The organism is Bradyrhizobium sp. WSM2793, assembly GCF_000379585.1.
GTDB lineage: Bacteria > Pseudomonadota > Alphaproteobacteria > Rhizobiales > Xanthobacteraceae > Bradyrhizobium.
Genome location: NZ_KB902802.1, coordinates 111,261 through 168,204, shown reverse-complemented (window position 1 = coordinate 168,204; position 56,944 = coordinate 111,261). Strand labels below are relative to the sequence as shown.

Below are 56,944 nucleotides of genomic sequence, written 5' to 3'. Positions count from 1 at the left end.
GTCGTGGAAGACAATGCCGCCCCAGCCGTGCACGGCCTGGTTCAGCTCCTCGCGCGCGCCGAGCGAGGAGATGATCATCGGCACCTTGTACTTGGCGCAGAGCTGCATGTCGTGATCGAGCCGGTTGTTCGACTTGTGCACGATCTGGTTGACCGCAAACGGCGCCGACGGCTTGTCGGGATGGGCGCGGTCATAGGCCGCGAGCTCCTCGGTGATCCGCGCCAGCCATTCGTCGAGCAGCTCCGGCGGCCGCGCGTTCAGCGACGGAAACGAGCCGACCACCCCCGCCTTGCACTGCGCGATCACCAGATCGGGCACCGAGATGATGAAGAGCGGCGAGCCGATCACGGGGATCGACAGGCGTCCTTTGAACAAGGCAGGCATGGACATTGCGGGACGATCCTCTGTTGGCAAGTCAATGGAAGGTTGACCGCCATACCAACAAGGCAATCTTTCCACTGTCAAGTATTGCGTTTTGTCGCCGTGGCGGATGCCTGGGCAGCAATTTCCAAGCAGCGGAATTCCTTCCCATCTTCTCCGTCATTGCAAGCGCAGCGAAGCAATCCAGGCTGTCTCCGCGGAGGTCCTCTGGATTGCTTCGTCGCAAGAGCTCCTCGCAATGACGAGGCGAGAGTTTGCGGATGACGGCCGCCTACCCGATCAGATCCGGATTGATCAGCCGCTCGAACGAGAACATCTCGTCCCACTTCTCCTGCGTCAGCAGCTTGCGCTCGACCACCACGATCTGATGCAGCGACTTGCCGCTCTTGTAGCCCTCGCGCGCGATCTCGGCGCATTGCTTGTAGCCGAGCAGCGGCTTCAGCACCGTGACGATGCCGAGCGAGTTGAGCACCATGTTGCGGGTGTGCTCCTCGTTGGCGGTGATGCCGACCACGCAATTCTCGCGCAGGCTGTTGACCGCGCGCTCCATGGTGCGAATCGAGAAGAACAGCGCAAACGAGATCACCGGCTCCATCACGTTGAGCTGGAGCTGGCCGGCGGATGCCGCGAGCGTCACCGTGGTGTCGAGCCCGATGACAAGGAAGCTGGTCTGATTGACGACCTCGGGGATCACAGGATTGACCTTGCCCGGCATGATCGAGGAGCCCGGCTGCAGCTGCGGCAGGTTGATCTCGTTGAAGCCGGCACGCGGCCCGGAGGCGAGCAGGCGGATGTCGTTGCAGATCTTGGTCAGCTTGCTCGCGGTGCGCTTCAACACGCCCGAAAGCTGCACATAGGCGCCGGTGTCCGAGGTCGCCTCGACGAGATCGCCGGCGAGGATGAAGTCGACGCCGGTCAGCGCGCTGAGGTGCCGGACCGCGAGCTTGGGATAGCCGACCGCAGCGGTGACGGAGGTGCCGATCGCGGTGGCGCCGAGATTGATCTCGCGCAGCAGCGCACGCGCTTCCGAGATGCGGTCGACCTCCTCGCCGATCGTGGTGCCCCAGCCCCGGAATTCGGCCCCGAGCGACATCGGCACGGCATCCTGCAGATGCGTGCGGCCCATCTTCAGCACACGGTCGAACTCGCGACCCTTGGCGAAGAAAGCTTCCTGGAGCTGACGCAGCGCGGTCATGTAGCTCTCGAGCCGCAGGATCAGCGCGAGACGAAAGGCGGTCGGATAGGTGTCGTTGGTCGACTGACCGTAATTGACGTGATCGTTCGGGCTGACGTGCTGATAGTCGCCCTTGCCGAAGCCGAGCGATTCCAGCGCGAGGTTCGCGATCACCTCGTTGGCGTTCATGTTGGTGGAGGTGCCGGCGCCGCCCTGGATGAAGTCGGTGACGAACTGGTCCATCATGTCGCCGGCGATGACGCGATCGCAGCCGAGGATGATCGCGTCCGCGACCTTGGCATCGATCGCGCCGAGATCGCGATTGGCCATGGCGGCTGCCTTCTTGACGTAACCGAGCGCCTTCACGAAGTAAGGCTCCTGGTTCATCGGAATGCCGGTGATGTGGAAGTTTTCCTTACCCCGGATGGTCTGGACGCCGTAATAGATGTCGTCGGCGATCTCACGCTGTCCGAGGAAGTCCTGCTCCGTACGGCTCATGGGCGCTCCTTGTTGCTGCGCGACGTCCTTTAGTTCTGGCACAGCGCGCTGGTCACGAAAGTATCGGTGCGGCAGTCGTCCGGCTTGCGAGCCCTGCCGGGAATCAGGACCTTGGCCGAGCATTTTTCCGCGGAGTCGGCATTCAGGCTCTTGCCGTCCTTGTAACCCTTGCTCTGGCAGAGCTGGTCGGCGGCCTGCTTGCAATCGGGCGCGCCGTTGGACGAGGCCGGACAGGCCACCCGGCCCGACACCATGGTCGAGGGCTTCGCCAGCCGCGACAGATCGTTCATGGTCTCGCTCGGGCTTTTGATCGGCGGCAGGATCGAGGGCAGCTTGTCGAACAGCTTGCCCATTTCATTGATCAGCCCGGGATTTTCCGCTGCCGCCGGCGGCGCCGATGGAGCGGGTGTCGATGGCTGAGGCGTGGCCTGCGGCCCCTGCTCCTGCAAGCCAAGCGCCGGCGGAGCGGATTGCGGCCATCCGGTCCCGGCGGCACCGAGCAGGACCAGCAGCACTGCTGATATCAGCGTCCCGAGCCGCAAGGCCGGATTGCCGGATCGAACCATCATGGCGGCAACCGTAGCCGAACCCGGCCCGGCGGCAAAGCGCGGGTTACCAAGTGAGCATGATCTTTTCGGAAAACCGCTTCACACTTTTCCGGATCATGCTCTAGATCAGCTTGATCGCCACCACGAAGCCGAGCACCAGCAGCGCAGCACCGATCGCCACCCACAATCCAAGACGCTCTTCAAGCTTGTGCCGGATCCAGTCGCCATAACGGTTGAGCAGGATCGCAACGACGAAGAAGCGTCCGCCGCGCGCGACGATCGAGCAGATCGTGAACAACAGAATGTTGTAGCCGGCAAAGCCCGAGGTGATCGTGACGAGCTTGTAGGGGATCGGCGTCAAACCCTTGAGCAGGATGATCACCGCGCCCCACTCCGCATAGGAGGCACGGAAGGCGTCGACCTTGTCGCCGAGGCCGTAGACCTGGATCAGCCAATGACCGACCGAGTCGAACAGCAGCGCGCCGATGGCGTAGCCCAGAATGCCGCCGAGCACCGAGGTGATGGTGCAAACGGCCGCGTAGAGCCAGGCGCGCTGCGGGCGCGCCAGCGACATCGGGATCAGCATCACATCCGGCGGCACCGGAAAGAAGGAGCTTTCGGCGAAAGACACCGCTCCCATGATCCAGAGCGCGTAGGGCTTGTGAGCGGCGTCGATGCACCAGTCGTAGATACGTTTCAGCATGGCGCCGCGATGAAGCACCATGGGGCGGATTTGTCCATGCCGAGATTGAGGCGAATTATGACGTTTCGAGCATGATCCGGAAAAGTGTGCGGCGGTTTTCCGGAAAGATCATGCTCAAACAAGAGGCTAAAGCGCGATGAACCATTCACCGCGATCCCATCGCGCTTTAGTGGCGCTTGCGCGCGGCACGCCCCTCGAGCGCGACAATTGGCCGCCTGGCGGCCACGCGCGGTGACGCGACTTTAGGCAGCTTCATCGACGATTTCGGCAGCTTCTCGGCGATGCCGAGCATGTCTTCCCGCCGCGCCATCTCGCGCCAGACGTCCTCGGGACGCACGCCCGCAGAGGCCCAGAGCACGGTGAGATTGTACAGGAGATCGGCGCTTTCCCGGATCACGGCGTCGGCGTCGCCATTGACGGCGTCGATCACGACCTCGATGGCCTCTTCGGCGAGCTTCTTTGCCATTTTCGAGGGCCCGCGCTGAAACAGCCGGGCCGTACGCGATGTTGCCGGATCAAGATCCCTGGCCGCGAGCACAGCCAGATATAGCCGCTCAAGCGAATCACTCATGGTACTCAAAACTACTCTAAACAAATGGCGGGCGTGTTAACGCGCGGCAATAAAAGCAAAAAACAGGCCGGCGCAGCAAGCGCGACGGCCTGTCATGGTGAACTCCAGCTGCCAGAGCTAGTAGCAGTTCTGGTAGTAACCCTGGCCGCAGAACTCGGACGGAGCGGTGCCGCCATAGCGCTGATATTGGAAGTTCGGGCCTGGACCATAATAGGGCCCGTAGGCAGGGCCGCTGTAATAGGCGGGACCGCCGTAATAGCCATAGCCCGGACCGTAGTCATAGGCGTAGGAGTCACGGGTCGCGGCGATGGCAAGACCGGTGCCGATGGCCGCGAAAGCCGCAGCTGCGGCCGCGCCGCCTCCACCACCATGCCAGTGACGGCCGCCTGCATAGGACGCGGTCGGGGCAAGCGCGGTCAGCGCCAGCACCGCGGCGGTGGCCAGAACGGCCTTTCGGCCCGCAAACTTGGAGAATCGCTCGAACATGTCTTGGGCCCTCCTTGGGACCTGGAATGGACGCCTGCGGACAGGCTCATGCCTTTCAAACCCGCACAGCCTAAGTTGGGTTCCCCAACCCCAACACAAGCTGAACGGGGTTGCGTAATCGTGCCGCAACCGCCGCTCATCTGCCGTTCATGTTGGCGCGGAGAGACTGGCCGCAGCCGGGCGCCGCGAAGCGTCACGAAACCATAACAATGCGGAACCGGCGCAATCGATGTCAGGATTCAAGACGACCGCCCTCCGTTGCCTGCTGGCTCTCTCGATCTCGCTTGCAACGCTCGTTGCACGCGATGTCAGTGCGGCCGAGACCGCTGCGCCGTCCGTTGCGATTCACTTCACCTTCGACCGCCCGTTGGACGCGAGCATGGCGCCGTTCTTCCTTGCGGCGAAGGACGGCAGGTTTAGCGCCGAACGTCTCAACGTGTCCTTCAACAGTGCAGCCGGATCGCCGGAGGCGCTCGCACGCGTCGCCAAAGGCGACAGCGAGCTTGCGCTGGTCGACATCAACGAGCTGATCCGCCTTCGCGACAAGGAGGACTCGGCGCCGGTCAAGGCGGCGTTCGTGCTGTTCAACCGCGCGCCCTACGCGATCGTCGCGCGCAGGAGCCGCGGCATCCACCTCTTGCCCGATCTCGACGGCAAGACCGTCGGCGTTGCCGACGGCGATCTGTCGATGCGGCTGTGGCCGGCGCTGGCGCAGCAGAACGGCATCAAGGCATCGCGCGTCAAATTCCACAAGATTGGCGCTGCTGTCCGCGAGCCGATCCTGTCCGCGGGACAGGTCGATGCCGTCGCAGGCTTCAACTATCTCTCCGCGGTGAACCTGCGCGACCGCGGCGTGCCCGGCGCCGATCTCGTCGTGCTGCGTTATGCCGACTATGGCTGCGAGGCCTATGGCTTCGCTGTGGTGGTCAATCCCGCCTTCGCCGCGGCGAAGCCGGACGCCGTGAAGGGCTTCGTCCGCGCCTTGATCGCCGGCATCAATGCGACCATCAAGGAGCCGGCACGCGCGGCGGACGAGGCCGCGGGCCGCATCGACGACGGCGACCGCGACCTGGAGCTGGAGCGCCTGCGCACCGTCCTCGTCGACAACATCCTGACCGATGAGGTCAAGCGCAACGGCCTCGGCGGCGTCGAGCCGGCGCGCCTGGAGCGCTCGATCGACCAGATCGCGCAGGACTTCAAATTCCGCAAACGGCCCACGGCTGGCGACATCTTCGACGACCGGTTCCTGCCGCCGGTGGCGGGGCGGCTGATCAACTAAGAAAAACTGACAGCTTCCGCTATATCTCCCGCGCGATCCCTGCTTAAAATACGGGCTCCGTTATCCGCTTGAGTTCGTCGCCCGCATGCCCATCCTCCGTCTCTATACCCGCGTTCTCGAGCTGCTCGGCAAGGAGGCGCGGCTGGGCTGGCTGCTTGCGGTCGCCAACCTCCTGCTGGCGGGCTCGCAGTTCGCCGAGCCCGTGCTGTTCGGGCGGATCGTCGACGTGCTGTCGGGCAAGACCGTGGCCGGGTCGAGCTCGGCCTGGCCGTTCCTGGTAGCCTGGGTCGCGTTCGGGCTGTTCACCATTCTCTGCAGCGCGCTCGTGGCCTTGCAGGCCGACCGGCTCTCGCACCGCCAGCGCCAGGCGGTGCTGACCGATTATTTCGAGCACATCCTGCAATTGCCGCTGACCTTCCACTCCGGAACCCATTCGGGCCGGCTGATGAAGGTGATGCTCAACGGCACCGACGCCTTGTGGCGGCTGTGGCTCGGCTTCTTCCGCGAGCACTTTGCCGCGATCCTCTCGGTCGTGGTGCTGCTGCCGCTGTCGCTCTACCTGAACTGGCGATTGGCGATCCTGCTGTTCGTGCTCTGCATCGTCTTCACGGCACTGACGACCTTCGTGGTGCGCAAGACCTTCGGCATGCAGATGGCGGTCGAGGAGCAATATAGCGAGCTGTCCGCGCGCGCCTCCGATGCGCTCGGCAATGTCGCGCTGGTGCAGAGCTTCGTCCGCGTCGAATCCGAGGTGAAGGGACTGCGCTCCGTCGCCGACGAGCTGCTCGCCGCGCAAATGCCGGTGCTGTCGTGGTGGGCGCTCGTCACCGTCATCACGCGCGCCTCCACCACCATCACCGTGCTCGCAATCTTCACGCTCGGCATCGCGCTGCACGACCAGGGGCTCACCTCCGTCGGCGAGATCGTGATGTTCGTGAGCTTTGCGACGCTGCTGATCCAGAAGCTCGAGCAGGTGGTGAGCTTCATCAACAACGTGTTCATGGAAGCGCCCCGCCTGCGCGAGTTCTTCAATGTGCTCGACGCCGTGCCCGCGGTGCACGACCGGCCCGACGCGATCGACGCCGGCAGGCTGTCCGGTCTCGTCGAGTTCAACGACGTCACCTTTTCCTATGACGGCAAGCGGCCGGCGATCGAGGACCTCACCTTCACCGCACTGCCCGGCCAGACCATCGCGCTGGTCGGCCCCACCGGCGCCGGCAAATCCACCGCGATCGCGCTGTTGCATCGCGCCTTCGACCCGCAGTCGGGTTTCATCAAGATCGACGGCATGGACGTGCGCGGCGTCACGCTGACCTCGCTGCGCAGGAATATCGGCGTCGTGTTCCAGGAGGCGCTGCTGTTCAACCGCTCGATCGAGGAGAATCTGCGCGTCGGCAAGCCGGACGCGACCGAGGCCGAGATGCGCAAGGCGGCCGAGCGGGCGCAGGCGCTCGATTTCATCGAGCGCAGTGGCGGCTTCGAGACCAATGCCGGCGAGCGCGGCCGCATGCTGTCCGGCGGCGAGCGGCAGCGGCTGTCGATCGCCCGCGCGCTGTTGAAGGACCCGCCGATCCTGATCCTGGACGAGGCGACCTCCGCGCTCGACGCCGTCACCGAGGCCAAGGTGAATGCCGCTCTCGACGAAGTGATGAAGGGCCGCACCACCTTCGTGATCGCCCACCGCCTCTCCACCATCCGCAACGCCACGCGGATCCTGGTGTTCGAGAACGGACGGGTGATCGAAAGCGGAACTTTCGATGAACTGGTGGCCAAGAGCGGCCATTTCGCCGAGCTCGCCAGGGCCCAGTTCATGGTCCACGAGACCACACGGGCCAGTGTGACAGCCGCTGAGGCTGCTGCGACTGCTGCCAAATCCCCGTAGCAAGTCCCCACAGGATCGTCGAAATTCGGCCTATTTCATTGCGGAATACCCCGCTCAAGCCCCTGTTCTCGACGCACCAGCCGGTATAGGTTTGCGGCGCCGCAAGCGGCGGCGCTGGATTTCAGAACCGACACTCAGATCACGAGCACCGCCTGGAACTGGCGGGTCTCCAAGGACCGGAATCGGATAGTGCACGCCCTACGCCCGCTGCTTCGCAAATCCCTGTTCAACCTGTTCGCTGCGAGCCTCGCATGTGCCGCGCTGCTTGCGCCGCGCGCAGCGAGCGCCGAAGCGCTGCTGCTGATCGAGGCCGACAGTGGCAAGGTGTTGCAGGCCGAGAACGCGACCATTCCCTGGTATCCGGCCTCCGTCACCAAGATCATGACAGCCTATGTGACGTTGAGGGCGGTCAAGGACGGCAGGCTGACGCTCGACACGCTGCTCACGGTTTCGCCGACGGCGGCCTCGCAGTCGCCCTCGAAGATGGGGTTCCGTCCGGGAACGCAGCTCACCGTCGACAACGCGCTGAAGATGATGATGGTCAAGTCGGCGAACGACATGGCCGTGGTGCTCGCCGAAGGCGTCGGCGGTTCGATCGACGGTTTCTCCGCGATGATGAACGACACCGCGAAGAAGCTCGGCATGACGCAGACCAGCTACGTCAATCCGAACGGCCTGCCCGCCGACGGCCAGATCACGTCGGCGCGCGACCTCGGCATCCTCGCCCGCTCGTTCCTGCGCGACCTGCCGGAATACGAATACTTCGTGCATATCCCGGCGATCCGCTTCGGCAAGCGCACCACCGGCAATTTCAACAAGCTGATCGGCCGCTATCCTGGCGCCGACGGTTTCAAGACCGGCTTCATCTGCGCCTCCGGCTACAATCTCGTCGCCTCGGCCACGCGCAATGGCCGCCGGCTGATCGCGGTGGTGCTCGGCGCCAATTCCGGCACCGCGCGCGCGGTGAAGGCGGCGCAGCTGCTGGAGCGCGGCTTCGGCCAGGACAATCTGACGTGGCTGCGCCCCTCGCTCGGCACGGTCGATAACCTCGTGCCGGTCGACGCCTCGCCGCCGAACCTGCGCGACGAGATGTGCGGCGGCCATCGCAAGCGGCCGGCCAGCGACGACGACGATGCGCTGATTGCGGCCAATGGCGCGACGTCCGGATCGGCCTCGGCCACCGGCGGCGAAGCCCAGGTGACCTTCTTCACCGCCGGCCTCCAGCCGCCCCTGATGAAGGCCTCCGAGCTGATGGCCTCGGCTCCGGCGGCGACTGAGCCCGTGCTGGTCTATACCGGCCCGACCCGCACCGGCACCGCCCTGATCGCGGCGGTGGCGGCCGATGCCGACCAGCAGACGGCGTCCAAGCCGCGTGGCAAGAAGTCGCGCGTGGCCAAGAAGCCTGACGCGGCCGACAAGCCGAAGGACGCGGGCAAGGACGCCGCGAAGGACACCAAGACGGCGGCCGTGAAGCCTGTTGCCAAGCCGGCTGAGGCCAAGAAAAACGATAAGAGCGACGCCAAGAACGACGCCAAGACTGCGGCTAAGCCGGCCGCGCCCAAGCATGCCGCCGCCAAGCACGATGCGGCGGCAAAACCCGCCGAGAAGCCTGCGGCAAGCAGCGAACCGAAGCCCGCCAAGCCCAAGGCCGCAACCAAGCCCGCGGCCAAGCCGGCCAACAACAGTTAACGGACCGCCGAACCGGGCCCCCCGCGCTTCGCACCTGCGGCAGCGCGGTATCGACGATTCCAGTAGCCACTTCCTGACCTATGTCTTAAGCCTCGACGACTTGCCACCCGTTCCGGCAGGCTCGATACTGGCGGCAATGAGGCAAGCCCGAGACACAACGGGCTCTGGTAGATGAGGGGAGTTTTCCATGGAGCGCATCTGGCTCAAGCAATATCCGCCCGGCGTGCCCGCCGATATCGAGCCGACCCAATACGCATCGCTGGTCGATCTGCTGGAGGAGAGCTTCACCAAGTTCGCCGACCGCAAGGCGTTCATCTGCATGGACAAGTCCATCAGCTACCGCGACCTCGACCAGATGTCGGTCGCGCTCGGCGCCTATTTGCAGGGCCGCGGACTGCAGCGCGGCGCCCGCGTCGCCATCATGATGCCGAACGTGCTGCAATATCCGATCGCGACCGCCGCGGTGCTGCGCGCCGGCTTCGCGGTGGTCAACGTCAATCCGCTCTACACGCCGCGTGAGCTCGAGCACCAGCTCAAGGATTCCGGCGCCGAAGCCATCATCGTGCTGGAGAATTTCGCCCACACCGTCGAGCAGGTGATCGCCAAGACGCAGGTCAAGCACGTCATCGTCGGCAGCATGGGCGATCTGCTCGGCTTCAAGGGCGTGATCGTCAATCTCGTCGTCCGCCGCGTCAAGAAGATGGTACCGGCATGGTCGCTGCCGGGCTCGGTCTCTTTCAACGATGCGGTGTCGGCCGGCCGCGGCATGACCTTCAACAAGCCAAAACTCTCGCCGGGCGACGTCGCGTTCCTGCAATATACCGGCGGCACCACCGGCGTCTCCAAGGGCGCCACCCTGCTCCACCGCAACATCGTCGCCAACGTCCTGCAGAACGACGCCTGGCTGCAGCCGGCGCTCGCCGCGCCGCCGCATGTCGACCAGCTCATGATCGTCTGCGCGCTGCCGCTCTATCACATTTTCGCGCTGACGGCCTGCTACCTGCTCGCGGTGCGCGCCGGCGGCTGCAATCTCCTGATCCCCAACCCGCGCGACATCGCCGGCTTCGTCAAGGAGCTGGCAAAATACCAGGTCAACAGCTTCCCGGCCGTGAACACGCTCTACAACGGCCTGATGCACCACCCTGATTTCAAGAAGCTCGACTTCTCCAAGCTGAAGATCTCCAACGGCGGCGGCATGGCGGTGCAGCGCCCCGTGGCCGATCAATGGAAGGCGATCACCGGCTGCTTCATCGCCGAGGGTTACGGCCTGTCGGAGACTTCGCCGACGCTGACCTGCAATCCGGCAACGGCAACCGAGTTCACGGGGACGATCGGCATTCCCGTGCCGTCAACCTACATCTCGATCCGCGACGACGACGGCAACGAAGTGCCGCTCGGCCAGGCCGGCGAGATCTGTGCCAAGGGTCCGCAGGTGATGTCGGGCTACTGGAACAGGCCCGAGGAGACCGCGAAGGTGATGACCGCGGACGGCTATTTCCGTACCGGCGACATCGGCATCATGGACGAGAAGGGCTACACCAAGATCGTCGACCGCAAGAAGGACATGATCCTGGTCTCAGGCTTCAACGTCTATCCCAACGAGATCGAGGAAGTGATCGCGAGCCATCCGGGTGTGCTCGAATGCGCCGTGATCGGCATCCCCGATTCCAAGTCGGGCGAAGCGGTGAAGGCTTTCGTGGTGAAGAAGGATCAAAACCTCACTGCCGAGGCCGTGATCAAATTCTGTCACGAGCAGCTCACCGGCTACAAGGTGCCCAAGCACATCGAATTCCGCAGCGACCTGCCCAAGACCAATGTCGGCAAGATCCTGCGACGCGAACTGCGCGACGAGAAGAAAGCTCAGGCGGCGTAAGCGCGTCTGCGGTTCATGACTGTCGTCGACGATATCGCGCCATCAGGCATTCTCGCCTTCTGGCGCGAGGCCGGCCGCGAGCGCTGGTACAAGCGCAACGACGCCTTCGATGCCGAGGTCAGGCGCCGCTTCCTTGCTTTGTGGCAGAAGGCGGTCGCCGGCGAGCTCGCGTCATGGGAGGCAAGCGATGACGGCGCACTCGCGCTGGTCATCGTGCTCGACCAATTCCCCCGCAACATGTTCCGCGGCACGCCCCAGGCCTTTGCCAGCGATGCCCAGGCGCGCGACGTCGCCCGCCGGGCGATCGATCGCGGGGTCGATGGCAGGATCGATCCGGTCCTGCTCGAATTCCTTTATTTGCCCTTCATGCATTCCGAGCACCTGCCCGACCAGCTGCGTTGCGTCGCGCTGTTTCAGAACACCGAGAATGCCGAAAACCTGAAATACGCCCGGGAGCACGCCGACATCATCCAGCGGTTCGGCCGGTTTCCCCACCGCAACCGCCTGCTCGGCCGCGACAGCACCGAGGAAGAGCAGGCCTTTCTCGACAAGGGCGGCTTCGCCGGCTGATGACATCACGGTGAAGGGGGGCCACCCTCAGCGCTTCGCCCGCCGGCAATATTGTGCAGGCCCGCCGCACGGTCTAATAAGCGGGATCGATATTCAGGGAGACCGACAATGGCGATCCAGACTGGCGACAAGCTGCCCGAGGCGAAATTCCGCGTGATGACGGCGGAAGGCCCGCAAGTGAAGACCACCGACGATATCTTCAAGGGCAAGAAGGTGGCGCTGTTCGCGGTGCCCGGCGCTTATACCGGCACCTGCCACAAGATGCATCTGCCGAGCATCTTCCTCAACGCCTATGCCCTGAAGGACAAGGGCGTCGACAGCATCGCCATCGTCTCCGTCAACGACGCCTTCGTCATGAACGCCTGGAAGCGCGACACCGACCAGCGCGACGAGGCCATCTTCCTCGCTGACGGCAACGCCGATTTCACCAAGGCGATCGGCATGGAGCTGGACGCCTCCGCCAACGGCCTCGGCATCCGCTCCAAGCGCTATTCGATGCTGGTCGAGGACGGCGTGGTCAAGAAGCTCAACCTCGAGGCGATGCCCGGCAAGGTCGAGGTCTCCGGCGGCGATACGCTGCTGGGGCAGCTCTGAGCCGCGGCGAAAGTGCCGTAGTGCCGTAGGGTGGGCAAAGCGAAGCGTGCCCACCGACTTCCCATGAGAGAAAGGTGGTGGGCACGGCGCTGACGCGCCTTAGCCCACCCTACGAAACCTGAGAATGGAGCGCCGACAACGCGTCGCTACTCCGCAAGCCGCTGCTGCAGCCGCGCCTTCACGATCCCGTCGCGCGCCAGCTGATCCGCGCGCTCGTTCTCGGGATGGCCGGCATGGCCCTTGACCCAGTGCCAGCGGACCTCGTGCTGCTTCAGCGCGGCATCCAGGCGCTGCCATAGCTCGACATTCTTCACGGGCTTCTTGTCGGCGGTGCGCCAGCCGTTGCGCTTCCAGCCGAAGATCCAGCCGGTGATGCCCTGCCGGACGTACTGGCTGTCGGTGTAGAGATCGACCGTGCACGGCTTCTTCAGCGCCTCGAGCGCGGAGATCGCCGCCATCAGCTCCATCTGGTTGTTGGTGGTGTGGCGCTCGCCGCCGTTCAGCTCTTTTTCCTTGTCGCCGAACTTCAGGATCGCGCCCCAGCCGCCCGGCCCGGGATTCCCCGAGCAGGCGCCATCGGTATAGATCGTGACGACGGGCTTTTCGCTCACGCGACCAATCCTGACGGCATCAGCCCGTAATCGCGTACGCTCGTCACGCTCTGGTGGAAGCGCAGCTTGCGAAAATATTCCAGCGGGTCCTTCGGCTTGACCAGCGCGCCGGGCGGCACGTTGAGCCAGTCCACCAGCCGCGTCAGCAGGAAGCGGATCGCAGCGCCGCGCGCCAAGAGCGGCAGCGCGGCCTCCTCCGCCTCCGAAAGCTTTCGCACGCGGCCATAGGCGTTGAGGAAGGCACGCGCCTTGGTGACGTTGAAGGAATGATCCGGCTCGAAGCACCAGGCGTTGAGGCAGATCGCGACGTCATAGGCCAGCATGTCGTTGCAGGCGAAGGTGAAGTCGATGATCCCCGAGAGCTGGTCACCGAGAAAGAAGACGTTGTCGTTGAAGAGGTCGGCGTGGATCACGCCCTCAGGCAGATTGTCCGGCCAGATCCCGCTCGAGAGATGGTCGAGCTCGGTCGCCAGGAACGCGCGCAGGCCCGGCTGCACCTCATCGGCACGGTTCGAGGCCGCATCGAACAGCGGCCGCCAGCCCGCGACCGACAGCGCATTGGCGCGCCGAACCGCAAAGTTCGCGCCGGCCAGATGCATCTTCGCCAGCGCCGCACCGACGCCGGCGCAATGGGCGACGTTCGGCTTGCGCGGCCACATGCCTTCGAGAAAGGTGATGATCGCCGCGGGACGCCCGGACAGCTCGCGCAACGCCTCGCCGTCTCTTCCCTTCACCGGCAGCGGGCAGTTGATGCCGTGCTCGGCCAGATGCGTCATCAGCGCGAGGAAGAACGGCAAATCGTTCTTCGCCACCCGCTTCTCGTAGAGCGTGAGGATGAACGACCCCTGGCTGGTATGCAGCAGGAAGTTGGTGTTCTCGACGCCCTCGGCGATGCCCTTGTAGGAGAGCAATTCGCCGAGCTCGTATTGCTTCAGGAAATCCGCAAGCTCGTCGGCGGCAACGTCGGTGTAGACCGCCATAAAGGTCTACTCGGCGGCGGCTTCGGGGCGCACCTGACGCGGCAGCGGGAAGAACTCGTTCTCCTCAGCGGCCGAGACCGTCTCCACATGCAGCGTGTAGCGCTCGGCGAAGGCGTCCATGATCTCTTCGACGATCACTTCCGGCGCGGAAGCGCCCGCAGTGATGCCGAGGCTCGAAATGTTGCCGAACTTGTTCCAGTCGATGTCGGTGGCGCGCTGCGCCAGCACCGCGATCCGGCAGCCCTCGCGCTCGGCGACCTCGCGCAGGCGCTGCGAGTTCGACGAATTGGGAGCACCGACGACGATGAGCGCGTCGACCACCGGCGCCACCTTCTTCACCGCGAGCTGGCGGTTGGTGGTGGCGTAGCAGATGTCTTCCTTGTGCGGCCCGTTGATGTTCGGGAAGCGCTCCTTCAGCAGCGCCACGATCTCCGCGGTGTCGTCGATCGACAGCGTGGTCTGGGTCACGAAGGCGAGGTTGTTGGGGTCCTTCGGGGAGATCGTCTTGGCATCCTCGGCGGTCTCGATCAGGGTCACGGCGCCGGTCGGAAGCTGGCCGAGCGTGCCGACCACCTCGGGATGATGGGAGTGGCCGATCAGGAAGATCTCGCGGCCACGCTTGAAGTGGATCGCGGCCTCGCGGTGCACCTTGGTCACCAGCGGGCAGGTCGCATCCAGCGAGAACAAATTGCGGGACTGGGCGTCGGCCGGAACCGATTTCGGCACGCCGTGGGCCGAGAACACCACCGGCGCGGTGGTGTTTTCCGGGATTTCGGCGAGCTCCTCGACGAAGATGGCGCCCTTTTTCTTCAACCCGTCGACGACATATTTGTTGTGCACAATCTCATGGCGAACATAGACGGGGGCGCCGTACTTATCGAGCGCCCGTTCCACGGTGTCGATCGCCCGGACCACCCCGGCGCAGAAGCCACGGGGAGAACAAAGCACGATCTTGAGGTCTGGTTTGGCTGACATTGAGCGATCTCGGGACCGAATCACCTCGCCAAATGGGCGGGAAGCGGTCGATGAATGGAATAGGGCTTGGGTACGGGCTTACAGGGAATTGGGCCCCCTTTCGGGCGCTGTCAAGGCACTATCTATAGCAGAACCATTGCGTGGCTACCCCCTCCGGGCTTATATAGCGCGAATTCCCAGTCATCGCTGATGACCACCGGTTTCGCCTCCAGAGGGGTGGGCGAAGCACAAAGGAGATTTGCCATGAGCAACGCACCTCTGATGCCCAAGGCGACCGCCGTCTGGCTGCTCGACAACACCGCGCTGACCTTCGATCAGGTCGCCGATTTCACCAAGATGCATCCCCTCGAGGTGCGCGCGATCGCCGACGGCGATGCTGCCCAGGGCATCAAGGGCATGGATCCCCTCTCCAACGGCCAGCTGACCCGCGAGGAGATCGAGAAGGGCGAGCGGAATCCGGATTATCGGCTCCGCCTCCAGGAGAGCAAGGTGGTGCTGCCGCCCCAGCCCAAGCGCAAGGGCCCGCGCTACACCCCGGTCTCGCGCCGCCATGAGCGTCCGAGCGCCATCCTCTGGCTGCTGCGCAACCATGCCGAGCTCAAGGACGCCCAGATCATGCGCCTGGTCGGCACCACCAAGAGCACCATCGCGAGCGTGCGGGACCGCACCCACTGGAACACCTCCCAGCTGACCCCGATCGACCCCGTCACCCTCGGCCTCTGCTCGCAGATCGAGCTCGATTTCGAGGTGGCGCGCGCCGCCAAGGAGAAGCCGATCGACGCAGCCTATGGCGGCGCCACGCTGCTGCCGGCTTCCGAGACCACCAAGAAGGACGAGTTCGAGCCGGCCGAGCGATCGAGCGACGACCTCAACCTCGACGCCGTGTTCGCCAAGCTGAAGACGCTCGGCGGCAAGAAGCAGGAAGACGAGGAGGAGTAGTTCTTCTCTCGTTCATTCACCATCGAATACAAACGCGGCGGGAAATCCCGCCGCGTTTTTGTTTGTAAGAACGGCTGAGTGAATGCGCGCATGTCGCCACACGCGAGCTGCGTTCCCTCCCCCCTTGTGGGGGAGGGTTAGGGAGAGGGGTATCCCACGGGGACACCCTCGATCAGCTCAAGAGCATCGCGCGCAAGTCTCTCGCACCTTTTCCTGGACCACCCCTCTCCCCCGCCCTCCCCCACAAGGGGGGAGGGAGCGCAGGGTCGGCTGCGGCCACAGCTTGTCTCCAAGCAACGCCCCCTCAGAACTTGTACGTCACGCCTGCGCCGACCAGCCAGGGATCGATATGCGCGGTGCCGGTGACCGGCAGGCCGGAGACGATGGCGCTGTAATCCGGACGCAGCCAGAGCTTCTTGACGTCGACGTTGAGACCCCAGTGCCGGTCGATCATGTAGTCGAAGCCGAACTGCACGGCGCCGCCGAAGGCGTTGCTGACATGCAAATTGGTGGTGGTGGCGACGATCGCGGGCGGACCGGCGATTGCAGCAGGCGTGTTGGCCGCGGAATTGTTGAAGAACACGGTGTAGTTCACGCCGGCGCCGACATACGGCTTGAACGCGCCGAACTGGTCGAAGTGATATTGCAGCGTCAGCGTCGGCGGCAGCAGCGTGGTCTTGCCGATCGGCAGGTTCGCGAGCGAGCCGGTGCCGCTGATCGAGTGCCGGGTCACGCCGAGGATCAGTTCGGCCGCGATGTTCCTGGTGAAGAAGTAGCTGATGTCGAGCTCAGGGACGACCTGGTCGCTGATCGAAAGGCCGGAATTCGGCGAGGACAGCGAGGGCACGCCCGCCACGTTGACGGTCGAGCCGCCGGCATCCGGCAACACGCCGAGCACGCGCAGACGCACCATCCACGGATTGAACGCCTCCACCGGCGGCGGCGCCTTCTTGTAGACCGGCAGATCGGCAGCCTGCACCGATGCAAACGTGCCCGCGAGCATCGCGCCAACCGTCGCAAGCCGCGCCAGGTTTCTTGTCGTTCTCTGCATTGCAATCCCCTTCAGCCTTCACTCGCGCGTCGTTGCGCGACATGAGCGTCAGAGCAGAAAGGGGGCGCTGAAGGATTTGACTTCGATCAATTCAGCCAGAGGCCGCCCCGATTTGGCCGCGGCGTTGCAGATCTGTCACGGAAGTCACGAATGCGGGGTGCGCGGCGCGGCAGGATAATGCCGCCCCCCTCAGGGCCGCTCGGGATGGTTCAGCATGTATTCGCCGAGGTCGCGCTGGCGGCGATCGGCACGCGCGGTGGCGGCGTTGCGCTGGACGTCGCGATCCTTGCGGCAGGCCACGTATTCCGGCGAGCCCTGCGCATAGCCCCGGCTCTGGCAGACCGCATCGTCGTCGTCGCCACCCACCGCCACCGGCGTCTGGTAGCGCGCGGAGCAGGCGGAGAGAGCAGTGGCGAGCAGCACAGCTGCAAGGAGGCGCGGCGCGGCGGCGAGTGGCATACGAGGTCCCCTGTTGGCCGGCCCTGTTTAGCGCGGAATGAGGAGATTGTAAGTCCCTGGCACGCTGTCATGCCCCGCGAAGGCGGGGCATCCAGTACGCCGCGGCGGGAATGGGGTCACAACTGCTGCTGCGGAGTACTGGATCGCCCGCTCCAGTGCGCGATTGCGCACAAGGCGGGCGATGACAGCGGAAGGTGATGCGGCAGCGCTGCGTCTCACCGGCATCACCGCCAGAGCAAACCTCACACCCGCCCCTTCAGCGCCTCCCCGATCTCGTCGAGCGTCTTGGGATCCTCGATCGTCGCCGGCATGGTCCAGGACTCGCCGTCGGCGATCTTCTTGATGGTGCCGCGCAGAATCTTGCCGGAGCGCGTCTTGGGCAGGCGGCCGACGGTGATGGCGAGCTTGAAGGCCGCGACCGGGCCGAGCTTGTCGCGCACCAGCGCGACGATCTCCTTCTCGATCTCGGCGGGCGCACGCTTCACGCCGGCCTTGAGCACCAGGAAACCGCAGGGCACCTCGCCCTTGATCGCATCCTTGACGCCAAGCACGGCACATTCGGCAACATCGGGATGCGAGGCAAGGATCTCCTCCATGCCGCCGGTGGAGAGCCGATGGCCGGCGACGTTGATGATGTCGTCAGTGCGGCCCATGACGAAGACATAGCCGTCCTCGTCCTTGTAACCGGCATCCGAGGTTTTGTAATAGCCGGGGAATTCGCTGAGATAAGCCTCCCTGAAGCGCGCATCCTGATTCCACAGCGTCGGCAGACACCCCGGCGGCATCGGCAGCTTGATGACGATCGAGCCCATGATGTTGGGCCCGACCGGCTTTGCCGCCTCGTCGACCACGTCGACCTGGTAGCCCGGCATCGGCACCGTCGGCGAGCCGTGCTTCACCGGCAGCATGCCGAGCCCGACCGGATTGCCGGCGATGCACCAGCCGGTCTCGGTCTGCCACCAATGGTCGATCACCGGCACCTTCAGCTGCTGCTCCGCCCATTCGACCGTCGGCGGATCGGCACGCTCGCCGGCGAGGAACAGGGTGCGGAATTTCGACAGGTCGTATTGCCGGATGAACTTTCCTTCCGGATCATCTTTCCGGATCGCGCGGAACGCGGTCGGCGCGGTGAAGAACGCGACCGCCTTGTGCTCGGCGATCACGCGCCAGAACGCGCCGGCGTCGGGCGTGCCGACCGGCTTGCCCTCATACATGATGGTCGTCGCGCCGTGCAGCAGCGGGCCGTAGACGATGTAGCTGTGGCCGACCACCCAGCCGATGTCGGAGCCGCACCACCACACCTCGCCCGGCTTGACGCCATAGAGGTTGAACATCGACCATTTCACCGCGACGAGATGGCCGCCATTGTCGCGCACGACGCCCTTCGGGATGCCCGTGGTGCCCGAGGTGTAGAGGATGTAGAGCGGATCGGTCGCGGCGACAGGCGCGCATGCGGCCTTCTTGCCGTCGTTCATCGCCTTGCGGCGCAGGCTCGCCCAATCGTAGTCCCGGCCCGGGGCCAAGTCGCAAGTGAGCTGCGGGCGTTGCAGCACGATGCAGGCCTTCGGCTTGCTGCCGGCAAGCCTGATCGCCTCGTCGAGCAGCGGCTTGTACTGCACGATGCGGCCGGGCTCGATGCCGCAGCTTGCGGAGAGAATGAGTTTCGGCTGCGCATCGTCGATGCGGGTGGCAAGCTCCTTCGCGGCAAAGCCGCCGAACACCACCGAATGCACCGCACCGATCCGCGCGCAGGCGAGCATCGCGACCACGGCCTCCGGCACCATCGGCATATAAAGGATGACGCGATCGCCCTTGGCGACGCCGAAATCCTGCATGATGGCGGCGAGCGCCTGCACCTCGTTCAGCAGTTCGGCATAGGTGAATTTGGTGACGCTGCCCGCCAACGGTGAATCGTGGATCAGCGCGACCTGGTCGGCGCGGCCGCCTTCGACATGGCGGTCGAGCGCGTTGTAGCAGGTATTGACGACGCCCCCCGTGAACCAGCGGCCATAGGTTCCCTGCGAGGGGTCGAAGATCGATTTGGGCGGCTCGATCCAGTCGATCTCCTTCGCCGCCTCGGCCCAGAAGCCTTCGGGGTCGGCCAGCGAGCGGGCATGGACCTCGTGGTAATTGCTCTTGCCCTGGATGTTCATTCCCGCGCTCCCGTTACCTTTATTGGCCTGACCTTGAACCTTGCGGCAGGACGGGTTGTCCCGCCATGACCCGGATCAAGTGCCGGCCTTGTTTGAGAGGTATTTTCCCGGGAACGGGCCGCGGTTCAAGCTGAAAAGGATGGGCCTTTTGGTGGAGACGCAATTGCTGCCGCATCGGCGCTGCGCTCCCTCTCCCGCTTGCGGGGGAGGGCTGGGGTGGGGGTGCCCCCGCGTCGGGATTGCCCGAGGCTTTAGCAGGAAGTCTCCAAGAGGAGAAAGCCCTCACCCGCCGCGCTCTTCGATCGCGGCGACCTCTCCCGCAAGCGGGAGAGGTGAGCGAGCCAGCCGCGCGACTTCGGCTTCTCCAACGCTCCTCAGCTCTCCATCGCGTTCAGCTTCTGCAACCGGTCCTGCATGACCTTCCTCAGATCATAGCCCGGCCGGCCGAAGCTGACGTTGCGGAGGCTAAGGAAATCGCGCTGGGTCTTGCGCAGCTCGCCGGCCGAGCGCTTGCCCGCCGATTTCAGCACGCGCTCGTAGGTCTCGGCGATCTGGCGGTCGAGCACGCCCAGCTGCGGATCGGCGCAGATCACCTTCTCGACCTCGCGCCTGGCCGTCGCGCATTCGAAGGACGGACCATTGCCGGACGCCGCATTCAGCGCCCGCGGCGGCTCACCGCCGAATTTCGCGATCTCCGCGATCATGCTGCGGCGGCCATTGGCAGCATTCTCGTTACCGGGATCGAGCTTCAGCGCCGTCTCGTAATCGGCCAGCGCCTTCCTGCGCTCGCCCATCTTCTTGTAGAGCACGGCGCGGTTGTTGTAGGTCTGCGCGAAATTCGCATCGAGCTTCAGCGCAGCGTCGTAGTCGCTGAGCGCCGCTCCGAACTCACCCTTGAACTGATAGGAATCGCCGCGGTTGGTGAAGAAGTTCGGCCGGGGCGCGAGGCGCAGCGCCTGGTCGTAATCGGCGATCGCCTTGTCGTACTCTTTCATGGCGGCATAGGTGAGCCCGCGATTGTCAAAATATTCGGGCACCTTCGGATCGAGCCTGATCGCCTCGCCGTCGTCGGCCACTGCCTTGTCGAGCTGGCCGAGCTTCTTGTATGCCGCGCCGCGGTTGGTGTAGGTGCGCGGACGGTTGGGATCGAGCCGCAGCGCCTCGCTGAGATCCTTGATCGCCTTCTCGTTGTCGCCGCCGAGATAGTAGTTCACGCCGCAGTCGGACCATGCCTGTGCATCATCCGGCTTCAGCTTGATCGCCTGGTCGTAATCGGCGAGCGCACGGTCAAGCCTGCGCTGGGTGGTGTACACGACACCGCGCAGCTCGTAAGCCTCCGCATCGTGCGGATCGAGCTCGATCGCCTTGCTCAGATCCGCCGCCGCGCGGTTGAGATCGCCGCCGGCCTCGCGCAAGAGGTCGCCGCGCAGGCGCCAGGCCCTTGCATTCTTGCCGTCGATTGCGATGGCGCGGTCGATGTCCCGCAGGGCTTGGGTGAGGCCGCCCGAAGTCCGCGCATTGGCGTCGGCACGAACCAGCAGCGCCGCGGCGCGGTCGGACGCGGGGCTTGCGCTCTGGTCGATGATAACGGTGCAGGCCGGGATCAACTCCGCGGGAGCAGCCTTGCTGCCCATCACGCAATCGGTGCCCGCCGAGGCGGGGGCTGCGAGGACGAGGCTCATCGCGGCCCCGAGAAGAAAGGCGCGAAGCGAAGTTTTGGCAAGCGAAGGCGCTTGCGCGGAAGAATGCGTGCCGCACATGGCATAGGGCTCCGTGGCGTCGGGTTCTCACCGTTGTCGCGGCAGGGAAGGGATGGGTTCAATTTGGGAACAGTTGGGGGCGCGCAGGCGCATCACTCCCTCGCCCCGACTGCGGGGCCGCGACGAGCTTCGCTCGCACTGAGAGGGTCGGGGTGAGGGGGAGCCTCCGCGAGAACGGTGAGAGTTGGACTCGCGGACAGTCCCCCTCACCCGGAATTTGCTGAAGCAAATTCCGGCCTCTCCCCGCACGCGGGGAGAGGCGAAGAATTGTCAATGCCCGTCCACGCCATTCAGTCGCTGCAGTCGCTCCTGCATCGCCTTCTTCAGATCGTATCCTGGCCGGCCGTACCCTGCATTGCGGCGGGCGATAAACTCGTCCTGCTCGCGCTGGAGGTTCTTTGCTTCCGCCGGATTGCGCGCCTCCCGGATCACCCGGGCATTGGAGGCAAAGATCTCGCGGTCGAGATCGGCGAGCTCGCGGTTGCCGCAGATCGCCTTCTCCACCGCCCGGGCCGCACGCCTGCAATTGAAGCTGGGCTTGCCGGCGACCGCCATCTGCGCGCCGATTCGCTCCAGCTCGCGCGCCATCGCCTTGTGATTGGCCTTGGCCTTCTCGTGGTTCGGGTCGATCTTCAGCGCCGCGCCGAAATCCTGCACCGCCTTGGGCTTGTCGCCCTTCTTCAGCCAGAGCTCGCCGCGCGCATTCCAGATGTCCGCGAGCCCGGGGTCGAGCAAAAGGGCGCGGCTGTCGTCGGCGATGGCGCGATCGACCTGATCGTGCCGCGCATAGAGCGCCGCGCGCGCGAGCAGTGCCTTGATCAGATCGCCCTTCGCCGTCTTCTCATTGTCGATCACGGCGGCACAGGCCGTGGCGGCCTTGTCCATGTCGTCCGCCGCGGTCGCCGCGAGGCATGAGGCGACATCGACCTGTATCACCGCAGCCGGCTCACCGCCGGTCGCAGCCCGGGCGGCATTGAGCGACAGCGCGCAAAACAATACAGCACCTGACGATTGAATGAGTTTTCGAAAACGCATGCTCGTTGCTGTCGGACGTCTGCTTTCGGTCTTGCCCTGAGCCTTGCCTTAAGTCTTGCCTTAAGTCTTGTCTCGCGGCCGTACTATCCGTCATACGGCCGGATTGGTGCTAGCTTGTGGCGCCGCGCAAACCGGCTTCGGGGATCATCGTGTCGACATTCGAATGGATCATCGCGCTTCTGCTCGGCGCCGTTGCCTTATCGGCGCTGGCGCGGCGGATCAAGGTCCCCTACCCGACCTTTCTCGCCATCGGCGGCGCGCTGATCGCCTTCGTGCCGTCCAGCCCGTCCTGGACACTGGAGCCGGACCTGGCCTTGGCGCTTTTTGTCGCACCGGTCCTGCTCGATGCCGCCTTCGACACCTCGCTGCGCGATCTGCGCAACAATTGGGTTCCGGTCTCGACCCTGGTCGTCGCCGCGGTCGGCCTGACCACGGCCGGCGTCGCCTTCGTCGCGCACCGCCTGATGCCCGATATGCCCTGGGCCGCCGCGGTCGCGCTCGGTGCCATCGTGGCGCCGCCCGATGCGGCCGCTGCAGTCGCCATCCTGAGCCAAGTCAAGCTGCCCCACCGCATGGTGAAAGTCCTGGAGGGCGAAAGCCTGCTCAACGACGCGAGTGCGCTTCTGATCTACCGCATCGCGGTCGGGGCCGTCGCCACCGAGCATCTGACCTGGAGCCAGGTCGCGCCGACGATGGCGCTGGCACTGGTCGGCAGCGTCGTCGCCGGCCTGCTCGCGGGCTACATCATCCCGCTGCTCCTGGAGCGGGTCAAGGAAGCACCGAGCGCGATCATCGTGCAATTCGCCACCACCTTCATGGTCTGGATCGCCGCGGAGCATCTCGGCCTGTCCGGCATTCTCACCATCGTCGTCTACGCCATCACCATGGCGCGTACGGCGGGGGCGCGCATGCCGGCACGGCTGCGGGTGCCGTCTTATGCGGTGTGGGAAACCATGGTGTTCGTGCTCAACGTGCTCGCCTTCATGCTGATCGGCATGCAGATGCGGCCGATCTGGACGCGGCTGGATGCGGACGTGCGCTGGGAATATTGCGTGGCCGCGGCCTGGATCCTGCTGACGGTGATCCTGGTGCGCCTCGCCTGGGTGACGTTCTATCGCACGACCCTGCGTGTGCTGGTCGCGCAGGGGATCTATCATCCGAACGACCCCAGGGCCGTCGCCTCGCCCAAAGGCGGCCTCATCATCTCCTGGTGCGGCATGCGCGGCCTCGTCACGCTTGCCACAGCTTTCGCCTTGCCGGAGAACTTCCCGTATCGCGACTTCATCGTCTTCATCGCCTTTGCGGTGGTGCTGGGATCGCTGGTGATCCAGGGCCTGACGCTGCGGCCGCTGATCCTGGCGTTCGGCCTCAGGGACGACGATCCCGTCGGCACCGAGGTCGCGCGCGCTCGCGCCGTCGCCTATCGCGCCGCGCTCGATGCGATCGAGAGCGATCCGTCGGAGGAGGCGGAGATCCTGCGGCTCGAATATCGCGCCATCCTGATGCAGGCCGGGAGCGATCCCAACGGCGGCATCGCCAATGGCGAGCTGCCCGCCGATCCCCTGCGCCGCCGCGCCATCGCGGCCGCGCGCAAATCGATCTTCGACCTCCGCGCCACCGAAGTGATCGGCGACGATGCCTTCCACCGGCTCGAAGAGGAGCTCGATCGCGCAGAATTGAGCGCGGGGGGATGAGGCTAGCGGAAGCTACAAACTCCGGTGTCGTCCCGGACAAGCACGCTTAGATCGAGCTTGTCCGGGACGACGACGGTTTGAACCAAACCCCACCTTCCCAGACTCATTCCTGATGACGACTCTGACCGACGACCGTCGTGTACGCGCGCGAGATGCGTCGCCTGCGCGATATTTCTATCTGCATATGGCCCTGGCCTGCGCGGCCACCGCATTTCTCGGCTTCGCACCGACCTATTGGGTTCCGCTCGCCAACCGGACGCTGTCCGCAAGCCCCGTGATTCACTTTCACGGACTCTTGTTCTTCACCTGGTCTGTCTATTTCGTGCTTCAGACCTGGCTCGCGGCCTCGGGGCGCGTGGTCAATCACCGTTCGCTCGGCATCGCCGGCGTGTCGCTCGCCACCGCGATGACGATCTTCGGCTTCCTCGCCTCCGTGCACGTGATGCAGCATTCCGCGGCGCTCGGGCAGAAAGAGGCCGGCATCGGCTTCTCGATCGTGCCGATGAGCGGGATTGCATTCTTCGCCGTGGTATTCGTCCTGGCGATCGTGAACACGCGCAGGCCCGAGATTCACAAGCGCCTGATGCTGCTCGCCGCGGTCTCGATCCTCGATGCCGCGATCGCGCGCTGGTTCCTGACGTTCCTGGCGCCTCCGGGACCGCCCGGCCCGCCGCCGGTGCCGGTGACGATCGCGCCGGCCATCGTCGCCTCGCTCCTGCTCGTCGTCGCCATGGTGCGCGACTGGCGCAGCGAAGGCCGCGTGCATCCGGTCTACATCTACGGCGCACTGGCCCTGCTGGCGGTGAAGGTCCTGAACTGGCCGATCAGCGAGAGCGCCGCGTGGCATTCGTTCGCCGGCGGAATTCTGGCACTGGCGCAGTAGGCGCTTTAGCCGCAACATCCATGTAACCCCGTCACCCTGAGGTGGCCGCTTCTTCAGCGGCCCTCGAAGGGCGACGGCCCGGCTGCAGCGGGGCCGCTCATCCTTTCGAGGCTCCCGGCGCGATGCTTTTGCATCGCGCCACTCGCACCTCAGGATGACGGGGCTAGCCGGAATAAAATCACGCCCCCGCCTTGCACGTGATCCCGCCATCGACCACGAGCTCGATCCCCGTCACATATTTCGACTCGTCGGACGCCAGGAACAGCGCGGCGTTGGCGACGTCGAAGGCATCGCCCATGTGACCCATCGGCACCTGCGCATCGCGCGCGCGCCACATCGCCTCGACATCGCCCTTGGCGTAGCTGGCGGCAAGGCCGGCAGAGTGTTCGACCATCGGCGTCTTCATCAGGCCGGGCAGGATCGCGTTGACGCGCACATGCTGGCGCGCGAACTCGATCGCGGTGGTGCGCGTCATCTGGTTCATCGCCGCCTTCGAGGTGCCATAGGTGACGTAGGAGATGCCCATGTGGCGGATCGAGGCGATCGAGGAGATGTTGATGATGGAGCCGCCGCCCTGTTTCACCATGACAGGGATGACATGCTTCATGGCGAAATAGGCGCTCTTGAGGTTGACGCTGAAGACGCGGTCCCAGCTCTCCTCGGTCACCTCGACCACGCTGCCCATCTCGGCGATGCCGACATTGTTGTCGAGCACGTCGATGCGGCCATAGGCCTTCAGGCACGCCGCCACCATCGCCTCGATCTCGGCAGACCGGGACACGTCGGCCGTGAACGCCGTCGCCTTGCCGCCTTCGCCGGTGATGATCTTCGCGGTCTCCTCCGCGGCAGCACCGTTGCGGTCGACGCAAAACACCTGCGCGCCCTCGCGCGCAAAGGTCACGGCGGTCGCCTTGCCGTTGCCCCAGCCGGGTCCGATCGAGCCGGCGCCCACCACCATCGCAACCTTGCCCTTGAGCCGATCCATCGTGTGTCTCCTTGTTGTTGTTCTTCTTGTAGCCCGGATGGAGCGTAAGCGTAATCCGGGGGCACTGTCCCGGATTGCGCTTCGCTCCATCCGGGCTACGGATCGTTGCAAATCTTCATCGTGGTGACGTTAGCACCAATGGGATGCCCGACAATCTCCGACAGCGTCCGGCATTGTCCATCATGGCACAGCCGCCACTCGCCGGCCGCGCCCGAATTGCCGAGCACGACCTCCTGCATCGGTGCACGCGCGGGCTGCCACTGAAACCAGCCGTCGACCAGCCGCGCCTCGGGCGGCGGCTCCATGCCGGGGCCGGTGCCCTTGACGCGGGCCTGCACCAGTTCGAGACCGGCGGGGGTGACGCGCCAATCCTCCTGCCAGTCGACTTTCGCGATCGAATGCGTCCATGCAAGCGTGAAGGCGGACAGCGCCAGCGCCTTCACGCCGAAAGCCGTTGCGAAGCAGAGGCTCACGCCGCCTCGACCGTTACAGGCGGGCGCTGCCGCCATTGCCACAGCACGATCGCCGCGGCGAGCACGAAGCCGGCGGTGTCGCTGAACGCGAATTCGCCGAGCAGGCAGAATGCAGCGCCGAGTGCGACCAGGCGCTCGATCAACGTCAGCCGCGTGAACAGGAAGCCGATCGCCACCATGCCGAACAGGCCGATCGCCACCAATGCCTTCAGGCTCGCCAGCGCCACCGCGCCGTAGAAGCCGAGCTTCGCCGCCATGGGGTCGCCGGCCTGGAGCATCAGGGCTGGCGAGTAGACGAAGATGAACGGAATGACGTAGCCGGCGAGCGCGATGCGCATCGCTTCCCAGCCGATCTTGTCCGGGTTCTCCTTGGCGATCGGCGCCGCCGCGAGCGCCGCCAATGCCACCGGCGGCGAGAGGTCGGCCATGATGCCGTAGTAGAACGCGAACATGTGGCTCGCGATCAAGGGCACCCCTAGCTTGGCCAACGCGGGCGCGGCAAGCGCGGCGGTGATGATGTAGGTCGGGATCGTCGGGATGCCGGTACCGAGCAGGATCGACAGCAGCATGGTCATGATCAGCGCGAGGAACAGGCTCTTCTCGCCGAGACCGATCACCCAGCCGCCGAAGATGGTGCCGACGCCGGTCTGCGACATCATGCCGATGATGACGCCGACGATGGCGCAGGCCATGCCGACGGTGATCGCGGATTTGGCGCTCTCGGCCAGCGCATCGCGGCAGGCGCGCAACGCCGCAAAGCCACCGCGCACGAAGGCGGTGATCACGATCAACCCGACCACGACGCAGGCGACCGGCACGATCTTGAGGCCGTCACGCGAGAGCGCGGCGACGACGAGCGCAAGGCCGATCCAGAAGATGGTGCGGATGACATTCGAGGAGGCGCCGGTGGTGATGGCAGTGCCGAGGATCAACGCCACCGTCAGCGCGAGGCCCATGCTGCCGGCATAGAGCGGCGTAAAACCCTCGAACAGCATGTAGACGAGGGCGGCGAGCGGCAGCACGAGGTACCAGCGCGTCACCAGCGCCTTCCAGGCGCTCGGGATCTCCGAGCGCTTCATGCCAACGAGGCCGTGCTTGCCGGCCTCCAGATGCACCATCCAGAACGCGGACGCGAAATAGAGGATCGCGGGAATCGCGGCCGCCTTGACGATCTCGGAATATTGCACGCCGAGCGTCTCGGCCATGATGAAGGCGACCGCGCCCATCACCGGCGGCATGATCTGCCCGCCCATCGAGGCCGTGGCCTCGACGCCGGCGGCGAAGGCGCGGCGATAGCCGAACCTGATCATCAAGGGAATCGTGAACTGGCCGACGGTCACGACATTGGCGACGCCCGAGCCGGAGATCGTGCCCATCATGCCCGAGGCGAACACCGCGACTTTCGCAGGTCCCCCGCGGGTGCGGCCGAACAGGCCGAGCGAAACGTCGGTGAACAGCTGGATCATGCCGGCGCGCTCCAGGAACGAGCCGAACAATATGAACAGGAAGATGTAGGTCGCCGACACGTAGATCGGCACGCCGTAGAAGCCTTCGGTGCCGAACGACAGATGCGTGATGATCTGGTCGAAGTCGTAGCCGCGATGGTTGAGCGGCGACGGCAGGTACTGGCCGAAGAACCAGTAGACGAGGCACGCGCCGCACATCAGCGGCAGCGCCGCGCCCATCAGGCGCCGCGTGCCCTCGAAGATCAGCACCGCCAGCACCGTGCCGACCACGAGATCAAGCCGGGTCGGGTCGCCGTCGCGCGCGATCAAATCGGCGTAGAAGATCCACTGGTAGAGCCCGCACAGGAAGCCGGCGCCGCCGATCACCCAGCCGAGCGCGCGGCCGGCATTGCTCTTCGCGGTGAAATTGGCGATCAGGCCGAAGGTGAGCAGGACGAGGAAGCCGACATGAACGCCGCGCACTACCTGGCTCGGCAGATAGTTGAAAGCGGCGACATAGAGCTGGAAGGTGGCGAAAGCGATGCCGATCCAGTAGGCGAGTTGTCCCCACCAGCCCGGACCAAAACCTTCCGGGAAACCGTGCTCGAAATTGTCGAACTCGACCTTAACCTTGTCGGGCTCCGGCGCCGTGCCCTCTGCCTTTTCCAGCATCTTATTCGTCCTCAGCCCTGTGGCTTATAACATCGAGGCATTGCTCACCACACCGTCAGGGCCGGGCTTGTCCCGGCCATCCACGTCTTACGGTGTCTCCAAGAAACGTGGATGCCCGGGCCTTCGCCTCGCCGAAGCGGCTTCGGCCGCGCAGGCGGGACAAGCCCGGGCATGACGTTCGCGGATAGAGCGCGTCTTACTTGATCAGCCCTTTTTCCTTGTAATAGCGGATCGCGCCGGGGTGCAGCGGAACCGGGCTGCCGCTGGCCGCGGTCTCGAGCTTGATCTCCTTGCCGGCCGCATGCGCGTTCTGCAACTCCGGCAGCGATTCGAAGACCAGCTTGGTCATCTGATAGGCGAGATCGTCCGATACGGCGGAGCTCGTGACGAGATAGTTGATCACGGCCGCCGTCGGCACGTCCTTGTCCTGGCCGGTATAGGTGTTGGCCGGAATGATCGCGGAGACGAAGGGCGGGCCGATCTTGTCGACGGTTTCCTTCGGCACCGACACCACCGTGATCGGGCTCGAGGTCGACAGATCCTTCAGCGAGGCGACGCCGAGGCCGGCCGATTGCAGCGTGGCGTTGAGCTGGCGGTTCTTCATGAGGTCGACGGATTCGGCGAACGGCAGATATTCGACCTTGCCGAGATCCTTGTAGCTCATGCCGGCGGCGGCCAGGATCGCACGCGAATTCAGCTCGGTGCCCGACTTAGGCGCACCGACAGAGAGGCTCTTGCCCTTGAGGTCGGCCAGCGTCTTGATGCCGGACTCGGTGGTCGCGACGATCTGGATGTAGTTCGGATAGATCGCGCCGATGGTCCTGAGCTTGTCGAGCTTGGTCTTGAAGCCCGCCTCTTCCTCGCCGTCCCAGGCGGCCTTGAGCGAATCGCCGAGCGTGAACGCCAACTCGCCGCGGCCCTGCTGCAGCAGGATCAAATTCTCGACCGACGCCTTGGTGGCCTGCACCTGCGTCTTCACGTTCGGAATCTTGTCGCCGTAGATCTTCCCGATCGCGACCCCGAGCGGATAATAGACGCCGGAGGTGCCGCCGGTCAGCACGTTGATGAAGGATTGCGCCTGCGCGCAAGGTGCCGACGCCGCCAGAGCAAGAGCCGCGGCCGCGCCGAAAATGGTCCGTTTCATGGTTGTTGTTCTCCCCAAACCGGCGGCGAAATTGGCCGGATGAGGGATGCGGGTCAACCCATCCAAAAGACAAAACAGGACTGCGGTAAACGGCCGATCCGGCTGGGTTTTTGGGAACCTGTGGGTGCGGCGAGGTGGCGCAGCCGTAGTCCGGAGCGGCGCCATCGCCATCGACGTTTCACTGGAACGTCATGTCCAGGCACTTGGAGATGTCGGAACCGAGGCCGGAGGAGATGATGATGCAGCCGCGCACCTTCTGCGCGCTGACATCGGCCGCCCACACCGAATAGCCGCCGGGGCCGAAGAACGAGTTGGTGTTCGGCGGCTCGGTCTCGGTCGCGTCGAAATCATACTTGCCGTCGGTCTCGAAGATGCGCGGCTTCTTGATGCAGCCGCCGTCGGTCTGGACGTTGATGACTTCCTTGTTGTCGCGGGTCAGCGCCAGCGAGACCTGGCAGCGGAAATATTCCGAGGTCTTGGTGTTGAACAGATAGGTGTAGGACTTGCAGGTCGCCGTGTTCAGCTTGCCCGGGGCAAGGCCGCGGCTGCACGAAATGCGCTGGTTGTGGCTGAGCTGGTAATCATCGGCCCGGACGGCCGGCGCCAACGCCGTCAACGACAATACAGCAGCCCAGCAAAGTTTAATCACATGGCGCATCCGAATCATCCCCACCAATAATTTTGTCGAGTTGCGTTCTAGACGGAAAGCGGAACATAGTCGCGAGGGGACGAAGGGAAAATCACAAACTGAATGGGCAAGACGTGATGCGCTGCGGCGCTTTCGCAAATTGACCCGGATACGCCGTTCGTGATTTGTTCAAGCCGGGTACCCCAGCGACGGGGAGGATGGATGATGGCATTTTCAACCAAGACATTTGCACTTGTTTCGGCTGCACTCGTAACGGTGCTCGGCGCATTCGCCGCGCCCGCATGCGCACAAACCCCGGCAACACCGTGGGAGCTCAAGCCCGACACCGGCTACGCCTATGACAGGGAGGGCAAGACCTTTTCCTACAAGATGGGCACCAGCAACGCCGGCGAGCTCTTGAAGGGCGCCAAGAAAGTCCCGAAGGGCACGCTGTTCTTCATCGGCCATAACGGCCAGCTCTACATGCGCAGCGGCCCCTATCTGGAAGGCGACGGCAAGTTCAAGTTCGGCCCGGATCAGTAGGAGCGGCGGCTCTCGCCACGAACGAAGCTGCCGTAGGGTGGGCAAAGGCGCGTAGCGCCGTGCCCACCATCTCTCCCTATCGCAAAAGGTGCGTGGGCACGCTTCCGCCGCCGCTCTTCGAGCTATGGCGGACAAGTCGCTTTGCCCACCCTACGGCAGCTCGCCAGCTCCCTAAAACGCCCCCGCCAATTCCCTTGCGCCGGGTTTGCTGCTGTTCGAATCCATCCGATCGTCCGTCACCGCCAGCAGCTTGGCCACCGTGTTGTGGCGGATCGCGACCGGGTTGCGCTCGTAGCCGCCGCGCTGGAAGAAGTTCGAGGTCGGCACCTGCTCGCGCATCGCCTGCGGCATCGTCACCATGTCGAGGCCGGTGCCGTCGCCGGTGAGGTTCATCATCTCGAGCTCGGCCGCGGTCAGCGGACGGGTGTAGCCCTTGGCGCGGGCGAACAGCACCGAGGTCAGGAGCTTGTGGGTCTGCAGCATCGGACCGACGTCGATGTCGAGCACCATCGCGTGCATGGCCCAGCCCTGCGCGGTGTTGCCGATCTTCTCGTGCTCCGACCAGGTATCGGGCACCGACTTCGCATGCGCCACCATTTTCTTCAGCACGACGAGCTTGTGCTCGAGCGACTGGCGCGCCGGTCCTGATGTCCGCGCCACCTTCTCGGAGAGCGCGCGAATGAGTTCGTGGCCCTGCTCGGCGAGCAGCTCGACGCTATTGGTGGTCAGGAGCTGGTTGTAGCCCATCGCGGTCGAGATCGCGCGCTTGCCGCCATGCTCGATTCCCGCCTGCACGTCGTGGCTGCCGGTGCCGCCGGTCTCGAACGAATAGACCCGCACGGCCTGCTCGCGCGTCAGCCCGGAGGCGAGCGCATAGCGCGCATAGGCGCGCTTGAATTCGATCTCGCTCGCCGGGCGCTGCGGCGTGAACTGGTAGAGCTCCTGCGCCGCGCGCAGGAAATCGGCAACCACGGGAATCGGTTTTCTGGGGGGGCGGTCCGGCGTTTCCTCCGGCTCCGGATTCACCGGCTTCTTCGGCCCGTTATAGAGCGGCGGATGCTCCAGCACGTAGTCGTCGAGCGTCACCTGCTGCCCGCTGCGCCGCTTGGCATTGCGGCCTTTCCGCTTCTCGGAGATCTGGCTCCAATAGGCGCCGGCCTCGGCGTCGAAGGCCGCGCGCGCCGCCTGATATTCTGCGAGCTTGCGGCGATATTCGAGCACCGCCGGGGACGCGCCGCCTTGCGCGAAGAATTGCGACAGCAACTGGGCGTTGGCATCGCGGACGGCAGGCGGCAGCGCGTCGATCTCGCCGCCACGCGCGGCGGGCGCGAGCAGGACGAGTGCGAGTGGAACCAGCGCAAGGCAATTTCGAGAGAGGCTGTTTCGAATCGAATGATGCATGCTGCCCTCTTAGCAGGCATCCGGTAACCGTCACGTTAACGCGCCGTTTACCATCGTTACTTCCAGGCGAACACCGGTTGTTCCAGCTCCGCCACGCGGGTATGCCGGCCCGCAAGCACCTCGCGGAACTGGTAGATCAGGGCCGCGGTCGGCGCGTGGATCAGGCTTTCCTGGTGATGGAAACGGATCACGCGACGCGCGCTTTCGGGAATCGCGACGAAATCAAAGGCGTCGTCGCGCTCGATGGTGTCGAGCGCAATGCGATGGACCGAAGCCACCTCATCCGGGTTCGGCCTGATCGCAGCACTGTCGGCGGCCCAGACCACGACGGGCGTGATCAGATAGCCGGAGCGAGTGGGATAGTCGTCGAGCGTGCCGAGCACCTGCGCGCCGTTGAGGCGAAGGCCAAGCTCCTCGTCGAGTTCGCGCAGCGCCGCCTCGACCGGCGTCTCGCCGGCATCGCAGCGGCCGCCCGGCAGCGCCCATTGGCCGCGATGGGCGCGCAGATGCGATGCGCGCAGCGTGAGCAGGAATGCGGTGTCATCGCCCTCGCTCGCGGTCAGCACAACTGACACCGCGGCACGCTTCAGCGTCGTCGGCACTTCACCCGCCGGCAGCCGCATGAAGGCCGCGCAGGCATTCGCGATATTCCGCCGTGTGGCATCATCGAACGGTCTCATGATGCTTGACTACACCACGTCCGGCCCCGATGAAACGAGATCGCAAGGCCCGCACCGGAATGGACGACGACATGACCAACAAGGCCGCCGCAAGGCTCGAATCAGACGGCTGGAGCATCCTGGAGACCACGGGCTTCCTGCATCTGATCGGCCCCTTGTGGGAGCGCAAGGTCGACGGCCACTACGAGTTCGCGCTTGCCACCGAAGACAAGCACCACAATCGTCGCGGCATGGTCCAGGGCGGCGTGATGATGACCTTTGCCGACCGCACCTGCGGCATGACCGCCCGCTATGTCTCCGGCAAGGAGTTCATGGCGACGGTGCAGCTCGACACCCACTTCGTCGAGGCCGGCCAGATCGGCGACATCCTGATTTCCCGCCCGCGCGTCGTGCGCTCGACCCGCAGCCTGATCTTCATGAGCACGGAAGTGACGGTGGATGGTCGCTGCATCGTGATGGCGAATGGCGTGTTCAAGATTTTGAAGGGGCCGGGTTAGCGCGCCGTCGGGCTGCCCCGCAGCCCTCCACACACGCCGCCGTCGTCGCCCGGCTTGACGGGGCGACCCAGTACGCCGCAGCCTCTCGATTCAATCACAGCCGTCTCTGGAATACTGGATCGCCCGATCAAGTCGGGCGATGACACCGAGTATGATGCGCGAGCGCACCCGCACCGTCATTGCGAGGGGCTCTTGCGACGAAGCAATCCAGCATCTATCCGCGGACGCATCTCTGGATTGCTTCGCTGCGCTCGCAATGACGACTGTAGCTGGCTATGCTGCGCTCCATAAAGATATCGAGGACCCGCCCATGCAATACCGTCAGCTCGGCCGCAGCGGCCTGAAAGTGTCGCCGATCTGTCTGGGCACCATGATGTTCGGTGGCCCCACCGATGAAGCCACGTCAAAGCGGATCATCGACAAAGCGCATGGCGCCGGCATCAACTTCATCGACACCGCCGACGCTTACTCGAAGGGCGGCTCCGAGGAGGTGGTCGGCCGCGCGATCGCGGGCAACCGTCACGCCTGGGTGCTCGCCACCAAACTCGCCAACCCCATGGGCGACGATCCCAATCGCGGCGGCCTGTCACGGCGCTGGGTGCTGCAGGCCGCCGACGAAAGCTTAGCGCGGCTCGGCACCGACTACATCGACATCTACTATCTGCACAAGGAAGACCATTCGACACCGCTGGAAGAGACGGTGCGCGCGATGGGCGATTTGATCCGCGCCGGCAAGGTGCGCTATTTCGGCGTCTCGAACTACCGCGCCTGGCGCGTTGCCGAGATCTGCAACATCTGCGACCGGCTCGGCATCGACCGTCCCGTGGTGAGCCAGCCCTATTACAATGCGATGAACCGCATGCCCGAGGTCGAGCACTTTCCGGCCTGCTCCTATTACGGTCTCGGCATCGTGCCCTACAGCCCGCTGGCGCGAGGCGTGCTCACCGGCAAGTACAAGCCGGATGCAGCGCCCGACAAGGAGACGCGCGCGGGCCGCAACGACACCCGCATGATGCAGACCGAATGGCGGCCGGAATCGCTCCAGCTTGCGCAGGAGATCAAGACTCACGCCGAGAAAAAGGGCATCACCGCCGGCCAGTTCGCGGTTGCCTGGGTGCTCAACTCCGCCTTCGTCTCCTCGATCGTCGCAGGTCCCCGCACCGAGGCGCAATGGGACGGCTACATCAGCGCGCTCGACTACCGCTTCACTGGGGATGACGAGGCGCTGATCGACCGGCTGGTCGTGCCGGGCCACCCCTCGACGCCGGGCTACAACGATCCCGCCTACCCGATCGAAGGCCGCCGCGCGCGGACGGGCGATCTCTAGAGCCACGCACAACGACGGGCAAAACGGCCCATCGGCCAACACTGCGTTGCAATATGGTGAAGCCTAAAAATCGCGCCATAACTTCTTGACAACTTGAACCGTCACTCGCGATGGTTGAACACAGATTGCTGTCATTCATCTAGGCCAATCACATGATTGATCCACAAGCAGAGCCTATTGTTCAGGCTCCACTATACGCCCCCTATTCTGAGGTTGGACACGCTATTCGCCTACTCAATGGCGAGCCTGTTCAACGAGTGCGCGACATGATCAATGCAATTACTGATCAAACGGGAACGCCGCAGAATCCTGTCGATTGGTCCGATCCCGACACTTGGATCGGCGAGCGTCTTTCAGGCGACTTGCAAGGCCTCGCCCGCAAAATATGGGAAGGGAGCGGCAGGGAGCTGAATCCTCGTTACCTAAATGGGTGCTATCTTTTTATCAACAGAATGAAACTCCTGGATCGAGTCGGAGGCATTTATCAGCTTGGAAGCAAAGGCCAGAAATTTTTGGGAAAAGATGAATCCACTCTTCGCGAACTCGATGCGGCAGAGGGTATCCCCAAGCTACTTTCACTTGTTGCTGAGCGCTCTCCTTGCAAGAGAGGAGACATTCTTCCAGCTTGGTCCGACTACCTCAAAGCCGTTTCACTATTCACGACTCCAAAGAATTTTGCTGACACACTCCGGCGCAGGCTCATTGCAGTGGCCGAACGCGGTTTGATCACGCGTGAAGGAAATTACTATACGATCACCGAAACTGGATTGCAGTGGCTAAAGGATTTTTCAAAACCGATCGAGACCAGCATAGCCACCACAGCTCCATCTTCGAAGCGTACTACCGTTGCGGAAGCCGCTCATGCGCATAATGAGGAACAATTAATCGCATTCCGAGCCCGCCTGATGCAGTTAGAGCCGACTCAGTTTGAGCATTTCGTCAAAGAACTGCTTGATGCGATGGACTATGAAGACGTCCGCGTTACAAAGGTCAGTGGCGACAAAGGAGTTGATGTAGTCGCTCGCGTTCAGTTTGGCATTACTGAAATAACCGAAGTAGTGCAAGTCAAGCGCACAGAGAATACAATTACCCGCCCCAAGGTCGACGAGCTGCGTGGCGCCCTCCCCTATTTCAAAGCCATTCGCGGTACAATTATCAGCCTTGGGAGCTTCGCAAAGGGTGCGCAGGAGGGCGCTCTTTTCATTGGAGCCGCACCAATAACTCTGATTGACGGGAAGCGCCTTCTTGATTTCTGCATAAAGCACCAGGTTGGTATTCGACGCAGTCCTGTTGAAATATACGAGATCGACGAGGCTTTCTTCGCGGAGAAGTTCACTCGGGAAGACGTCGAGGGGGAAGGCCCAATCGTCGGCAACATGGACGATACATAGGCGCACCGATGCCGCACGAAGACCGCTACGGCCTGCCGCTCTCCACCGCATCCGATGCGGCCGCTGGCGCCTATCGCGAAGGCGTCGACCTCATGCTCGCGGGCTGGACCGGCATGGCGGAGATGCTGGAGCGCGCGATGGCGACTGATCCGGAGTTCGCGCTTCCCCATATCGCCCGCGCCCGCGTGCACGCCTTCTACCAGCAGGGCGATCTGGCACGGCAAAAAGCGGCGCTCGCGCGCGAGCTGGTCGCCAAGCGCGGCACCGAGCGCGAGCGCTCGCATGTCGAGACGCTGGCGCTGGCGATCGAAGGCCGGCTGCCGGAGGCGATCGTGTCGACGCTGAGGCATATCGAGAGCTGGCCGCGCGATGCATTGGTGCTGTCGCTGCCGCTCGGCGCGTTCGGCCTGTTCGCCTTCTCCGGCATGGCCGACCACGACCGCGCCCGGCACGAGCTGTGCGAGCGGCTTGCGCAGCATTATGGCGAGGATTGGTGGTTCCTGACCATGGCCGGCTGGGCGATGACCGAGAACGGCGACGTCGCACGCGGTCGCGCCATGACCGAGCGCGGCTTTAATTTACGCCGTCAGAATGCCCACGCCGCACACGCGGTGCTGCATGCAATGTTTGAGGACGGTTCGATCGAGGCGGCCGACCGCCTCGTCGACGACTGGATCCCCTCTTACGACCGCGCCGGAATTCTGCACGGCCATATCAGCTGGCACCAGGCGCTCGGCGCGCTCGAGCATGGCGATGCGGCTCGCGCGCTCGCGATCTATGCCGACGTGCTTCAGCCATCAGTCACGCAGGCGCCGCCGCTCAACGTCATCACCGATGCCGCCTCGCTGCTGTGGCGCCTGTCGGCTTACGGCCATTCCGTGCCGAGGGAGCTGTGGCTCGACGCCGACGCCACCGCGAAAAAACTGTTTCCGAAATCGAGCCTGTCCTTTGCCGATGTCCACATGGCGCTGTTCGCGGCAGCGACGCAGAATCACGCGGCGCTCACCACACGCCTTGCGGCCATCGAGCAGCGCCTCGCCGAGGGCAAGCTGCCGGCCGGCCTCGTGGTGCCGGCGATCTTCCGCGCGCTGGCGGCCTTTGCGGATGAGGATTACGCCTCATGCGTGCAAACGCTGGCGCCGGTCCTCGGCGAGGTCGTACGGATCGGCGGCAGCCATGCCCAGCGCGAGCTGGTCGAGGACACCTACATCGTCGCCCTGATGCGCAGCGGCGAGCTGGCCCGCGCCCGCGCCGTGCTGGACGCCCGCCTGCACCGCCGACCCTCACTTCGCGATGCGCGCTGGCAGGCGGCAATGGGCTAGACTTCGCCACGAAAAAAACACCGGCCTGACGGCAAGTGCCGGCGGGACGGTTTGGGCGATGTAGGCGAATCGTCGTCGGGGTGGCGCGGTGGTATTCCAGGCGGGACTTGCAGGACAAACGCGGTCGCAACCAATTTGCGGTTCGATCGTTATGGTGCGGAACCCGACCGTGGTTCCCTGGCACGTGAGCCTTCCGATGCGCCTCTGCCGACCGCTTCTGGCCGCCACGCTAGTCTTCGCCGCGACCCTTGCCGCGTTGGCAAGTCCTTGTTTTGCCGAAACTTCCAAGCCGATCCCGGTCAACAACCCGCCGGCGCCGCAGAATGCCTTCATCGACCTGCTGGCGCTGATGTCCGGCCACTGCAAGACCTTCAAGGTTGCCGGGCGCACCTTCGCCTGCAAGACGGTGGCCTACGCCCACGGCGACAAGGGCCGGGTCAATTTCGCGGTCGCGGTCGACGATCCCTCCGACGACAGCCACGTCGTGTCGTTCTCCGGCGAGAACGGCAAGCGCGCCGACGACAATTCCTACGAGCTGCCGATCGACCGCATGCTGCTCAACTCCAAGGACCGCCCCAGGGTCGACGGCCTGCCGGTACCGGCCGAGCAGACCTCCACCGGCCTCTGCCGCCAGACCGGCAATTTCGCCGCCAGGAAGGTGACCGACGTCACTTGCTCCGCCACCGACAGTGAGGGCCGGCAATATGAACTGCTGTTCGTCTCCGACGGTACGCCGGTGAGCGTGCGCCGCATCCGGCAATCGCTGCCCTCGATCCAGGACCCGTTCAAGTAGCGGCACTTCGTCTCGCCTGCTGTGTCGGCGAAGTGAAGGCGCATCCTTCCGTTTGAAACTCCAGGTCCGGCTTGTATGCTCTCGCGCGCGTCCTCACCGAGGAAGCCCGATTGCAACTGGAGGCGGGGCCGAGAGCCCGGCAATGCGTATGATCACCGGGCTCATGCGCATCCTGTTCATCTTCCTCCTCGCAAGCCTGTCGCGTGAATGCATCGCGGCCGACGGCAAGCGGCAGCGTTCGATCCTGGTTCTGGAAGAGGCTGATTTTCGCTCGCCCTTCTATTCCGAGATATTTGCCGGCATCCGCGCCGTCGCGAAGCCGAACGGGACGAGTCACACGGTGACCTACGGCGAGAGCCTCGATCTCGCCCGCTTCCCGGGACCGGACTACGAAGAGAGCCTGGTCGGTCACTTCAAGACCAAATATGCGCAGCAGCCGATCGACGTCATCGTTTCGATCGGAGTTTCATCGGCGAAATTCCTTCGGAAGCGCAAGCAGGAGATCTGGCCAGATGCACCGGTCGTCTACGGCTTCGTGCCCGATCTGCCCGAGACGCGCGCGCTGTTCCTGCCCAACACGACGACCGTCTTCACACGGGTGAGACCGGCGCAGCTGCTGACCGCAGCCCGCGCTGTCGTTCCCGACCTCAACCGGGTCGTTCTCGTCGGCGAGGCCTGGAAGAATCCGCTGACATACGGACACTGGAAGCAGGACTTCGCGGCGGCAATGCCCGACCTCGAAGTCACCGATCTGTCGGGCGCGGTGCTGCGCGAGGTCCGCGCTCACGTCGCGTCCTTGCCCGCCCGCTCCGCGATCTTGACCTCGGCGATGTATTCCGACGGCGAAGGCACCTATTATTCCCCGGCCGCCGCGCTCGCACGCATCGCCGAGAGCGCCAACCGCCCGATCATCATCACGTCCGATACGTTCCTCGGGCGCTCGGGCGTGGGCGGCTTCCTGCTGCTGCCCGAAATGATCGGACGGGAAGCCGGCGAGGTCGCCATGCGGATTCTCGGCGGCGAGGCCCCGTCGAGCATCGTCCCCTTCGGCGGGAATAACGTGAAGCCGATCTTCGACTGGCGGGAGCTGAAACGCTGGAACGTGGACGAGGCCCATCTGCCTCCCGGCAGCGAGGTGCGTTTCCGTGAACCAACCTTCTGGGAGAGGTATCACTGGCACGCCACCATCGTCGCCAGTGTCGTTCTGGTGCAGGCGCTGATGATCGCCATTCTGCTGCGCGAGCGCCGCTTGCGCTTCGTGGCCGAGGTCGAGGCGCGGCAACGCATGTCGGAGCTCGCCCACATGAATCGCCGCGCCACCGCGGGTGAGATGTCCGCCTCGCTCGCCCACGAGCTGAACCAGCCGCTCGCCGCCATCCTGATCAATGCCGAGACGGCCCAGCAGATCTTGCGGAATCCGGCGCCCGACCTCGGCGAGATCGGGGACTTATTGGACCACATTCGCCGGGACGATCAGCGGGCCGCCGACGTCATCAGCCGGCTGCGCTCATTTCTGAAGCGAGACCCGACCGAACGGCGCGAGCTCGATCTCAATGCGATGGTTGGCGAGGTGTTTCGATTCCTCTCCGTGCAGGCCCTGACCCACGACGTCGCACTCATGACCGAACCCTCATCCGCGGATATCCGCGTTAAGGGCGATAAGGTTCAGCTCCAGCAGGCCATCCTGAATCTCGTCGTGAACGGCATCGATGCCGTGGCGCATCTCCCGGACAAGCGGCGCCGCGTCATCGGCCGAACCAGTCTTGCCGACGGTAATGTGGCCCTCGTCTCGGTCGCCGATGCCGGCGACGGTATCCTGGCGGAGAAGATGACGGAGATCTTCGAGCCGTTCTTCACGACCAAGACGCAAGGCATGGGCATCGGCCTCTCGATCGCCCATACCATCGTCGAGGCGCATGGCGGGCGCATCTGGGCAGAGAACGCGCCGTCAGGGGGCGCCGTCTTTCACGTTAGCTTGCCGCTGGCAGCGTTGCGATAGCTCCTATCGCAGGCGCCAGCGACGCTGGCCAGCCGTCACGCGAACGCCTTTTCCAGCGTTGCGAAGATCACCGCGAGCGATTTGTCGTGACGCGTGACCGGCGGTACCGGGCGATCGATCTTCATGAGCTGATAGACCGCCATCTGCGCCGCGCGCACCGAATACTCGACCGTGAACACGACGTCGTCGGGGATTTCGACGAACTGGCTGACGAAAGCGAGGTTGACCGAATTCTTCGGCACCGGCAGCGGCCGGTCGGCCAGGTTGCGCGGCATGAACATGCTGGTGATGTAAGGCATGCGGCAGGGAACGCAGATCGCATCCGCGAACACGCTCGAATCGAAATTCAAATGGCCGCACAGCTCCTTCAGGATCTCCGCGCCGCCGCAATCGGACATCGGCTTGGCAACGAAATTGCCGACGCGGTCGGGATGTAGCGCATAGCCCCAGAACACCTGCACATTCTTCGGCTGTCCGGCGAAATGCGGCTGGTGATAGAGCACGACCGACATCAGCCAGTTGGAATCCTTGAACGTGACGAGGCCGCCGGTGCCGGCCCGGTTGCCGGAGAACGCCTCCATCTTCTCGAAGAAGAGTGGATCGCGGCAGGTGACGGTGAAGGACAGCCAATAGGATTCAGGGACCGAGCTGTTGAACGCGGCGGGATTGCCGAATTCGGGACGCTCCTTCGCGATCGTCTCCCACAGCGCCCAGCCCTGGCTGTCTTTCTTGGTCAGATGCGGCGGCGGCTCGGTCATGGTGCCGAGGCTCGAGGCGTCCGTCATCGAGCCGTTCTGGAAGAATACGAGATCGCCGTCCTCGAGCCGGACATTGGCGATGCGGCCGTCGCGATCGAGCACGAGCTGGCGCACCCGCAACCGTCCGTCCTCGCTCTCGATCGCCATGTCAGTGACGCGGGTGCCGCGCACGAATTGCACGCCCTGCCGCTTCAGCCAGTCGGCAAGCGGCCGCACGATCGCATCATATTGATTGTAGACGGTGCGCTTGACGCCGGCGAGCGTCTCGATGCGCGGAAACTCGTTCATGAAGCGGTGCAGATAGCGCTTCAGCTCGACCGCGCTGTGCCAGGGCTGGAACGCGAAGGTGGTCTGCCACATGTACCAGAAATTGGACTCGAAGAATTTTGGCGAGAGCCAGTCGGTGATGCGGCTGTTGCCGAGCGTCTCCTCCGAAGCCTCGGTGAGCCGCAACAGCTCGAGCCGGTCGCGCGCGGAAAAGCCCATATGCGAGACGTCGACCTTGAAACGGTTGCGATCGACCAGCCGCGCCTGCGAGTGCGCCGGGTTCTCCAGGTTGAACGCGATGGTCTCGTCGCGCACGCTGCGGCCGGGATGCTCGAGCGAAGGGATGCTGGAGAGCAGATCCCAAGTGCATTCGTAATGGTCGGTGGTCAGCATGCGTCCGCCGCGCAGCGAATAGGCGCCGTTCGCGAGCAGCGCGCCGTCGAGGCTGCCGCCGACCAGCGGCTGTGCCTCATAGATCACGATGTCGCGCCCGGCCTGTTGCGCGTCGCGGATCAGGAACGCCGCGCCCGCGAGCGACCCAATGCCACCGCCGATGAAATACGCCTTCATGACTTGCCTCGACTGCCGTTCGAATTCACGAGCGACATTGCATCGCGAGGCAGCGGCCGAAGTTGCGCTGGATCAAGCGGGGGAGGAGACGAAATCACGTCGGCGTTATCGCCGCGGGCTTCTTCGCATAGACGTGCTCGATCTCGTCCGCGAAGCGGCGTTCGAGCGCGGGCCGCTTGTTCTTCAGCGTCGGCGTGAGCAGGCCGCTCGCGATGGTCCACGGATCGAGCGTCCACCACACCGCGCGCGGCGTCGCGTAGGACGGATAGGCCTTCACGGCCGCGGCGATCCTGGCCAGCAGAGCGGCCCGTTCCGCCGCGCCGCCTTGCTTGCCGCTGGCAGCTAACCGTTCCTTTTCCTGCACTCAGGCCTTGGCATTCAGCACGACCAGCGCGGTAAGGAACGGCCGCTGCTCGCCGACCACCAGCGCCTGCTCGAACAGGGGATCGGCGAGGATCGCGGTCTCCAGATCCACCGGCGCGATCTTCTCGCCGGTCGACGTGACCAGGATGTCCTTGATGCGGCCGGTGATGGTGATACGCCCGTTCTCGATGCGGGCCTGGTCGCCGGTGTGCAGCCAGCCGTCGGCGTCCTTGACGCGGCGCGTCTCGTCCGGCTTGTGCCAATAGCCGAGCATCACACTGGGGCCGCGCACCAGCAATTCGTCGTTCTCGCCTAGCCTCGCCTCGACGCCGTCGAGGACGTGGCCGACCGAGTGCGGATCATTGTCATCGATGGTGTTGACGGACACCACCGGCGAGGTCTCCGTCATGCCGTAGCCCTGGAGGACGTCGAGCCCGAGCGCGAGAAACAGGCGAATGACGGGCTGCGCGATCGGCGCCCCGCCCGAGACCGCGACGCGCAGGCGGCCGCCGAGCCGCGCCAGCACCTTGTCGGCGACGAGCCGCTTGAGCAGCGGCCAGGCCAGCCGGTCCAGCAGCGACGGCACGCCATGCCGCTGCCGTGCATCGAAACGGCGCCCGCCGACGGCGATGGTGAGGTCGAGCAGCGCGCGTTCGATACTTCCAGCTGATGCGCGATGCTGCATGATCAGCGCGTAAATGCGCTCGTAGATCCGCGGCACCGAGACCAGCACCGTCGGCCGCACACGCTTCAGGTCCTCCGAGAGTTGCGGCACCGAGCGGGCATAGGCGACGCAGGCGCCGGCCGCGATCGGATAGTAATAGCCGCCGGTGCGCTCGAAGGTGTGCGAGAGCGGCAGGAAGGACAGGAAGACGTCGTGCGGTTCGGCTTTGATGCGGCGCGCGATCGCCTTCACATTGGCGACGACATTGCAGTGCGACAGCATCACGCCCTTTGGCCGCCCGGTCGTGCCCGAGGTGTAGACGATGGCGGCGAGATCGTCCGGCTGGATCACGACATTGGGCAGCGGCGCGGTCGCGCCGGCTGCTTGTGCGAGCCAGTGGTCGAGCCCGACGATGCGCGCGTCCGGCGTGATGAGCCCGCCTGCGTCCGCGCAGACGACGCGCTTGAGATGGTCGAGCGGCTGGCCGGTCGCCACGATCGCCTGCCAGCGCTCCAGTGTATCGACGAACAGGAGCAGCGCGCCGGAATCGACGAGGACGTAGGCGATGCTGTCGGGGTTGTCGACGGCATGCATCGGCACCGGCACGAGGCCGCGCGACAGCGCCGCCTGATCCATGGCGATATGCGCAATGCCGTTCGGCATCAGGATGGCGACGCGTTCGCCCGGCGCGAACTCCTCCGCGGCGAGCGCGCGCCGCCACAGCTCGAATCCCGCATCGATCTCGCGCCAGGACTGACTGACCCAGCGCCGCGCGGTCGCATCGAAATGGCGGTAAGCCTCCGCCGCCGGCGTCGCCTTGACGCGCCAGTGCAGCAGCTCCGGCAGCGTCCTGATCCCGGCAAGTCCGTCCGGTTGACTCGTCGGCCCCGGCATGGCGTCCTCTCGCATCTCATCGATTCCCAACCATTTGGTGCCTCGACACTAGGCCGGCCAGCCCTTGCCGCCTTGATCCTCAGCAAGGCGGCCATGCAAGGACGCGTTCCTCGCGGCGCTCTCCGAACGCCACGGCTTTCCCAATCCACATCCGGGCTAGGGGGCTCGAAACGAGGGAAGATTGACATTGCCCGTCGTCATCTTCGCCTCGCATAATTGACTCAGCAATAGAAACCGAAAGCACCTCCATGCCTCGCTCCCTCCCCGCTCTCATCGTCGTCGACGTCCAGCGCGCGTTCGACGAATGGGAGGCGGCGGGACAGCGGCGCAACAATCCGGATGCGGTGGCGCGGATCGCCGGTCTGTTGCAGGCATTCAGAGCGCGCGGCGCGCCGATCTTTCATATCCGCCATGAAGGCACCAAGCCGAATTCATCGTTTCTGCCATCGCGTTCCGGCTACGCCGTCAAGGACGAAGCGCGCGAGCAACCGGGCGAGACTGTCATCATCAAGCGCGTCAACAGCGCCTTCATCGGCACCGACCTGGAACAGCGCCTGCGCGCGGCCGGCATCGGCACGCTCGTGATCTGCGGCGCCACCACCAATCATTGCGTGGAGACGACGACGCGGATGGCCGGCAATCTCGGGTTCGATGCGCGCCTCGTACGCGATGCGACATGGACGTTCGACCGCGTCGGGCCCGACGGCGACAAGCATTCCGCCGAGCAAATCCATGCTATGACGTTGTCGAACCTCAACGGCGAGTTCGCGCGCATCGTCACCAGCGACGACGTGCTCGCCTCGTTCGCGGCCAAGTGATGGCAGCAATGCGATCAATGCGGATGATGCGACAATAAATCTCACGATGTGCGTTCACGCGCGCGAATCGGACGTCGCGATACTGCGTCGTTTCGACGCCCGCACTGGCCGGAACGCAGCCGACGCCCATCTGTTGTCACACGACATTCAACTGGAGTGATGACACCATGAAGTATCTCATTGTCGCGATGGCGGTCGGTGCTGCGGCGCTTGCCGGCGGATCGGCGGCGAACGCGGCCAATAATTCAGGCGCGAAGCAGAACGCGCCAGCCGGCCAGTCGACCGACATCAGCGCGCAGCACCGGCACCATGGCCACCGCCATCACCATCACTGGCGCCATCATCACCACCATCACGGCTACTATCGTCCGCACTACCGGAGCTACGGTTATTACCCGCGGCACCACGGCTATTACGGCGGCGGGCCGTACGGATATTACGGCGGCGGCGGTCCGGGCGTGACGTTCAGCTTCGGCGGCGGACGCTGGTAAAAGGAAAGGCCCGCGATGCGGGCCTTTTTCTTACCCCCGCAAAATCATCTCTGCCGTCTCCTGACCGCTCGCCAGTGCCGCTTCCACCGTGCCCATGTCACGGCCGCGATAGAGAGCTTCGCCGGAGAACAGCACCAGGCCATCGGCACGCGCGAGGACCGCTTGTGCCGCGCGCGTCCGCGGCGTCGCCCAGGAATAGGCGCCGCGGGCAAAGGGATCATGCGCCCAGTTGGTCGCCGTGGCCGCCACAAGCTCGCGCGCGACGTCCTCGCGCGGCAACTTGAAGATGGCAGCGAGCGAATCGAGCCCGGCGGCGATCAGTCCTTGTGGATCGAGGCTTTCCAGCTCCGCCGTGCGCGGGCCGCCCAACCAGCCGGTGAGCACGGCCTGCCCGCTCGGATATTGCGTCCACCACACCGGGATGGTCCGGTCGGACAACAGAAAGGTCATGGCTGCGAGATCCTGGTGCCGCTCGCGCCACCACGGCCGCGCAAACCGCAGCAGGATCTTGATGACGTTGCCGAAGCCGATGTCATCAGCAGCAGCAAGCTTCGCGCGCGCACTCGCCGGCAGAGCCATCTCGCGCAGCAGCGGCAGGGGCACGGTGAGAATCACGCGATCGCAGGCGTGGACATCGCTGCCGCCGCAGTGAACCGCCGCCGTGTCACCGTCCTCCTCGATCGCCGACACTACGGCGCCGAGATGGATGGTCACGCCAGACTTGCGGCAATCGGCGGCCAGAAAGTCGATCAGTGCGCCATAGCCGCCATCGATGCGCGCCTGCGGCGCGTGTCCGCCATCCATCCATTCCTCGCGCAGCGCCAGCGTCGAGGCGCGCTCGGGGTCGGCCGCGTCATAGCCCTCGACCATCCGTTCGATCGATTGGCGCATCGGCGCATAGTCGTCCCCGGCGAAATGCCGGCGCAGGAATTCGGCGACGGAGAGATCGTCCTTCAAGTCCTTCAGCACGGCCTGAAGCTCCGCCTCGTGCGGATCGTCGCGCTCCTCGCGCAAGAGCGCCGTGCCGTCAAAGCTCCACTGCTCGCCTGCGATCTCGAGAAGGGACAGTCCGGCCTCGCGCAGCAATCCGCGCGTGACCGGCGCCTCGCCATGGACAAATTCGGCGCCGCCCGCGGCGGGGTAGCCGAACTCCGAGACCGGCAGCGGAAGGATGCGGCCGCCGCAGCGCTCGCGCGCCTCCAGCACCGTCACCCTGCGGCCGGCCCGCGCCAGCTCGCGCGCCGCCATCAGGCCGGCCGCGCCGGCGCCGACGATGACGATATGTTCTGTTGTCTCGGGCATGGCCGCGCGTTACCGGCTCGCGGCTTGCGGATCGTTCGTGATCAGATAGCGCAGCAGCAGAACACCGCCGCCGAGCTGGCGCGTACTCTCCAGCGTCATCGCCGTGATCGGCGCGCGCTTGTCGCTGTCCGCCTCCGTCGAAGAGAAAACGAAGGGCGCGCCCTCTGCGCCATCGATCGCTGGGCTGAGAATCAGGTTGAACTCGTCGATCAGACCGGCACGCAGGAACGCGCCGTTGGCGACGCCGCCGCCCTCCACCAGCAGCCGCTTCACCCCCAACTCACGGCTGAGAACGTCGAGCGCCAGCGCCAGATCGAGCTCGGACTTGCCGGCAAAGATGTAGGACACGCCCTCGCCGCGCAGGCCGACGAGATGCGAATCCGGCACGCTCTCGGTCAGCACGACGACGATCGGATCACCGCCGATGTCCGAGCGCCCCCAGCCGATCTTGCCCCGCGCATCGAGAACGATTCCATAGGTTTTCGCATCACGCCGCGCGAACCAGTTTTCACGCGGCAGCTTCGCATTCGTCGTCGCGGGATAGGGCTGGCCCTTGGCGAACTCCGACCCGGTAACGCGGCCGATCACCCAGGCATCGCCGCCGAGCTCGTCATGGATCTTCTCGAACCAGTCGGTGCCCGCCCCCTTCGGGCGCCAGCGGCTGGGATGCGTGCGGCCGTCGAGGCTGGAGTGCATCAGACAGATGACATAGGGCTTCATGCGATTCTCCGACGCCGCGCTTCACACTGCCGACCCATCACCCTTCTCATCGCTCCTGGCGCGATCGTTCACGATCACCGCGAGCGGATTGAGCTTCGGCGGCGCGACCAGCTGCAGCGTGTTGGTGTCGCGATGATCGAACGGCGCGCCGCGGACGAACAACTCGGTCTGGATCAGATAGGTCCAGCTGCCGTCGTCGTTGAAGGTGATGTCGCAGCGATAGGAGTCGGTGCGGAAGGCCTGTTCCAGAAAGTCGGTCGAGCAGATCCCGTAGGCGGTGTCGCCGCGCTTTGCGGTGACCGAGATCGTCTTGTCGTCGGGCCCGGCGTTGCCCGAGGCCAGCAGCACCTGCCCGCGCGGAATCGCCAGCGTCTGCATGATCAGGCCGGTCGCGGGCTCCCACAGCCAATAGCCGACCTGGTTGTGGAAGGTGATGTCTTCCTCAGGCGTGTTGATGTGGATGTGATAGCGTAGCCCGTACAACAGCTGCGGCCCGTTGGCCTGCGGATCGATCGGATCCATGCGGATGCGCTCGATGAAGGTCCGCCGCTCCGGCCCCTCCGCCTTCGGATTGATGTCGATGCCCTTGTCCGCTTGCCAATGCCCTGCGAGACGGCGGAGCGGGCCGAGATTGGCGAGGCCGTCGGGCGAGACGTCCTCGGGCTCGGTGAAGATATCGGCGGGAATGGGGAGCATGGCGGCCTCGCGGGAAGTTGCGGAGGCAGCAATAGCATGGCAGCGGGAAGCTGGCGCGTGCTCAGGCCTCACAATCGCGAATGGACACCGGCGTTGTGCGCGGGACGATTGTCGGGCTTTTCGACAAGACGACGAAGCCGAACCCGATCGGTTCGGCTCCGCCGCCGGGACGTTTAGTGGCGATGATCGCGGACCTCGGGCTGCGTGCGGTGGTCCCTGACGATGGTCTGATTGCGATGGTCGCGCACGATGGGCGGGTCGCGATGATCGCGGACGATGGTCAGCGCGCTCGCGGGTGTCACCACGCTTGCCAAGGTGATCGCTGCGAAGGCCACAAGGATGGTATTGCGCATAAGTCTTGTCCTCTTCCCGGTGGATCACTGCGAACCACCTGACCGCAAGCTAGATCGACCCGCGAGGAAGATATGTGTCAGCGGTCACGCGATGATCATCGCTCCTGCTGGTGACCGTGCGTCGTTCGATCGGAGGAAGAGGCACGAGAGGAGCCGCCGCGACTTCAACGCCAGCCCGCAGCGAGTGCCACGCTGCTGCAATACGCTGGGCGTGTCCGTCAGCACCGTGAAGAGCCACCTTTTCATTTCTTCAAAGAGACCGGCTGCCGGCGCTCGGTCGACCGGGTGAGGCTGGCGAACTCGCTGACGTTTCCGGTGTAGCGCGAATCCTTGTCGGAGGCCGCTATGGAGCTTCCCCTCCTCGATGTCGGCGCGTCTCCGCCTCAACCCAGCGCTTCGGTTGCACGGTCGAAGAGTGTCGGATCGCCCTGTGCGCTGGCCATCAGGATCGCGCCTTCGAGCGTCGCGAGCACCTGGGTCGCACGCTGTTCGGTGAGGCCGCCGGCGACGAGGCTGGCGATGCCCGCCTGGAAAAACTGCCGCACCTCATGGGCCACGTCCGGCGCCAGGTCGGGGACGGTAGCGCCGAGCGATCCGCAGAGGCACATCTTGGCGCCATCATCGAGGGCGCTGCGAAACACCGCCCGCCAGGCCTGGACCACATTCTGTCCGGCGGCGACCCCGGCATCGGCGGCCGCGACCACGCGTTGGTTGTAACGTCGAGCCACAGCGGCCGCGAGCGCGCTCTTGGTCGGGAAATGATAGTAGATGCTCGCGCTCTTCACCCCGACGTCGGCGGCGACCTCTCGAAAACTGAAGCCGCTATAGCCAGCCTCCCGGATTCGACGCTCCGTCGCGTCCATGATCGCTTCCACCGTGTCGGTCATAGCCTTCCAGTCTGCCAAGTCGTTCACCTACCTGTTAACAGGTAGATCTTGCTATCGCGCCTGACAAGTTGTATGTGCGTCATCATTATCTACCTGCCGACAGGTAGATATCCGCAAAGCTCTGATCACCTGAAGGAAAATTTATGGGCACTGGCAATCGACAAAAGCGCATCCTCCTCATCATGTCGTCGGTCGACGAGATGGGGATCAGCGGCAAGCAGACGGGCACCTGGTTCCACGAACTGGCGGCCCCCTATTACATCCTCACCAAGGCCGGCTTTGAGGTCGTCTTTGCTTCCCCACGGGGCGGCGAAGCGCCGATCGACCTCCTCAGCATGAAGTCGCCGTTCACCACCGAATATACCGAGCGCTTCCTCGCTGATCCGGTCGCAATGTTCGCTGCCCGCAACACCCGGAAGCTGCGCAATATCGACTACCGCACGTACGATGCCGTGTTCTTCCCCGGTGGCTATGGCCTGCTCTGGGATCTCGCGTCGGATTCCTACGCGATCAAGCTGATCCGTGACTTCCACAATGCGCAGCGTCCCATCGCGATGGTCTGCCACGCGCCCGCTATCCTGCGCGACGTCAAGAAGGACGACGGCCAATATCTCGTCAACGGCCTGAACCTGACCGGCTTCAAGAACGCGGAAGACACCGAAATCGAGCTGTTGCACCATCTTCTGTTCTCGCTCGAGGACGAGCTCAGGAATCGCGGAGCCAAATATCAGAGCAAGGCCAATTGGGAGCCGAACGTGGTCGTCGATGGCGTGCTGATGACAGGTCAGAGCCCCGCCTCCGCCGTGCCGCTTGCGGAAGCTCTCGCGAACCGCCTCGCCTGAATCATCGAAGGGTGCTCTCGGGAGCACCCTTCAACATGATCGTCACAGCGACACACGTGGACCGCACACGAGTTACGAAAAATGAGCATGCGAACCAAGGTAGCCATTGTGGGCGGCGGTCTTGCCGGCCTTTACGCCGCGCGTCTGCTCGATGCGGCCGGCATCGACTTCCATCTGCTGGAGGCGAGAGATCGCTTTGGCGGGCGCATCCTCTCCGTCGACAGTGCGGGAGCGATCTCTGACGATGGCTTCGATCTCGGCCCGTCCTGGTTCTGGCCCGGCTTGCAGCCGGCGATGGGAGAGCTGATCCATGAGCTTGGACTGAGCGCTTTTCCGCAAAACGGCGACGGCGACGCTCTGTTCGAACGCATGTCGAAGGAGACAGTCCAGCGCTTCCGCGCGATGAGACAGGAGCCGCAATCGATGCGTCTGACCGGCGGCACCGGAGCGCTGATCCGTGCGCTGGTCGCGGCCCTGCCGCCGCAGCGCCTCCAGCTTCGATCGGCAGTGACCAGTATCGCGCTGACGCGCGACGGGGTGACCTTGGCGATGAAAGCGGCGGATGCGTCTTCTGCCATACTGGTTGCCGATCAGGTGATCCTCGCGCTGCCGCCCCGTCTCTTGGCACGGACGGTTTCGTTTCAGCCAGGCCTCGAGCCTGCGACCGCATTACTTTGGCAGAGTACCGCGACCTGGATGGCGCCGCACGCCAAATTCTTCGCGCTGTACGATCGACCATTCTGGCGAGAGAGGAGTCTCTCCGGCACCGTGCAGAGCATGGTCGGCCCGATGGCGGAGATCCATGATGCGACGACCGCGTTCGGATCGGCCGCGCTGTTCGGCTTTCTCGGTGTCGCCGCGGATCAGCGCCTCGCCGTTGGCGAGGATGTGCTGGTGCAGGCCTGCATTACCCAGCTCGAGCGTCTGTTTGGACCTGAAGCGGCCCAGCCTCGTGCCACCTTGTTCAAGGATTGGGCCACCGATCCGCTGACCGCAACCGACGCCGACCGCATCGGCGGAGCGCATTTGCCTCCCGGCCGAGCGTCCTGGGTGAGCGGCGCCTGGGCCGACCGGATCTCGCTCGGCGGTAGCGAGACCAGTGCGACCGAACCCGGCTATCTCGCCGGCGCGATCGATGCTGCGGCTCGCGCCGTCGCCGAGGTCCTCGCCCGATTGATCGATGCACAGGAGACCATCACATGCTGAACGGAAAGACCGCGCTCATCACCGGCGGCAATAGTGGCATCGGCCTTGCCACGGCCAAGCGGCTTCGCGCTGAGGGCGTCCGCATCGCCATCACCGGCACTGATGCGGCCAAGCTGGAGGCCGCACGTCAGGAAGTCGGCGGCGATACGCTCACGATCAGCGCCGACGTGCGCTCCCTTGCCGATCTGAAGGCGATGGTGCAGATCGTCGGCCACGCCTTCGGCAAGCTCGACATCCTCTTCGCCAATGCCGGCGTCGCCTATGGAACGCCGATTGAAACGACCGACGAAGAGAGCTTCGACCGCCTGATGGACATCAATGTGAAGGGCGTATTCTTCACGGTCCAGGCAGTGCTTCCGGTCATGGCCGATGGCGGCTCGATCATTCTCAACACCTCATGGCTGGGTCAGGTCGGCACGCCGGGCCGGGCGGTCTTGTCTGCCTCTAAAGCGGCCGTACGGTCCTTCACACGCGTGTTGGCGGCGGAGCTTGTCGCTCGAAAAATCCGCGTCAATGCAGTCAGCCCAGGTCCGATCGACACGCCGATCCATCGCGCACCCGGGCACACCGAAGAGGAGTTCAGGGCCTATGCTGATAAGGTCGGCTCCAAGGTTCCAGCCGGCCGCATGGGTAAACCGGAGGAGATCGCGGCGGCGGTGACATTCCTGGCCGGCGACGATTCGCGCTACCTGCTTGGAGCCGAGATCAATGTCGACGGCGGTTTTGCGGAGATCTGATCATGCGCATCAATGACGACCTTTCTCGCCCTGTCATCGCCCACGCCTCGCAGGAGGACTGGATCCCGAGTCCGGCGCCCGGCGTCGACCGCCGCATGCTGTTTCGGATCGGCTAGGAGAAGGCGCGCGCCACCTCGATCGTCCGCTATGCGCCCGGCAGCGCCTTTGCGCGCCATGTGCATAGCGGCGGGGAGGAGTTTCTGGTGCTGGAAGGCGTCTTCCAGGACGACGAGGGCGATTATCCAACCGGGACCTATGTGCGCAATCCGCCGGGCACCTCGCATGCACCCGCATCACAGGGCGGCTGCACGATCTTCGTGCGGCTATGGCAGTTCCGCGCTGACGACAGGGCGCAGACCGTCCGCCTGCCGGGCGAAGGTCAGCCCGCGGAGCCGCGCCCCGGCGCAAGCGCCGCAACAGTGTTGTTCGATGATGGCCATGAGACGGTTCTGCTGGAGGACTGGCGAGCGACCGCGACCGTCACAGTGGAGAATTCGGGCGGCCTGGAGTTTCTGTTGGTGTCGGGCGGCCTCACGGTCGACGGCGAGGCGATGAGCCCGCAGGATTGGGGGCGTCTGCCGGCGGGCGTGAATCTGCATGCGCAGGTTGGCGCGGAGGGCGCCCGCGTTTGGATCAAGCGGGGACCGCTATTGCATCCTGACGTGTGCGAATTCTAGAGCATGATCCGGAAAAATGTGCAGCGGTTTTCCAAAAAGATCATGCTCAAACAATAAACTGAAGCGCGATGATGTTTCATCCTAATCTCGTCGCGCTTTAGCACGGCCGTCGCGATGAGCTTGCGGCGGAGAACGGCGGAAGCGCTTCGCCCATCATTGCGATGGCGAGGAGGTGTCGATCGCCCGGCTGATGCCGTCGCGATCGATCGCCGCCATCAATTTGCGGCCGCTCTCAAGCCGCTTCCGACACCGACTTCGCACGCTGCTCGAGCACGCCGATCGTGGAGACCAGATTGTCGCGCCGCGCTCGAAGGTTGAGTGCAAGCAGCGGATAGGTCGGCTGCTGCACGTCAAACACCCCAGCTTTGGCTTCCTCCTCGAGAATGTCGGTATTCAACAGCCGAACGCGCCACCACAAATCGGCGATCAGCGCATCGAGCCGGAGTTCTCCGGCAGTACCAGAACGGGACATTTCTTGCATCGCATGCCTCAACCTGAAACGGGCCTCCCTGCCGAGGCCCGGCTTTGGTCATGACTCAGCAAGTGGAGTGCCAGGATCGGCGGGTGCGATTTGGCTCGGGAATTGGCTCCGCGCGGTGCGGTCCTTCGGCTCTCAGCGGAAGCTTAACGTGCCAGCGAACCACCAAATCTTCCCCCTTCCAAGCTATTCAAAGGGAGCCTTCACCTGCTCAGCTTTCCTGCTCTTGGGCGGCGGGCGATGATGACAAACGCCGGAGGCATTCAGCTCACGCCGCCCGCCGTTTCCGTCGCGCCGGGGGGCTTTGCCACGAGAGGCCGGCGAACGGCACGGGCTTGCTGAAGTGAAATCCCTGGCCGAGCGGGATGCCGAGTGACTGGAGCCGTTTGACCTGCTCGAAGGACTCGACCCCCTCGGCGACGATCGAGAGCTTCAACGTCTTCGCGAGCTGCACGATGGACTTCAGCACGGCGACGGTCTCGCAGCGATCGATCCTGTCGATGAACGATTTGTCGATCTTGACCTTGTCGAAAGGAAAGGCCGTCAAATAGGACAAAGACGAGTATCCGACACCGAAATCGTCGAGGGCAATGGAGACGCCGAGCGCCTTGAGGCGCTGGAGCGTCTTGAGGTTCTCCTCGGTGTCGGCGAGAAATACGCTCTCGGTGATCTCGAGCTCGAGCCGGGTTTGCGGAAGGCCGCTCTGCGCCAACGCAAAGGTCACGGTGTCGACGAGATTGGTGCCGGCAAATTGCAGGGCAGAGAGATTGACAGCGACCTTGACGTCTGCCGGCATGCTCATCGCATCGCGACAGGCCCGGGCCAGCACCTGATTGCCGAGCTCGACGATCAAGCCCCCCGCCTCCGCAACCGCAATGAACTCAGCCGGAGGAATGTAGCCCCTGGTGCCGTGATGCCAGCGCGCCAGGGCTTCGACCGACTTTACCCGACCGGTGCCGAGCTCGATCACGGGCTGATAAAACACCTCCAGCTCCTCGCGCCAGATCGCTTCGCGCAGCTCGATCTCGAGCACGTTGCGCTGATCCGCTTCCGCCTTGAGCTCCGCTGAATAAAGGTGAAAGCAGCTTCGGCCGGCATTCTTCGACCTGTAGAGCGCAAGATCGGCGTTGCGAAGGATCTCATCGACCCGCGTGCCGTGCTCGGGCACGAGCGCAAGGCCAATGCTACAGCCGATCACGACGGGATGGCCATCGATGTGATAGGGCTCGGCAATGGCCTGGACCAGCCGCTCGGCCAGGCTTGCAGCGCCGTCGCGCATCGCGGCCACGATCACGGCAAACTCGTCGCCGCCAATTCGCGCCGCAGTATCGGCATCACGAATCTGCGCCTTGATCCGGTCGGCGACCTGCTTCAGCAACGCGTCGCCGCATTGATGGCCGAGCGCATCATTGACGGACTTGAACTTGTCGAGATCGAGCAGGAGTACGGCGAACCCAGGCTCCAGCCGGCGCGAGCTGGCCAGCGCCTCGTCGATGCGCTCCTTGAACAGGTTGCGGTTGGCAAGGCCGGTCAGGCTGTCGTAATGCGCCAGCCGCTCGATGCGGTCCGCCGACGCCTTGCGCTCGGTGATGTCCTCATGAGTGGCGACCCAGCCGCCACCCTCGCGCCGGCCGTAGGAGATGTAGACGACCCGTCCATCCGGAAACTGCACGGTGTTCGAGATCTGCTCCGACCGGGCGAGCCGGTTCTTCAAATCGACGAGATAGGTCTCGACGTCGAGCACGGCGGTCTGTTTTGCGAATATATCCCGGAAATGCATGCCGATCCGAATGTCTTCCGGCAGGAGGCCATAGAGTTCGAGCCATTGCGGGTTGAATGCGATCAGGCGGTCGCGGCCATCGAACATGCTCAAGCCCTGGGGAAGGTTCCGGAGCGCATCCTCAAACTTGCTGGCAAAATCGCGCCGCTCGCGGTGAGCGCGATCCAGCGCCTGCTGCCGTCGCCAATGGAATGTCGTCGCGGCGAGGATAATGAACGTCAGCAGCAGCGCGCCGCCGAGATAAACCTTCTGCCTGACGGCGGAGCGGGAATAGATCTCCTGCCCCGAAATACCGACGGTGAAGATGAGCGGAAACGCACGCGACCTGCGCGCCGTGGTCAACCGGTCGCTGCGGTTCGGTCGGTTCTCGTTCCAGTATTGCACATAGAAGCCGTCACCCAGCTCGCCCTCGACGCGGCTGGGTGCGTGTTGTCCCAGCACGGAGCCCTGGTCCACGCCCCGGGCGGCGAGCACGACGTAATTGGCATTTCTGAGCACCAGCGTTCCGCCGACGCCGAGCTTTGCCGTATCGTAGAACCTGCCGACCACGTCGACGCTGATCGAGCCGACGACCACTCCGGCCGGATTCCGCGCGAGGTCGAACACCTTTCTTGCGAGCTGGATCGTCCATTTGTTCGAGGCCCTTCCCAGCACCGGCTTGGCGACGTAGAGGCGATCGTCGGCTTGCGCCATGACATTGATGAAGTGCTCGCGATCGCCAAGATAAAGCGGCGGGCCGGAATAGCCCGCGGTCGTCTCGGTCATGTATCCGTTCGATCCGATCAGTGCGAACTGAACCACGTCGCCGGTCGCAATGCGGGCCGTGTCCGACCATGACTTCAAGCTGAAGGTGAGCGGATCCTGGGCGTAGAGCGCTCGCACCACCAGCAATGACTGATCGACGCGCTCGAAGATGCGTTCGGTGTTTTCCTCGAACAGTTCGGCGACGCTGTTGCCGTGCGACCGCGCCTGCTCGACCGCGTCCATCCGCTCCGACGCGGTGATTGCGAAATAGCCGATCCAAACCAGAGGCAGAAAGAACAACGCGATCTGCAGCGGACCATTCCGCAGGATCGTTCTTCCGGCTTTGCGGACTGCCCCTGCGGGAATCACGACGCGCACCCCCGCTCCGGCCGCCAGGGCAGAACTGCGCTCGCCCGCAGTATTGGCATCGCCTTGTCTCCGCCTCGACTGCACAGGGACACCCGCGGCCGAAAGCGGCGCGCGGGTGCTGTTCATAGCGCAAAGGTAGCTGAAACAGCCTTAAGTTTGTGTTTGGGTAAAGCTCAATTCTTCAGCTAAAAACATCCGTATCATCACGGAGGTCGGCTGGCCTTGAGCAATCAGGTACATGGGCATGTCGAAAGCCGCACATTTTTGGCCGCCTTCGGGCCGGCTTTTCAGATTGCGCGCGCAAGAACGATCGCGCCGGACAGGATGAGGACCCCGCCTGCCGCATAGCTCAATCTTCGGCCGAACGGCAGCAGCTTCTCGCCGGCGACATAGAGCGCGATGCCGATGATCCAGGCCGGGTTCATCACGCCGCCGACGAACAGCAATACCATCAGAAACCAGCAGCAGCCGACGCAGTAGCTGCCGTGGCGAAGTCCCATTCGCAATGCGCCGCGCGTGCCGGGCCGCCAATGTCGGCTGAGAAACAACAGCGGGCTCTCGCAGTAGCGCAGGCACGCCTGTTTGAGGGGTGTGAACTGATATACCCCTGCTGCGATCAGAATGCCGCCACCCAGAATCGCGCTGGTGCTTGCCATCGCCATCGACAGCAATCCGAAGCGTTCGAACGCTCCCTGCACCAGCACCGCCGCGAGACTGAACCCCGCCCACGTCACGAGATAGCCGGCGAGAAAGATCCAGGTATCGATTGCGGCGCGGGAGGCAGTCTCCTGCTTGCGCTTGACGGTCGCGTACAAGAGAACGGTGGGCACCGCGCTCGGCGCCATCATCGCGATCATCATCACCCACCACATCACGAACAGCAGCACGCCATAGAATGGCGTCCACGGCATCGGCGCCATGTCCGGCATGTCGGCCATCATCTCGGTGTCCATGCCGGCGCCCGCGGCGAGATAGGCCCAGGCGAGCGCCACCACTGCGGCGGTCCCGATCGCGACGATCAGCCGGTCGCGGTGGAGCAAATGTTCCAGTATCGAGCGCCCCTGCATCGACTTGTCCATAGCGATGAGGAGCTGACACCGAGGTTTTGTCTCGGTGTCAGCGCCGCATCATGCCGCTACGCCCTCGGGCGTCTGCACGACATTGGCGAGCGAGCTATGCGTACCGCGGGTCTCGAACGGGATCGCGCCGGTCGAGCGGATGTTGGCGGATGCGACCTCGG

51 protein-coding genes and 3 pseudogenes (2 of these 54 only partly in view) are annotated in these 56,944 nt (G+C 64.4%); 22 read left to right on the top strand and 32 right to left on the bottom strand.

The annotated features are described in order from the left end of the window. The 6 genes from A3AS_RS0130690 to A3AS_RS0130665 form a co-directional block, all read right to left on the bottom strand. Positions 1-390: the start of a nitronate monooxygenase family protein gene (locus A3AS_RS0130690; protein ID WP_018321325.1), read on the bottom strand. Its footprint begins 579 nt before the window's first position; the window shows 390 of its 969 coding nt (coding positions 1-390); the start codon lies at positions 388-390; its stop codon lies off the left edge, out of view. A gap of 262 nt (positions 391-652) precedes the next feature. Continuing rightward, the gene (locus A3AS_RS0130685) at positions 653-2,053 is read right to left on the bottom strand and encodes an aspartate ammonia-lyase (protein ID WP_018321324.1); all 1,401 of its coding nucleotides are present in this window, start codon (positions 2,051-2,053) and stop codon (positions 653-655) included. 29 nt (positions 2,054-2,082) lie between these two features. Further along, on the bottom strand, positions 2,083-2,622 hold the full coding sequence (locus tag A3AS_RS0130680) for a hypothetical protein (RefSeq protein WP_018321323.1): 540 nt from the start codon (positions 2,620-2,622) through the stop codon (positions 2,083-2,085). A gap of 100 nt (positions 2,623-2,722) precedes the next feature. Further along, positions 2,723-3,325: a YqaA family protein gene (locus A3AS_RS0130675; RefSeq protein ID WP_018321322.1), complete on the bottom strand. Its 603-nt coding sequence runs from the start codon at positions 3,323-3,325 to the stop codon at positions 2,723-2,725. Positions 3,326-3,470: 145 nt separating this feature from the next. Next, positions 3,471-3,875: a phosphoribosyl-ATP diphosphatase gene (gene hisE, locus A3AS_RS0130670; protein WP_018321321.1), complete on the bottom strand. Its 405-nt coding sequence runs from the start codon at positions 3,873-3,875 to the stop codon at positions 3,471-3,473. Positions 3,876-3,992: 117 nt separating this feature from the next. Then, a complete protein-coding gene (locus A3AS_RS0130665) occupies positions 3,993-4,361 on the bottom strand; it encodes a hypothetical protein (RefSeq protein WP_018321320.1) in 369 nt (122 codons plus the stop codon). A gap of 229 nt (positions 4,362-4,590) precedes the next feature. Between A3AS_RS0130665 and A3AS_RS0130660 the strand changes: the two genes are divergently transcribed. From A3AS_RS0130660 to A3AS_RS0130635, 6 genes are all read left to right on the top strand, one after another. Beyond that, positions 4,591-5,640, top strand: coding sequence for an ABC transporter substrate-binding protein (locus A3AS_RS0130660; RefSeq protein ID WP_018321319.1), 1,050 nt, complete (start codon positions 4,591-4,593; stop codon positions 5,638-5,640). A gap of 85 nt (positions 5,641-5,725) precedes the next feature. Next, complete coding sequence (locus A3AS_RS0130655) at positions 5,726-7,522, top strand: glucan ABC transporter ATP-binding protein/ permease (protein WP_018321318.1); 1,797 nt, start codon at positions 5,726-5,728, stop codon at positions 7,520-7,522. A gap of 189 nt (positions 7,523-7,711) precedes the next feature. Continuing rightward, on the top strand, positions 7,712-9,211 hold the full coding sequence (locus A3AS_RS0130650) for a D-alanyl-D-alanine carboxypeptidase family protein (protein ID WP_018321317.1): 1,500 nt from the start codon (positions 7,712-7,714) through the stop codon (positions 9,209-9,211). 187 nt (positions 9,212-9,398) lie between these two features. Then, the gene (locus tag A3AS_RS0130645; RefSeq protein WP_018321316.1) at positions 9,399-11,084 is read left to right on the top strand and encodes a long-chain fatty acid--CoA ligase; all 1,686 of its coding nucleotides are present in this window, start codon (positions 9,399-9,401) and stop codon (positions 11,082-11,084) included. A gap of 15 nt (positions 11,085-11,099) precedes the next feature. Beyond that, on the top strand, positions 11,100-11,654 hold the full coding sequence (locus tag A3AS_RS0130640; protein ID WP_018321315.1) for a DUF924 family protein: 555 nt from the start codon (positions 11,100-11,102) through the stop codon (positions 11,652-11,654). A 108-nt stretch (positions 11,655-11,762) separates the two neighbouring features. Beyond that, the gene (locus A3AS_RS0130635) at positions 11,763-12,248 is read left to right on the top strand and encodes a peroxiredoxin (RefSeq protein ID WP_018321314.1); all 486 of its coding nucleotides are present in this window, start codon (positions 11,763-11,765) and stop codon (positions 12,246-12,248) included. Positions 12,249-12,394: 146 nt separating this feature from the next. Here A3AS_RS0130635 and rnhA read toward each other — a convergent pair whose 3' ends face one another. The 3 genes from rnhA to ispH are packed head-to-tail and all read right to left on the bottom strand — an operon-like array spanning position 12,395 to position 14,814. Further along, the gene (gene rnhA, locus A3AS_RS0130630) at positions 12,395-12,859 is read right to left on the bottom strand and encodes a ribonuclease HI (protein ID WP_018321313.1); all 465 of its coding nucleotides are present in this window, start codon (positions 12,857-12,859) and stop codon (positions 12,395-12,397) included. Continuing rightward, complete coding sequence (locus A3AS_RS0130625) at positions 12,856-13,839, bottom strand: homoserine kinase (protein WP_018321312.1); 984 nt, start codon at positions 13,837-13,839, stop codon at positions 12,856-12,858. The genes rnhA and A3AS_RS0130625 overlap by 4 nt, the downstream gene beginning before the upstream one ends. 6 nt (positions 13,840-13,845) lie before the next feature. Continuing rightward, positions 13,846-14,814 carry a 4-hydroxy-3-methylbut-2-enyl diphosphate reductase gene (gene ispH / locus A3AS_RS0130620; protein WP_018321311.1) on the bottom strand — a complete coding sequence of 323 codons (969 nt, stop codon included), beginning with the start codon at positions 14,812-14,814 and terminating at the stop codon, positions 13,846-13,848. A gap of 243 nt (positions 14,815-15,057) precedes the next feature. Between ispH and A3AS_RS0130615 the strand changes: the two genes are divergently transcribed. Then, positions 15,058-15,753 (top strand): DUF1013 domain-containing protein, encoded by a 696-nt coding sequence (locus tag A3AS_RS0130615; RefSeq protein WP_026202531.1) that lies wholly within the window; start codon positions 15,058-15,060, stop codon positions 15,751-15,753. Positions 15,754-16,057: 304 nt separating this feature from the next. Here the strand turns inward: A3AS_RS0130615 and A3AS_RS0130610 are convergent, their stop codons facing one another. From A3AS_RS0130610 to A3AS_RS0130590, 5 genes are all read right to left on the bottom strand, one after another. Beyond that, complete coding sequence (locus A3AS_RS0130610; RefSeq protein ID WP_018321309.1) at positions 16,058-16,804, bottom strand: OmpW family protein; 747 nt, start codon at positions 16,802-16,804, stop codon at positions 16,058-16,060. Between the two features lie 189 nt (positions 16,805-16,993). Beyond that, entirely contained in the window at positions 16,994-17,263 is a 270-nt protein-coding gene (locus A3AS_RS0130605; protein ID WP_018321308.1) for a hypothetical protein, read from the bottom strand. Between the two features lie 242 nt (positions 17,264-17,505). Further along, positions 17,506-19,416 carry a propionyl-CoA synthetase gene (locus A3AS_RS0130600; protein ID WP_018321307.1) on the bottom strand — a complete coding sequence of 637 codons (1,911 nt, stop codon included), beginning with the start codon at positions 19,414-19,416 and terminating at the stop codon, positions 17,506-17,508. A 374-nt stretch (positions 19,417-19,790) separates the two neighbouring features. Next, positions 19,791-21,176, bottom strand: a complete 1,386-nt coding sequence (locus tag A3AS_RS0130595) for a tetratricopeptide repeat protein (protein WP_018321306.1) — start codon at positions 21,174-21,176, stop codon at positions 19,791-19,793. Between the two features lie 270 nt (positions 21,177-21,446). Further along, on the bottom strand, positions 21,447-22,211 hold the full coding sequence (locus A3AS_RS0130590; protein ID WP_026202530.1) for a tetratricopeptide repeat protein: 765 nt from the start codon (positions 22,209-22,211) through the stop codon (positions 21,447-21,449). Positions 22,212-22,360: 149 nt separating this feature from the next. On the opposite strand from A3AS_RS0130590, the gene A3AS_RS0130585 reads away from it, so the two are divergent. Together A3AS_RS0130585 and A3AS_RS0130580 are read left to right on the top strand one after the other, a co-directional pair. After that, complete coding sequence (locus A3AS_RS0130585; protein WP_026202529.1) at positions 22,361-23,905, top strand: sodium:proton antiporter; 1,545 nt, start codon at positions 22,361-22,363, stop codon at positions 23,903-23,905. Between the two features lie 112 nt (positions 23,906-24,017). Further along, positions 24,018-24,788: a hypothetical protein gene (locus A3AS_RS0130580; protein WP_018321303.1), complete on the top strand. Its 771-nt coding sequence runs from the start codon at positions 24,018-24,020 to the stop codon at positions 24,786-24,788. A 178-nt stretch (positions 24,789-24,966) separates the two neighbouring features. On the opposite strand, the gene A3AS_RS0130575 is transcribed toward A3AS_RS0130580, so the two are convergent. The 5 genes from A3AS_RS0130575 to A3AS_RS0130555 all read right to left on the bottom strand — a co-directional run bounded on the left by A3AS_RS0130575 (position 24,967) and on the right by A3AS_RS0130555 (position 30,165). Beyond that, positions 24,967-25,773: an SDR family NAD(P)-dependent oxidoreductase gene (locus A3AS_RS0130575; protein ID WP_018321302.1), complete on the bottom strand. Its 807-nt coding sequence runs from the start codon at positions 25,771-25,773 to the stop codon at positions 24,967-24,969. Positions 25,774-25,868: 95 nt separating this feature from the next. Continuing rightward, positions 25,869-26,282 carry a DUF1850 domain-containing protein gene (locus A3AS_RS0130570; protein ID WP_018321301.1) on the bottom strand — a complete coding sequence of 138 codons (414 nt, stop codon included), beginning with the start codon at positions 26,280-26,282 and terminating at the stop codon, positions 25,869-25,871. Further along, the gene (locus A3AS_RS0130565) at positions 26,243-28,363 is read right to left on the bottom strand and encodes a TRAP transporter permease (protein WP_018321300.1); all 2,121 of its coding nucleotides are present in this window, start codon (positions 28,361-28,363) and stop codon (positions 26,243-26,245) included. Before A3AS_RS0130565 ends, A3AS_RS0130570 begins: the two co-directional genes overlap by 40 nt. Before the next feature lie 196 nt (positions 28,364-28,559). Beyond that, entirely contained in the window at positions 28,560-29,507 is a 948-nt protein-coding gene (locus A3AS_RS0130560; protein WP_018321299.1) for a TAXI family TRAP transporter solute-binding subunit, read from the bottom strand. A gap of 178 nt (positions 29,508-29,685) precedes the next feature. Next, complete coding sequence (locus A3AS_RS0130555; RefSeq protein ID WP_026202527.1) at positions 29,686-30,165, bottom strand: hypothetical protein; 480 nt, start codon at positions 30,163-30,165, stop codon at positions 29,686-29,688. Positions 30,166-30,360: 195 nt separating this feature from the next. On the opposite strand from A3AS_RS0130555, the gene A3AS_RS0130550 reads away from it, so the two are divergent. After that, entirely contained in the window at positions 30,361-30,678 is a 318-nt protein-coding gene (locus A3AS_RS0130550) for a hypothetical protein (protein ID WP_026202526.1), read from the top strand. A gap of 171 nt (positions 30,679-30,849) precedes the next feature. Here A3AS_RS0130550 and A3AS_RS0130545 read toward each other — a convergent pair whose 3' ends face one another. Together A3AS_RS0130545 and A3AS_RS0130540 are read right to left on the bottom strand one after the other, a co-directional pair. After that, positions 30,850-32,079, bottom strand: a complete 1,230-nt coding sequence (locus tag A3AS_RS0130545) for a hypothetical protein (protein WP_018321297.1) — start codon at positions 32,077-32,079, stop codon at positions 30,850-30,852. Between the two features lie 56 nt (positions 32,080-32,135). Continuing rightward, positions 32,136-32,762 carry a CoA pyrophosphatase gene (locus tag A3AS_RS0130540; protein WP_026202525.1) on the bottom strand — a complete coding sequence of 209 codons (627 nt, stop codon included), beginning with the start codon at positions 32,760-32,762 and terminating at the stop codon, positions 32,136-32,138. A gap of 68 nt (positions 32,763-32,830) precedes the next feature. On the opposite strand from A3AS_RS0130540, the gene A3AS_RS0130535 reads away from it, so the two are divergent. The 6 genes from A3AS_RS0130535 to A3AS_RS0130510 all read left to right on the top strand — a co-directional run bounded on the left by A3AS_RS0130535 (position 32,831) and on the right by A3AS_RS0130510 (position 40,088). Beyond that, the gene (locus A3AS_RS0130535) at positions 32,831-33,256 is read left to right on the top strand and encodes a PaaI family thioesterase (RefSeq protein ID WP_026202524.1); all 426 of its coding nucleotides are present in this window, start codon (positions 32,831-32,833) and stop codon (positions 33,254-33,256) included. 310 nt (positions 33,257-33,566) lie between these two features. Continuing rightward, positions 33,567-34,583 (top strand): aldo/keto reductase, encoded by a 1,017-nt coding sequence (locus A3AS_RS0130530; protein ID WP_026202523.1) that lies wholly within the window; start codon positions 33,567-33,569, stop codon positions 34,581-34,583. 152 nt (positions 34,584-34,735) lie between these two features. Beyond that, on the top strand, positions 34,736-35,974 hold the full coding sequence (locus tag A3AS_RS47770) for a restriction endonuclease (protein WP_157644433.1): 1,239 nt from the start codon (positions 34,736-34,738) through the stop codon (positions 35,972-35,974). 8 nt (positions 35,975-35,982) lie between these two features. After that, on the top strand, positions 35,983-37,296 hold the full coding sequence (locus A3AS_RS0130520) for a tetratricopeptide repeat protein (protein WP_018321291.1): 1,314 nt from the start codon (positions 35,983-35,985) through the stop codon (positions 37,294-37,296). A 196-nt stretch (positions 37,297-37,492) separates the two neighbouring features. Further along, complete coding sequence (locus A3AS_RS0130515) at positions 37,493-38,089, top strand: hypothetical protein (RefSeq protein ID WP_026202522.1); 597 nt, start codon at positions 37,493-37,495, stop codon at positions 38,087-38,089. Positions 38,090-38,231: 142 nt separating this feature from the next. Beyond that, positions 38,232-40,088, top strand: coding sequence for an ATP-binding protein (locus tag A3AS_RS0130510; RefSeq protein ID WP_018321289.1), 1,857 nt, complete (start codon positions 38,232-38,234; stop codon positions 40,086-40,088). Positions 40,089-40,123: 35 nt separating this feature from the next. On the opposite strand, the pseudogene A3AS_RS0130505 reads toward A3AS_RS0130510, so the two are convergent. Both A3AS_RS0130505 and A3AS_RS0130500 read right to left on the bottom strand, forming a co-directional pair. Further along, positions 40,124-41,713 (bottom strand): annotated as a pseudogene (locus A3AS_RS0130505) (oleate hydratase); the annotation flags it as partial. Positions 41,714-41,777: 64 nt separating this feature from the next. Beyond that, positions 41,778-43,604, bottom strand: a pseudogene (locus A3AS_RS0130500) (long-chain fatty acid--CoA ligase). A 248-nt stretch (positions 43,605-43,852) separates the two neighbouring features. Here A3AS_RS0130500 and A3AS_RS0130495 point away from each other — a divergent pair. Both A3AS_RS0130495 and A3AS_RS0130490 read left to right on the top strand, forming a co-directional pair. After that, complete coding sequence (locus A3AS_RS0130495; protein ID WP_018321287.1) at positions 43,853-44,422, top strand: cysteine hydrolase family protein; 570 nt, start codon at positions 43,853-43,855, stop codon at positions 44,420-44,422. A 167-nt stretch (positions 44,423-44,589) separates the two neighbouring features. Continuing rightward, entirely contained in the window at positions 44,590-44,913 is a 324-nt protein-coding gene (locus A3AS_RS0130490) for a hypothetical protein (RefSeq protein WP_018321286.1), read from the top strand. Between the two features lie 30 nt (positions 44,914-44,943). On the opposite strand, the gene A3AS_RS0130485 is transcribed toward A3AS_RS0130490, so the two are convergent. The 5 genes from A3AS_RS0130485 to A3AS_RS0130465 form a co-directional block, all read right to left on the bottom strand. Further along, a complete protein-coding gene (locus A3AS_RS0130485; protein ID WP_018321285.1) occupies positions 44,944-46,215 on the bottom strand; it encodes an NAD(P)/FAD-dependent oxidoreductase in 1,272 nt (423 codons plus the stop codon). Between the two features lie 9 nt (positions 46,216-46,224). Further along, complete coding sequence (locus A3AS_RS0130480) at positions 46,225-46,935, bottom strand: dihydrofolate reductase family protein (RefSeq protein ID WP_018321284.1); 711 nt, start codon at positions 46,933-46,935, stop codon at positions 46,225-46,227. A gap of 21 nt (positions 46,936-46,956) precedes the next feature. Then, complete coding sequence (locus tag A3AS_RS0130475; protein WP_018321283.1) at positions 46,957-47,631, bottom strand: FABP family protein; 675 nt, start codon at positions 47,629-47,631, stop codon at positions 46,957-46,959. Between the two features lie 173 nt (positions 47,632-47,804). Beyond that, a complete protein-coding gene (locus tag A3AS_RS0130470) occupies positions 47,805-47,984 on the bottom strand; it encodes a hypothetical protein (RefSeq protein ID WP_018321282.1) in 180 nt (59 codons plus the stop codon). 383 nt (positions 47,985-48,367) lie between these two features. After that, complete coding sequence (locus A3AS_RS0130465) at positions 48,368-48,889, bottom strand: TetR/AcrR family transcriptional regulator (RefSeq protein ID WP_245283318.1); 522 nt, start codon at positions 48,887-48,889, stop codon at positions 48,368-48,370. A 125-nt stretch (positions 48,890-49,014) separates the two neighbouring features. Here A3AS_RS0130465 and A3AS_RS0130460 point away from each other — a divergent pair, with 125 nt between their 5' ends. The 4 genes and pseudogenes from A3AS_RS0130460 (at position 49,015) to A3AS_RS0130445 (ending at position 52,333) form a co-directional block, all read left to right on the top strand. Beyond that, complete coding sequence (locus A3AS_RS0130460; RefSeq protein ID WP_018321280.1) at positions 49,015-49,713, top strand: type 1 glutamine amidotransferase domain-containing protein; 699 nt, start codon at positions 49,015-49,017, stop codon at positions 49,711-49,713. A gap of 87 nt (positions 49,714-49,800) precedes the next feature. Continuing rightward, the gene (locus A3AS_RS0130455) at positions 49,801-50,919 is read left to right on the top strand and encodes an FAD-dependent oxidoreductase (protein ID WP_020508767.1); all 1,119 of its coding nucleotides are present in this window, start codon (positions 49,801-49,803) and stop codon (positions 50,917-50,919) included. Beyond that, a complete protein-coding gene (locus tag A3AS_RS0130450; RefSeq protein WP_018321278.1) occupies positions 50,913-51,656 on the top strand; it encodes an SDR family oxidoreductase in 744 nt (247 codons plus the stop codon). Before A3AS_RS0130455 ends, A3AS_RS0130450 begins: the two co-directional genes overlap by 7 nt. 2 nt (positions 51,657-51,658) lie before the next feature. After that, positions 51,659-52,333, top strand: a pseudogene (locus tag A3AS_RS0130445) (cupin domain-containing protein). Between the two features lie 232 nt (positions 52,334-52,565). Here the strand turns inward: A3AS_RS0130445 and A3AS_RS0130440 are convergent. From A3AS_RS0130440 to A3AS_RS0130425, 4 genes are all read right to left on the bottom strand, one after another. Next, positions 52,566-52,814 carry a hypothetical protein gene (locus A3AS_RS0130440; RefSeq protein WP_026202521.1) on the bottom strand — a complete coding sequence of 83 codons (249 nt, stop codon included), beginning with the start codon at positions 52,812-52,814 and terminating at the stop codon, positions 52,566-52,568. Positions 52,815-53,079: 265 nt separating this feature from the next. Continuing rightward, a complete protein-coding gene (locus A3AS_RS44045) occupies positions 53,080-55,635 on the bottom strand; it encodes an EAL domain-containing protein (protein ID WP_198293740.1) in 2,556 nt (851 codons plus the stop codon). A gap of 356 nt (positions 55,636-55,991) precedes the next feature. Next, positions 55,992-56,771 (bottom strand): DUF2182 domain-containing protein, encoded by a 780-nt coding sequence (locus A3AS_RS0130430; RefSeq protein ID WP_063707619.1) that lies wholly within the window; start codon positions 56,769-56,771, stop codon positions 55,992-55,994. Between the two features lie 60 nt (positions 56,772-56,831). Continuing rightward, positions 56,832-56,944: the final stretch of a DUF1326 domain-containing protein gene (locus A3AS_RS0130425; protein ID WP_018321273.1), read on the bottom strand. Its footprint extends 520 nt past the window's final position; the window shows 113 of its 633 coding nt (coding positions 521-633); the start codon falls outside the window, past its right edge; it ends in the stop codon at positions 56,832-56,834.

Excerpts from the sequence above, each read along its gene's own strand:
- A3AS_RS0130685 (WP_018321324.1), bottom strand. The coding sequence starts at position 2,053 with ATGAGCCGTACGGAGCAGGACTTCCTCGGACAGCGTGAGATCGCCGAC.
- A3AS_RS0130680 (WP_018321323.1), bottom strand. The coding sequence starts at position 2,622 with ATGATGGTTCGATCCGGCAATCCGGCCTTGCGGCTCGGGACGCTGATA.
- A3AS_RS0130675 (WP_018321322.1), bottom strand. The coding sequence starts at position 3,325 with ATGGTGCTTCATCGCGGCGCCATGCTGAAACGTATCTACGACTGGTGC.
- hisE (WP_018321321.1), bottom strand. The coding sequence starts at position 3,875 with ATGAGTGATTCGCTTGAGCGGCTATATCTGGCTGTGCTCGCGGCCAGG.
- A3AS_RS0130665 (WP_018321320.1), bottom strand. The coding sequence starts at position 4,361 with ATGTTCGAGCGATTCTCCAAGTTTGCGGGCCGAAAGGCCGTTCTGGCC.
- A3AS_RS0130660 (WP_018321319.1), top strand. The coding sequence starts at position 4,591 with ATGTCAGGATTCAAGACGACCGCCCTCCGTTGCCTGCTGGCTCTCTCG.
- A3AS_RS0130655 (WP_018321318.1), top strand. The coding sequence starts at position 5,726 with ATGCCCATCCTCCGTCTCTATACCCGCGTTCTCGAGCTGCTCGGCAAG.
- A3AS_RS0130645 (WP_018321316.1), top strand. The coding sequence starts at position 9,399 with ATGGAGCGCATCTGGCTCAAGCAATATCCGCCCGGCGTGCCCGCCGAT.
- A3AS_RS0130640 (WP_018321315.1), top strand. The coding sequence starts at position 11,100 with ATGACTGTCGTCGACGATATCGCGCCATCAGGCATTCTCGCCTTCTGG.
- A3AS_RS0130635 (WP_018321314.1), top strand. The coding sequence starts at position 11,763 with ATGGCGATCCAGACTGGCGACAAGCTGCCCGAGGCGAAATTCCGCGTG.
- A3AS_RS0130625 (WP_018321312.1), bottom strand. The coding sequence starts at position 13,839 with ATGGCGGTCTACACCGACGTTGCCGCCGACGAGCTTGCGGATTTCCTG.
- ispH (WP_018321311.1), bottom strand. The coding sequence starts at position 14,814 with ATGTCAGCCAAACCAGACCTCAAGATCGTGCTTTGTTCTCCCCGTGGC.
- A3AS_RS0130615 (WP_026202531.1), top strand. The coding sequence starts at position 15,058 with ATGAGCAACGCACCTCTGATGCCCAAGGCGACCGCCGTCTGGCTGCTC.
- A3AS_RS0130610 (WP_018321309.1), bottom strand. The coding sequence starts at position 16,804 with ATGCAGAGAACGACAAGAAACCTGGCGCGGCTTGCGACGGTTGGCGCG.
- A3AS_RS0130605 (WP_018321308.1), bottom strand. The coding sequence starts at position 17,263 with ATGCCACTCGCCGCCGCGCCGCGCCTCCTTGCAGCTGTGCTGCTCGCC.
- A3AS_RS0130600 (WP_018321307.1), bottom strand. The coding sequence starts at position 19,416 with ATGAACATCCAGGGCAAGAGCAATTACCACGAGGTCCATGCCCGCTCG.
- A3AS_RS0130595 (WP_018321306.1), bottom strand. The coding sequence starts at position 21,176 with ATGTGCGGCACGCATTCTTCCGCGCAAGCGCCTTCGCTTGCCAAAACT.
- A3AS_RS0130590 (WP_026202530.1), bottom strand. The coding sequence starts at position 22,211 with ATGCGTTTTCGAAAACTCATTCAATCGTCAGGTGCTGTATTGTTTTGC.
- A3AS_RS0130580 (WP_018321303.1), top strand. The coding sequence starts at position 24,018 with ATGACGACTCTGACCGACGACCGTCGTGTACGCGCGCGAGATGCGTCG.
- A3AS_RS0130575 (WP_018321302.1), bottom strand. The coding sequence starts at position 25,773 with ATGGATCGGCTCAAGGGCAAGGTTGCGATGGTGGTGGGCGCCGGCTCG.
- A3AS_RS0130570 (WP_018321301.1), bottom strand. The coding sequence starts at position 26,282 with ATGGCGGCAGCGCCCGCCTGTAACGGTCGAGGCGGCGTGAGCCTCTGC.
- A3AS_RS0130565 (WP_018321300.1), bottom strand. The coding sequence starts at position 28,363 with ATGCTGGAAAAGGCAGAGGGCACGGCGCCGGAGCCCGACAAGGTTAAG.
- A3AS_RS0130560 (WP_018321299.1), bottom strand. The coding sequence starts at position 29,507 with ATGAAACGGACCATTTTCGGCGCGGCCGCGGCTCTTGCTCTGGCGGCG.
- A3AS_RS0130555 (WP_026202527.1), bottom strand. The coding sequence starts at position 30,165 with ATGCGCCATGTGATTAAACTTTGCTGGGCTGCTGTATTGTCGTTGACG.
- A3AS_RS0130550 (WP_026202526.1), top strand. The coding sequence starts at position 30,361 with ATGGCATTTTCAACCAAGACATTTGCACTTGTTTCGGCTGCACTCGTA.
- A3AS_RS0130545 (WP_018321297.1), bottom strand. The coding sequence starts at position 32,079 with ATGCATCATTCGATTCGAAACAGCCTCTCTCGAAATTGCCTTGCGCTG.
- A3AS_RS0130535 (WP_026202524.1), top strand. The coding sequence starts at position 32,831 with ATGACCAACAAGGCCGCCGCAAGGCTCGAATCAGACGGCTGGAGCATC.
- A3AS_RS0130530 (WP_026202523.1), top strand. The coding sequence starts at position 33,567 with ATGCAATACCGTCAGCTCGGCCGCAGCGGCCTGAAAGTGTCGCCGATC.
- A3AS_RS47770 (WP_157644433.1), top strand. The coding sequence starts at position 34,736 with ATGATTGATCCACAAGCAGAGCCTATTGTTCAGGCTCCACTATACGCC.
- A3AS_RS0130520 (WP_018321291.1), top strand. The coding sequence starts at position 35,983 with ATGCCGCACGAAGACCGCTACGGCCTGCCGCTCTCCACCGCATCCGAT.
- A3AS_RS0130515 (WP_026202522.1), top strand. The coding sequence starts at position 37,493 with ATGCGCCTCTGCCGACCGCTTCTGGCCGCCACGCTAGTCTTCGCCGCG.
- A3AS_RS0130510 (WP_018321289.1), top strand. The coding sequence starts at position 38,232 with ATGCGTATGATCACCGGGCTCATGCGCATCCTGTTCATCTTCCTCCTC.
- A3AS_RS0130495 (WP_018321287.1), top strand. The coding sequence starts at position 43,853 with ATGCCTCGCTCCCTCCCCGCTCTCATCGTCGTCGACGTCCAGCGCGCG.
- A3AS_RS0130490 (WP_018321286.1), top strand. The coding sequence starts at position 44,590 with ATGAAGTATCTCATTGTCGCGATGGCGGTCGGTGCTGCGGCGCTTGCC.
- A3AS_RS0130485 (WP_018321285.1), bottom strand. The coding sequence starts at position 46,215 with ATGCCCGAGACAACAGAACATATCGTCATCGTCGGCGCCGGCGCGGCC.
- A3AS_RS0130480 (WP_018321284.1), bottom strand. The coding sequence starts at position 46,935 with ATGAAGCCCTATGTCATCTGTCTGATGCACTCCAGCCTCGACGGCCGC.
- A3AS_RS0130475 (WP_018321283.1), bottom strand. The coding sequence starts at position 47,631 with ATGCTCCCCATTCCCGCCGATATCTTCACCGAGCCCGAGGACGTCTCG.
- A3AS_RS0130470 (WP_018321282.1), bottom strand. The coding sequence starts at position 47,984 with ATGCGCAATACCATCCTTGTGGCCTTCGCAGCGATCACCTTGGCAAGC.
- A3AS_RS0130460 (WP_018321280.1), top strand. The coding sequence starts at position 49,015 with ATGGGCACTGGCAATCGACAAAAGCGCATCCTCCTCATCATGTCGTCG.
- A3AS_RS0130455 (WP_020508767.1), top strand. The coding sequence starts at position 49,801 with ATGCGAACCAAGGTAGCCATTGTGGGCGGCGGTCTTGCCGGCCTTTAC.
- A3AS_RS0130450 (WP_018321278.1), top strand. The coding sequence starts at position 50,913 with ATGCTGAACGGAAAGACCGCGCTCATCACCGGCGGCAATAGTGGCATC.
- A3AS_RS0130440 (WP_026202521.1), bottom strand. The coding sequence starts at position 52,814 with ATGCAAGAAATGTCCCGTTCTGGTACTGCCGGAGAACTCCGGCTCGAT.
- A3AS_RS0130430 (WP_063707619.1), bottom strand. The coding sequence starts at position 56,771 with ATGCAGGGGCGCTCGATACTGGAACATTTGCTCCACCGCGACCGGCTG.